We start from the raw sequence: 49,606 nt of genomic DNA, 5'->3' as shown, positions 1-49,606 counted from the left end.
CGCCACCGTCGTCGGCGGGAGCGCGCTGCCCCCGACGATCAGCGCGGTCTGCGAGTCCGGCGGGCTGGTGTCGCTCAGCGGCGCGGCGAACACGGTCGCCGGGAGCGGGACGGAACGGTCCTCGCCGTTGTCGGCGTTGGTGTCGGTACCGGCCCACGGGGTGGCACCCGACGGCACACCGGGCGCCTCGTCGCGGGCGGCGCCACCGGCCTCCGGCCACGCCGTCCCGGCCCCCTGCGTCGGAGGCAGCGCAGCGCCACCCCCACCCCAGGAACCGGAACCCGAACCCGAAGGGGAACCGGAGCTGGAACCGGCACCGGAGCCCGCCCCAAAGCCGGATCCCGCACCCGAACCGGACCCGGAACCGGAACCGGACCCGAAGCTCGCGCCGGAACCGGCGCCCGCGGCGGCGGCCGGGGCTGCGGCGGCCCCGGGACGCGGAGCCGCGCCCACGCCGGACCCCGCACTCCCGGACCCCGCGTCAGCGCTCTGGTTGCCACTCCCGTTCTCGCCGCGCCGGTCCGGGATGCCGAGCTTGTCGGCCGCCTCCTGGAGCCACTCGGGCGGACTCAGCAGGAACGACGTCTGGTTGAGGTCCACCCGCGCGGCCGCGGGCGGCGCGGGCTCGTCCTCGGGGTCGGGGCGGCCGTACTCCTCCTCGTAGCGGCGGATCACCTCGCCCACCGGCAGCGCGGGCCAGAGCGTGGCCTCCCCGCTGTCCCGGGCGATCACCAGCCGCTGCCCGCCGCCGTCGGACCGGGGCCCGTCGGGACGGTCCTCGGCCCACAGCACGAAGCCGAGGTCGAACTCCCGCACCCGCACCGCGCGGTGCTGGTACGACGGCATGTCGCCGTTGATCCACTCCTCGGCGCGCTCCTGCGCCTGCGCGTAGGTCACCATCGTCCAGTCACTCCCCCGCGGACGCCACGGGCACCGCTCGCGCGAAGCCGCCGTCCACCATCAGGTTCGCCACGGTCTCCAGCTCCGGCGGGGAGCCGGCGAGCCGTGAGAGGAACGTGTCGAAGTCGTCGCCGCACGGCAGCAGCAGCCGTTCCACGCGCTCGGCGGGCGCCCAGGACGGGTCGGCGTCACGGGCGTCGTCGTAGGCGCAGAACCACACCGAGCCGGGCCGTTCGCCCTTCACCTTCACCGCGAGCAGGCCGCCCTGGACGAAACCGACGCCCAGGTAGTCCTTGGTCAGGTGATCGCGCAGACACTTGTTGACGTACACCAGGTCGTTGACGGCGGCCTCGTCGCGGACGGTGAAGAACGGCTGGTCCACCAGGAGCCCGAGGGCCGGGTCGAGCGCCGTGCCCACCGGCGCGCAGCCGCCCGCCGCCTTCAGGAACGACCGGTAGGCGCCGGGCAGCCGGTAGCCGAGGTCCTCCTCGACGCCCTGCACCTGCCCCTCGGTCACCGCGGTCCCCGACTTCGGCAGCCCGAAGTGGGCGGGCCTGGTCTCCTGCAGCGGGCGGGTGCCGCGCTTGTCGTGGTCGACGGCGGACCTGGCGATGCCGCCGTGGTGCCGCAGCAGCGCCTTGACCTCCACCGGCACGAGGTACAGGCGCCGGGTGTCGACCACGTGGTGCCAGGTCCAGCCGTGCGGGGTGGCCACGCTCGGCACCGTGTCCCACAGGTCGTGGCCGGTGGCGGCGAGCGCGGCGTTGGCCGACACGTAGTCCGTGAGCCGCAGCTCGTCGACGCCGAAGCCCTCCGGCGGCTCCGCGATCTCGGCGGCGGCGCGCGCGTAGGCCGAGAAGTCGGGGTAGCCGTGCTCGTCCATCCGCACCCCGCGGGGGTGGCGGGCGGCCCGGACCGGATCCGGGAAGTGCACGACCTGCCCGGCGTAGGCCGCGTTGGGCGGCACGGCGCGTGCCTGGGCCTGGTGGCTGGGAGGTGCCCCCAGTCCGGGCCGACCTGTCGTCATGGCGGTTGCCCCCTGCGGCGTTCTGTACGGGGATGGCGACCGTGCCCGGCCCCACTCCCGTATCGACTGTTCGACTGCCTCGTCCGACCTGCTGCGACCGCTGCGCCTGCTGCGACCGCCGCGAGGTCTCCGTCCGTTCCGTCCGTCCACCGCGCCCGGCCGCCTCTTCCGGCCACCGTTCCCGGTCACCGCACCCGGCCGCCGTTCCCGGCCACCGGGCCGACAGCCGTTGCCGACCGCCGTTCCCGACCGCCGTTCCGGCCACCGGGCCCGACCGCGTGGGCCCGGCCTCCGCGCCCGACACGTACATCGGACACCGCGCCCGGAACGTTCACCGGAACGTTCATCGGAACGCCGACCGGAACCGTGCCAGGACACCCGTCCGACATCTGTGCCGAATGTTGCCTCCGCCACGTCGCGCCGGATCACGCGTCCCGCAGGCCGATCCGTCCGGGCGACCGACTCCGACCGGAACCGACCGGATCGGAGCGGGACGGACCCGAACAGACCGTCTCCATGCGTCAACCGCATGGATCGCGGTGCGGACAGCCTATGCCGTAGGACCGCACGGGTCACCGGGCACCGGCCGTCCACCCCCTCCCCACCGTGACCAGCCGTCACCCGGCCGTGACAGCCCGCCCACCGCAGGGCGTGTCGCACCGCCCCAGCTACCGCAGGGGCCACGGGATTTGGCACTCTGTTCCTCGCCGGGGGATGCTCGGGAGGGGATGATGATCATGAATGCGACGCAGACGGGTCCGCATGCGGAGGCCCGCACCACCGGGGCCCGCACGGGTGCGGCCGGCGACCCGCGGGTCGGCTGGAGCAGCACCGAGGCCCCGCACACCCCCGTCCTGCGCCACCGCCGCGACGGCATCCTCCCCACCGTCGCCGCCGCCCTCTCGGTCCGCGGCGCCACCCTCACCGGCACCGCCGCCCGCGGCGACCAGGCACCCGAACTGCACCCCCTCGTGCAGGACTTCCTCGACACCCTCGGCAGCGCCCAGCGCGACCGCTGGACCGGCCGCTGCGCCGAGACGATCCTGATCTCACGGCACATCTCCACCGCCGACGCCGGGCGCAGCAAACGGGCCGCCCGCAAGCCGATGACCAACGGCGAGGCCCGCAAGGCCCTCAAGCAGGCCAAGCTCACCGCCCGCCGCATCCGCGAGGACGGCGACCCGCTGCACGGCAGCTTCGCCGCGCCCTGCCGCGCCTGCGCCGCCCTCAGCGCCCACTTCGGCGTCCGCGTCGTCGAACCGGCCATCCCCGGCCCCGCGGGCTGACCCGCCCGCCGCACCACCGGGCGCCACCGCCGCGCCCTCCCACGACCTCGACGAACGAAGGCAGATGCACGCCGACCGCACCTCGACCACCCGCTTCGCCGTACCCGTCGACGCCGCGCTGCGCGACGCGGGCTGGCAGCCGGGACGCTGGGACATAAAGCAGGCCGAGATCTGGGCCGACACCCTGCGCGACCACGTCTCCCCCGGGGGCCACCGGCACGCGGTCTTCCCCGCCGCGGTGGAGGCGTGGGCGGAGTTCGGCGGCCTCGACATCTCCCCGTCGGGCCCCGGACGGCAGATCGCCCCGGCCGCGTTCCACCTCGACCCGCTGCACGGGCTGCACATGGCCCGCACCCTCGCCGACCTCGGCCGCGCCCTCGACGCCGAGGTCAGCCCGCTCGGCGTGGAGACCGACAGCCGGTCGCTGCTGGCCATCGACGACGAGGGCCGCGTCTACACCCTCGACCACACCGGGGACTGGTACCTGGGCCCGACCATCGACCGCGCCCTGGCCACCCTGGTCTCGGGCCTGAACCCGGTCCGCCTCACCGCGGGCTGACCCCCGCCCGAGCACCCGCCGCCGGGTCAGGCGGCCGCCGGGATCACCGCGGAGACCCGGAAACCCCCCGCGTCCGTCGGCCCGGACACGAAGACGCCGCCCAGGGCGACGACCCGCTCCCTCATGCCGAGCAGACCGTTGCCGCCGGACGGCAGCCGGGCCGAGGACGCCGAACCGGCCTCCGGCGGTGGCTCGTTCTCCACCTGCATCGCGATCTCCACCCCGCGATGCGCGAGCCTGATGTGCGTCTTGGCTCCCGCCGCGTGCTTGTGGACGTTGGTCAAAGCCTCCTGCACCACCCGGTACGCGGTCTGCTCGACCTCCGCCGGATAGGCCCGGTCGTCCCCCTCGACCGACAGGTCCACGACCATCCCGGCCGCCGCCGACTGGCCGATCAGCTCGTCCAGTTCGGACAGGCAGGGCCCGTCCCCCTCCTCCACCGCCCGGGACGCCGCGACCGCCGCCGCGAGCCCCACCGCAGCCAGCGGCACCGCGCGCTCGGGCCGCCGCGCGTCGTCACCGCTGCGCAGCACGCCCAGCATCTCGCGCAGCTCGGTCAGCGCCTGCCGCCCCATGTCCCCGACCAGCGCCGCGTTCCTGACGGCCTTCTCCGGGTCCTTGCGGGCCACGGCCTGGAGCGCCGCCGCATGCACCACCATCAGACTCACCCGGTGCGCGACGACGTCGTGCATCTCGCGCGCGATCCTGGTCCGCTCCTCGTTGCGGGCCCACTCGGCGCGCTCCTCGGCCCGCTCCGCGAGCAGCTGCAACTCGCGTTCGAGACTGTCCGCCCGCTCCCGCAGGCTCTCCATCAGCCGGCGCCTGGCCCCCACGTACAGGCCCAGCAGCAGCGGCGGCGCCGTGACGCCGACGGCCGTGGTGATCGCGGCGAACGGCACGAACCAGTCGCCGAGGTCGAGGGTGCCGCGCGCGATGTCCTGCCGGACCCGCACGAACATGACGATGAGCATGCCGACCAGGGACATCCCCGCGAGCGAGGCGATGATCCGGCGCGGCAGCTCCGAGGCGGCCAGCGTGTAGAGGCCGACGATGCCCATCAGATAGCCCATCTGGGCCGGAGTGATCGCGATCGCCACCAGGACGACCGCCATCGGCCATTTCCTGCGCACCAGCAGCGCGGAACCGGCCAGCGCGCCGAAGGCGACACCGGCACCGGCCGGGATCCCAGCGTCGGTCGCGAACCGGATCCCCTCGGCGACGCACTCCACCGCGGACACCGACGCCAGCGCGACGTCGAGCACGGCGCCGCGCCGCCGCTCCCACCACCAGGGCCCTCCCCGGGCCGAGGCGTGGTCTTCCCCCGTCGTGGTCATAGCCTCCACCCTACGGGCGCCGCCACCCGCTTCTCCGCCGAGTTTCCAGGACCGCGGGGGTCCCGGAACGGCGGTCGAACAGCCGCGGAACGTCCCGACATCCCTCGAACTGCTGAACAACTCCCTGTTCACCCCCGGACGCCCCCGTTCCGCACGAACGCTATGCCCATGGCACTTTCACCCGACACCCACACCTCGTACGAAGCCCTCCGGAAACGCGCGGTGGAGCTGCGGAGCGCGGGGCGCAGCCTGCGGCAGATCCGCGACGAACTGAAGATCTTCAACAACGACCTCCTGCACCGGCTCGTCGAGGGGGAACCCCTGCCGGAGCCCGCGGAACGCCCGAGGAGCAAGGACGCCCTGCGGGCACGGGCCCGCGAGCTGCGGCTCCAGGGGTGGACGTACGACCGGATCGTGCTGGAGCTGGGGTGCTCCAGGAGTTCGGTCTCGCTCTGGGTGCGCGACCTGCCGCGGCCGGAGCGCCCCGCCGCGCAGGAGCAGGCGAGACTGGCGGCCCGCAAGCGCTGGGAGAACGAACTGGCGGTGCGGGACGAGGAGCGGAGACGGGCCAAGACGGCGGCCTCGGCCGAGGTCGGTCCGCTCTCGGACCGCGAGCTGTTCCTCGCGGGCGTCAGCCTCTACTGGGCCGAGGGCTCCAAGGACAAGCCGTACGCGCGCCGGGAGAGCGTCATCTTCGTCAACAGCGACCCCGGCGTCATCGAGGTCTACCTCGCCTGGCTTGGCCTGCTGGGCGTCGGACCCGAGCGGATCCGGTACAGCGTCATGATCCACGAGAGCGCGGAGGTGGAGGCCGCCGAGCGCTACTGGGCCGGCCTGGTCGGGGCGGACCGGTCCGCTTTCAACAAGACGACCCTCAAGAAGCACAACCCGAAGACCGTCCGCAAGAACATCGGCGAGTCCTATCGCGGCTGTCTGGTCGTCAGGGTCCTGAAAGGCGCCGACCTGTACCGTCGCATCGAAGGCTGGTGGTGCGGCATAGTGGTGTCCGCACGCCGGGCCGATCAACAGAATCGGACATAGCGCGTGATCCTTCCCGGATCGTCTAAAGGTAGGACAAACGGTTTTGGTCCGTTGAATGAGGGTTCGAGTCCTTCTCCGGGAGCCCGATCCACCCCCTCCGGGTCCTGACAGCCACTGTCAGGACCCGCTCTCATGTCCCCCGGGAAACGCGCCGGTATCCTGCGGATGTCCCCATCGTCCACAGCCGAAGGGCAACCCCGTGAGCGTCCATCGCCCGGCAGCCGTCGTCGTTCTCGCAGCGGGTGAGGGCACCCGTATGAAGTCGGCCACTCCCAAGGTCCTCCATGAGCTCTGCGGGCGTTCCCTGGTGGGCCATGTGCTCGCCGCGGCCCGCGAGTTGGAGCCGCAGCACCTCGTGGTCGTCGTCGGGCACGCGCGGGAGCAGGTCTCCGCCCATCTCGCCGGGGTCGACCCGGACGCGCGCACCGCGGTGCAGGCCGAGCAGAACGGCACCGGGCACGCGGTGCGGATGGGCCTGGAGGAGCTGGGCGGCGGTGTCGACGGCACCGTCGTCGTGGTCTGCGGCGACACCCCGCTGCTGACCGGCGCGACCCTGCGCGCCCTCGCCGAGACCCACACCGGGGACGGCAACGCCGTCACCGTGCTGACCGCCGAGGTCCCGGACGCGACCGGGTACGGCCGGATCGTGCGGGACGGGACGACCGGCGCCGTCACCGGCATCGTCGAGCACAAGGACGCCACCGAGGCGCAGCGGGCGATCCGGGAGATCAACTCCGGTGTCTTCGCGTTCGACGGGCAGTTGCTGGCGGACGCGCTGAAGAAGGTGCGGACGGACAACAGCCAGGGCGAGGAGTACCTGACGGACGTCCTGGGCATCCTGCGCGAGGCCGGGCACCGGGTCGGTGCGTCGGTGGCGGGTGACCACCAGGAGATCGCGGGCATCAACAACCGGGTGCAGCTGGCGCAGGCGCGCCGGGTCCTGAACGACCGGTTGCTGCGGGACGCGATGCTGGCCGGGGTGACGGTGGTCGATCCGGCGACGACCTGGGTCGACGTGACGGTGACGTTCGAGCGGGACGTGCTGGTGCACCCGGGGGTGCAGTTGCAGGGCGCGACGCATCTGGCGGAGGGCGCGGAGGTCGGGCCCAACAGCCGGTTGCGGGACACCCGGGTGGGCGCGGGCGCGCGGGTGGACAACACGGTGGCCGACGGCGCGCAGGTGGGGCCGGGGGCGACGGTGGGTCCGTACGCCTATCTGCGGCCGGGCACCCGGCTGGGGCCGCGGTCGAAGGTCGGTACGTACGTGGAGACGAAGAACGCCTCCGTGGGTGAGGGGACGAAGGTCCCGCATCTGTCGTACGTGGGGGACGCGACGATCGGTGAGTTCACGAACATCGGTGCCGCGAGTGTGTTCGTCAACTACGACGGGCAGGACAAACACCACACCACGGTCGGCTCCCACTGCCGTACCGGGTCGGACAATATGTTTGTGGCTCCTGTCACCATCGGGGACGGCTCGTACACCGCCGCCGGCTCCGTGATCACGAAGGATGTGCCCCCCGGCTCGCTGGCCGTGGCCCGTGGCCAGCAACGGAATATCGAGGGTTGGGTGGCTCGCAAGCGTCCGGGGAGCGCCGCCGCGCAGGCCGCCGAGTCGGCCTCGCGTGCGGGTACGGGCGAGGACTGACCTGAAAGCGGTGCCCTGAACACCGCGTACCGTGATAGAGCACGCCACCAGCTGAGACCTCTGAGGAGACTGTGCTGTGACCGGGATCAAGACGACCGGCGAGAAGAAGATGATGTTCTTCTCCGGCCGCGCCCACCCCGAGCTTGCCGAGGAGGTCGCCCACCAGCTGGGAGTGGACGTCGTTCCCACGAAGGCCTTCGACTTCGCCAACGGCGAGATCTACGTCCGCTACCAGGAGTCGGCGCGCGGCGCCGACTGTTTCCTGATCCAGAGCCACACGGCTCCGATCAACAAGTGGATCATGGAGCAGTTGATCATGATCGACGCGCTGAAGCGCGCGTCGGCCCGCTCCATCACGGTCATCGTGCCGTTCTACGGCTACGCCCGGCAGGACAAGAAGCACCGCGGCCGTGAGCCCATCTCGGCCCGGCTGATCGCGGACCTGATGAAGACGGCGGGCGCGGACCGGATCCTGACCGTGGATCTGCACACCGACCAGATCCAGGGCTTCTTCGACGGCCCGGTCGACCACCTCTTCGCGCTTCCGCTGCTCGCGGACTACGTGGGCGCCAAGGTGGACCGCGCGAAGCTGACGGTGGTCTCGCCGGACGCCGGGCGGGTGCGGGTCGCGGACCGCTGGTGCGACCGGCTCGGGGCGCCGCTGGCGATCGTGCACAAGCGCCGTGACAAGGACGTCGCCAACCAGGTCACCGTGCACGAGGTGGTCGGCGAGGTGAAGGGCCGGGTCTGCGTCCTGGTCGACGACATGATCGACACCGGTGGCACGATCTGCGCGGCGGCGGACGCCCTGTTCGCACACGGTGCGGAGGACGTCATCGTGACGGCGACGCACGGTGTGCTCTCCGGTCCCGCGGCCGACCGGCTGAAGAACTCCAAGGTGAGCGAGTTCGTGTTCACCAACAGCCTGCCCACCCCGGGCGAGCTGGACCTGGACAAGATCACGGTGCTGTCCATCGCGCCGACCATCGCCAGCGCGGTCCGCGAGGTGTTCGAGGACGGTTCGGTGACGAGCCTCTTCGACGAGCAGTGAACCTGCTGGTCACCGGGTTCTGAGTGATCGATTTTCCTGCGGCCTCCCCCGCCGAGTAGACTGCGCGAGTTGCTCGGCGAGGGAGGCCGTTTCCCGTTCCACGGGGTTCGGCGATCCGTTATCGACGCGCTCTTCGTAGCAGGCCGTTCGTGGCCGGGTGACCGCATCCGCCTTCACCTCTACGAGGAGTGATCATCATGTCCGAGGTCAAGCTCGCCGCCGAGAGCCGCACCGAGTTCGGCAAGGGCGCCGCCCGCCGCATCCGCCGTGACAACAAGGTCCCCGTCGTTCTGTACGGGCACGGCACCGACCCCCAGCACCTCACCCTCCCGGGTCACGATCTGCTGCTGGCGCTGCGTACGCCGAACGTCCTGATCTCCCTGGACATCGAGGGCAAGGGCAGCGAGCTGGCGATCCCGAAGTCCGTGGTCCGCGACCCGATCAAGGGCTTCCTGGAGCACGTCGACCTGCTGCTCGTCAAGCGTGGCGAGAAGGTCACGGTCGAGATCCCGGTCCACGCCGAGGGTGAGCTGGCCCCCGGTGGCAACCTGCTGGAGCACGTCCTGAACGCGCTGCCGGTCGAGGCCGAGGCCACCCACATCCCCGAGTCCGTCACGGTCTCCGTCGAGGGTCTCGAGGCCGGTGCGTCGATCCTCGCGAAGGACATCACCCTGCCGAAGGGCGTCTCCCTGACCGTCGAGGACGACGCGGTCGTGCTCCAGGTCCTGGCCGCGCAGGCCGAGGAGGAGTCCGCCGAGGACGAGGAGACCGCGGGCGAAGAGGCCGCCGAGGCCTGATCCCGCCTCCCCTTTCGACGGTTCGTCAGCCGCTGTTCCCTCCCGGGGGCAGCGGCTGGCGCGTATCAAGGAGACATGGACGTGACCACCCCCGCCAATGGCCCCTGGCTCGTCGTGGGCCTCGGCAATCCCGGACCCGAGTACGCGATGAACCGGCACAACGTCGGCTTCATGGTGGCCGATCTGCTGGCCGAGCGGATCGGGGGGAGGTTCAAGCGGGCCGGGAAGGCGCAGGCGCAGGTCGTCGAGGGGCGGTTCGGGCCGCCGGGTCCGCTGGGCCGCCGGGTGGTCCTGGCCAAGCCGATGGCGTACATGAACCTCTCGGGCGGCCCGGTGAACGCGCTGCGCGACTTCTACAAGGTGCCGGTGGCGAACGTCGTCGCGGTCCACGACGAGCTGGACATCGACTACGGGACGCTGCGGGTGAAGCTGGGCGGCGGCGACAACGGGCACAACGGTCTGAAGTCGATGACGAAGGCGATGAGCGCCGAGTACCACCGGGTGCGGTTCGGGATCGGCAGGCCGCCGGGGCGGATGCAGGTGGCGGACTTCGTGCTGAAGGACTTCTCGGGGACGGAGCGCAAGGAGCTGGACTACTTCGTGGACCGTGCGGCGGACGCCGTCGAGTCGCTGGTGACCGAGGGGCTGGAGCGGGCGCAAAGCACGTACAACTCCTGACTTGTCCCACCCCGAGTTGACCGCGCGCAGTGCCATGGCCAATGATCCCGGCCATGCCAGCCACCTCCGCCCCGCCCCGCCGGGCCCCGGGTTCCGTCCTGCGGTTCGGGCGGCTCGCGTCGATGGGCACGCTCACGCTGCTGATCCTGGTCGCGGGGGTGTGGGCGTCCTGGGGCACGGCGCAGCACGTGATGCTCACCAAGGGGCGTGAGCGGGGCGCGATGAAGGTGACGGCGTGCGGGGAGAGCACCTGCTCGGGCCCTTTCGCGCCGGTCACCCCGGGGTCGCAGCCGCGGGCCAGGGTGGTGATCGGGAAGTCGGTCGCGGTGCGCGCGGGCCGTTCCTACGACGTGGTCGTGAAGCCGGGCGGGGACGAGGTGGTCCGTTCCGGCCCGGCCGGTGTCCTCTACGCCTGGGTGCCGCTGGCGGGGGCGCTGCTGCTGGCGTCGGTCGTGGTGGCGGGCGGGCTGCGGCTCACCCGGCCGGGCTGGCTGCTGGCGGGGGCGGGGATCGCGCTGCTGACGGCGACCTTCGTGACCGTGTAGGGCGGAGCGGGCGGGCGCCCGCGGCGACGGACGGAAAGGGGTGCCCCCGGGCGGGGGCACCCCTTCGTCGTGCCGTGGTGGGTCCGCCGGTCAGCCGGTGTTGCGCAGGCCCGCCGCGACGCCGTTGACGGTCAGGAGCAGGGCGCGGGCCAGCAGCGGGTCCGGGTCCTGTCCGGCGGCGGCCGCGTCGCGCTGGCGCTTGAGCAGGGTCACCTGGAGGTAGGAGATCGGGTCCAGGTAGGCGTCCCGGATGGTGAAGGTCTGCTTCAGCACGGGGGTGGCGGCGAGCAGTTCGCTCTCGCCGGTGACGCGGAGCACCTCGCGCACGGTCAGTTCGTGCTCGGCGCGGATGGTGTCGAAGACGTGCTTCAGCTCGTCGGGGACGAGGGTGTCGACGTAGTGGGACGCGATCCGCAGGTCGGTCTTGGCGAGCGTCATCTCGACGTTGGAGATGAAGTTGCGGAAGAAGTGCCACTGTCCGTGCATCTCGTCCAGGACGGTGTCGAGGCCCGCCTCGCGCAGCGCCTTGAGTCCGGAGCCGACGCCGAACCAGCCGGGCACGATCTGCCGGGACTGGGTCCAGCCGAACACCCACGGGATGGCGCGCAGGCCGTCGAGGGAGACGCCGGAGCCGGGGCGGCGGGAGGGCCGTGAGCCGAGGTGCAGGTCGGCGAGCTGGTCGACCGGCGTGGAGGCGAGGAAGTACGTCGGCAGGTCGGGGTCCTCGACGAGCCCGCGGTAGGCGGCGTGCGCGGCGTCCGAGACGACGTCCATGGCCGCGTCCCAGCGGGCGAGCGCCTCGTCCGACTGGCGGGGCGCGGTGTGCAGCGCGGACGCCTGGAGGGTGGCGGCGACGGTCAGTTCGAGGTTCTCCCGGGCCAGCGACGGCACGAGGTACTTGTCGGAGATGACCTCGCCCTGCTCGGTCACCTTGATCTCGCCCTCCAGGGTGCCCCAGGGCTGGGCGAGGATGGCGTCGTGCGAGGGGCCGCCGCCGCGGCCGACGGTGCCGCCGCGGCCGTGGAAGAGGCGCAGCCGGACGCCGTAGCGGTGGGCGACGTCGCGCAGGCGGCGCTGGGCGCGGTGGATCTCCCACTGGGAGGTGGTGATGCCGCCGAACTTGGAGGAGTCGGAGTAGCCGAGCATGACCTCCTGGACGTCTCCGCGCAGCGCGACCAGGCGCCGGTAGGAGGGGTCGGAGAGCATCTCCTCCAGGATGGTGTCGGCGGCCTTCAGCTCGTCGGTGGTCTCCAGGAGCGGCACGATGCCGATCCTGGCCCAGCCGGCGTGCAGGTCGAGGAGTCCGGCCTCGCGGGCCAGCACGGCGGCGGCGAAGACGTCGTCGGCGCCCTGGCACATGGAGATGATGTACGACTCGACGACCTCGGGTCCGAAGACCTCCAGGGCGCGCTTGACGGTCTGGAAGACGCCGAGGGTCTTCTCGCCCGCCGCGTCGACGGGGGCGGGGTGGGGCCGAGCGGGCGGCGGGAGCGCAGTTCCTTGGCGAGCAGCTTGGCGCGGTACTCGCGGGGCATGTCGGTGTAGCGCCAGGACTCCTCGCCGAGCCGGTCGAAGAGCTGACCGAGGGCGTGGTGGTGGGCGTCGGCGTGTTCGCGGACGTCCATGGTGGCGAGCTGGAGGCCGAAGGCGGAGAGGGTGCGGATGGTGCGGTTCATCCGGCCGTCGGCGAAGAGGCCGCCGCGGTGCTCGCGCAGGGAGGTCTGGATGAGGACGAGGTCGGCGAGGAGTTCGGCGGTGCCGAGGTAGTCGCGGCCGTCCTCGTGGGGGGTGCCCTTGGCGAGGCGCTGCTTGGTGTTCTCCAGCTTCTGCCGGATGCAGGTGGCCTTCAGCCGGTAGGGCTCCTCGGCGTTGAGGCGCTTGTAGCGGGGGCTGATCTCGGGCAGGAGTTCCAGGTCGGCGCGGAGGGAGTCGAGGAGTTCCTCGGTGGCGCCGGTGTAGCGGATGGAGTTGGAGAGGAAGCCGCGCAGCTCGTCGATCATCTCCAGGGCGTCGTTGATGCCGTGCTCGTGCTGGAGGATGAGGACGTCCCAGGTCACCTGCGGGGTGACGTTGGGGTTGCCGTCGCGGTCGCCGCCGATCCAGGTGCCGAAGGTGAGCGGGCGGGTGTGGTCGGGCAGGGTGACGCCGACCCGCTCCAGCTCGGCGGTGAGGTCCTCCAGGACGTCGCCGACGGCGCCGGCGTGGAGTTCGTCGAGGTAGTAGATGGCGTTGCGGGCCTCGTCGGCGGGCTCGGGGCGCACCACGCGGAGTTCGTCGGTCTGCCAGACGAGGTCGATGTTCTCGGCGAGCCGGGTGTCGTAGCGGCGCCGGTCGGCCTCGATGACCGGGGTCTCCAGGAGGGTGGCGATGCGCCGGAGCTTGTTGAGGACGGAGCGGCGGGCCGCCTCGGTGGGGTGGGCGGTGAAGACGGGGCGCACGTTGAGGTTGGCGACCGTCTGCCGCAGGTGCTCGGGGTCGGCGTCCTTGAGGCGGTCGGCGGTGCGGGCGAGGAGGCTGCCCTCGGCGGCGCGCTTGGCGCGCAGTTCGCGGCCGCGGTGCACCTGCTCGGTGACGTTGGCGAGGTGGAAGTAGGTGGAGAAGGCGCGGACCAGCTTCGCGGCGGTCTCCAGTTCGATGCCGCGCAGGAGTTCGGCGGCTGCCTCGCCGTCCTCACGGGTGAGGCGGCGGACCTTCTCGACCAGGTCGAGCAGTTCGGGCCCCTCCTGCCGGACGAGGGCCTCGCCGAGGAGGTCGCCCAGGCGCCGGATGTCGGCGCGCAGCTCGCTGCTGGTGGTCGTGGTCTGGTCGTCGGCACTGCTCACAGGTGCGGCTCCTTGCAGTGTTGAAGCTCGTCCGAGTGGGGAACCCGGCGGCCAGGGGCCGGGCGGCTGGCGCCGCTCGTCTCTCCGGGCGTGCGGGAATGAAACAGAGCGGACCGCGCTGTCCGACCGTCTCCAAGGATAGGTGTCCGGGCTGACGCGCAGGATCTCGGGCTCTTGCCGCGGGGCGGCGCACTGCCATACTTACGTCGCCGTAGGTTACGGAACCGTAGGGACCGCTGTAACGGAACCCGGGCACGGTGGCCGCGACCGCACCGGCATCTGCCTCCATCCTCGACCCCACAGGGGACGCCCATGACCTCAAGGTCCGATGTGATCGACGACGCCCCGCCGCAGAACGGCGGCCGGTCCGCCACGCTCGGCGGCGAACAGAAGCGCTCGATCGAGCAGATCTCGCTGCTGCTCTTCATCATTGTTCCGTTCCTCGCGCTGGTCGCGGCGGTGCCCCTGGCGTGGGGCTGGGGCGGAGTGAGCTGGCTCGACCTGGGCCTGCTGGTGTTCTTCTACTACCTGGGCTGCCACGGCATCACGATCGGCTTCCACCGGTACTTCACGCACGGGTCCTTCAAGGCGAAGCGGCCGCTGCGGATCGCGCTCGCGGTGATGGGGTCGATGGCGGTCGAGGGGCCGCTGGTGCGCTGGGTGGCCGACCACCGCAAGCACCACAAGTTCTCCGACGCGGACGGTGACCCGCACTCCCCGTGGCGGTTCGGGGAGAGCGTCCCGGCGCTGCTGAAGGGCCTGTGGTGGGCGCACATCGCATGGATGTTCGACGAAGAGCAGACCTCGCAGGAGAAGTACGCGCCCGACCTGATCAAGGACCCGGCGATCCGGGCGATCTCCCGGCAGTTCGTGTACTGGACGGCGCTGTCGCTGGCGCTGCCCCCGCTGATCGGCGGTCTGGTGACGATGTCCTGGTGGGGTGCGTTCACCGCGTTCTTCTGGGGGTCACTCGTTCGGGTGGCTTTGCTGCACCACGTGACCTGGTCGATCAACTCGATCTGCCACGCGGTCGGCAAGCGTCCGTTCAAGTCGCGGGACCGTTCGGGCAACGTGTGGTGGCTCGCGGTGCTGTCCTGCGGTGAGTCCTGGCACAACCTGCACCACGCCGACCCGACCTCCGCGCGGCACGGTGTCGAGCGCGGCCAGCTCGACTCCTCGGCCCGGCTGATCCGCTGGTGCGAGCAGCTGGGCTGGGCCTCCGACGTGCGCTGGCCGTCACGCTCGCGTATCGATTCCCGCCGGAACCCGGACCAGGACGGCTCCCGGCGCCGGAAGGAGACGGCCGAGGCGGCATGATTGACGCCGTGGCGACCGACTCCAGCAGCACCCCGAGCAACGACAAGCAGCGGCGGGTCCGCCGCACCCGGATGACCGGTGCCGAGCGCCGCCAGCAGTTGCTGGAGATCGGCCGCACCCTGTTCGCCACGAAGGGGTTCGAGGGCACGTCGGTGGAGGAGATCGCCGCGAAGGCAGGGGTCTCCAAGCCGGTGGTGTACGAGCACTTCGGCGGCAAGGAGGGGCTGTACGCGGTGGTCGTGGACCGCGAGATGCGGCGGCTGCTCGACATGGTCACCGGTTCGCTGACCGCGGGCCATCCGCGTGAGCTGTGCGAGCAGGCGGCGTTCGCGCTCCTCGACTACATCGAGGAGTACACGGACGGGTTCCGCATCCTGGTCCGCGACTCCCCCATCCCGCAGTCCACCGGTTCCTTCGCGTCCCTGATCTCGGACATCGCCACGCAGGTGGAGGACATCCTGGGCCGCGAGTTCAGGAACCGGGGGTTCGACTCGAAGCTGGCGCCGCTGTACGCGCAGGCGCTGGTGGGCATGGTCGCGCTGACCGGCCAGTGGTGGCTCGACGTGCGCCGGCCGAAGAAGGCGGAGGTCGCCGCGCACCTGGTGAACCTGGCCTGGCACGGGCTCGACGGCCTGGAGCAGAAGCCCCGCCTGATCGGCCACCGCAAGAACTGACCGGCCGACGGGGGGCGGCCACCGGCGGACGGGGCTCCGCCCGCTCCCCCAGGTCCCGGCTCCGCGCACGCGGCGGGCCACCACCCGTCCCCGGCACGCACATGACGGCGGGCCCCCAGCCGTCCCAGGCTGGGGGCCCGCCGTGTCTCCCCGGCGCCGCGGCGTCAACGGGCCGGGGTGGTCCGTGACGCGGGGGCGTCAGTGCTTGAAGACGTCCTTGGCCTTCTCCTTGGCCTGACGGGCGTCGCCCTTCATCTGGTCGGCACGGCCCTCGGCGGTCATCCGCTCGTTGCCGACGGCACGGCCCACGGTCTCCTTGGCCTTGCCCTTCATCTGCTCGACCTTGGCCTGGCCCTTCTGATCCTCAGCCACCGCTCATCACTTCCCTACTGGTACTGATCGGACTCCGGTGCACAGTCCGGGTAACCGGCTTCTCCGGGCGCAAACCTCCCCTGTCCGCGCCGCCCCCCGCGTCAGCCGTCCCTGCGGGCCACCGCGAAGATCCGGCGGAACGGGAACGGGGTGCCGTGCGCGGTCGCCGGATAGGCGAGGCGCAGCGCCGCCCGGTACTCGGCGACGAAGGCGTCGCTGCCCTCGGGGTCGTCGGCGAGGGCGGTGAGGACCGGGCGCAGGCCGGTGCCCCTGACCCAGTCGAGGACGGGGTCCTCGCCGGTCAGCAGGTGGATGTAGGTGGTCTCCCAGACGTCGGCGGTGCAGCCGAGGCCGGTCAGCTCGGCCAGGTAGGACTCGGGGGTGAGGACGGCGTCGCCGTGCCGCAGGACGCCCTTCAGGCGGTCGCGCCAGCGGGCGGTGGCGGCCAGGTCGCGCAGCGCGCGGTGGCTGGGGGCGTCGAAGTTGCCGGGGACCTGGAAGGCGAGGACGCCGCCGGGGGCGAGGGCGCCGGTCCAGTCGCGGAAGCGGGTGGTGTGTCCCGGGACCCACTGGAGGGTCGCGTTGCTGACGATGAGGTCCTGCGGGGTGCCGGGGGTCCAGGTGCGGGCGTCGGCGGGGGTGAAGGCGAGGCTGCCGCCGCCCGGGGTGGGGCCCTCGTGCTCGGCGCGGGCCCGGTCGAGCATCTCGGGGGAGCTGTCGTAGCCGGTGACGCGGGCGGTGGGCCAGCGGTCGGCGAGCAGGGCGGTGACGTTGCCAGGACCGCAGCCGAGGTCGGCGATCAGGGGCGGGGTGCGGGGCAGATCGGGGACGCGGGCGAGGAGGTCGGTGAAGGGGCGGGAGCGGTGGTCGGCGTGGCGGAGGTACTGGGCGGGGTCCCATACGGGGGAAGTCATGCCGGTCATCCTTCCTCGTCATTTTTCTTGATGTCAAGAAACTTGAGATCAAGAGACTTCATGTCGACACAACCACTACACTGATCGTCATGGAGGACGAGGTCGATCGGCTGGTCGCTGCGTGGCGCCGGGAGCGCCCGGACCTCGACGTGGAACCGCTCGAGGTGCTCAGCCGCGTGAGCAGGCTGGCCCGGCACCTGGACCGGGCACGCCGACTGGCCTTCGCGGAGCACAGTCTCGAACCCTGGGAGTTCGACGTGCTGACCGCGCTCAGGCGGGCCGGGACGCCCTACCAGCTCTCGCCAGGACAGCTGCTGACCCAGACCCTGGTCACCTCGGGCACCATGACCAACCGCATCGACAGGCTCGCCAAGAAGGGCCTGGTGGAGCGGTTGCCCGACCCCAGCGACCGGCGCGGGGTGCTGGTGCGGCTGACCGGCGAGGGGCGCGACCGCGCCGATCAGGCCCTGGCCGGGCTGCTGGCCCAGGAACGGGCCATCCTGGCCGAGCTGTCCCGCGGGCAGCGCGGCGAACTGGCGTCCCTGCTACGCCAGTTGACCGCCCCGTTCGACAACATCCCCGGTTAGCTCGGCGGGTCCGACCCCGGCCCTGCGGGCGAGGGCGACGGCGGCGAGCGTGGAGTGCACGCCCAACTTGCCCAGCACGTTCTGCATATGGGTGCGCACGGTGTGCGGGGAGAGGTAGAGGCGCTCCGCGACCGCCTTGCGTCCCAGGCCCGCCACCATGCAGCGCAGCACCTCGCGTTCGCGCGGGGTGAGCGACTCCACCAGCCGCTCGCTCTCGGTGCGGTGCTTGCGGGCGGCCGTCAACTCCCGCAGGACACCGGTGAGCAGGGCGGGCGGCAGATGCGTCTCGTCGCGCAGCACCCCCCGTATCACGGTGAGCAGCCGCGACAGCGAGCAGTCCTTGGCCACCCAGCCGGAGGCGCCGGCCTGGAGGGCGAGCGCGGCGCGGCGCGGGTCGTCGCGTTCGGCGAGGACCACGAAGCGGACGTTCGGCTGCGCCGTGCGGACGCCGGTGACCAGGGAGATCCCGTCCACCGGGCCGTCCGACCCGGCCTCCTGGAGCGGGGCCGGGGGTCTGCTCCCCGGCGGGCCGCCGCCCAGGTCGGCGTCCACGAGCAGCACGTCGAACCGGCGGCCCTCGGCCGCGGCCCGGTCCAGGCTGCGCAGCGCGGCGGGACCGCTGCCCGCGGCGGTGACATCGACGTCGGGCTCGGCGGCCAGGGCGGCCGCGAGCGACTCGGCGAAGATCCGATGGTCGTCGACGACCAGTACTCGGATGCGAACCACGAAACCCCCTTCCCCGCGCTCGCTCTGGAGCGGGGGATACCTCATCGTCGGGAGACGGCACGGGCGCGGGCACGACGCCCGAGGCGCGATGGCAGCGGCGCGCGGCACGGCCGCCGCCGTGCGGAGACTGCTACCCCCCATGCGGACGTCGTACCCGCTTGTCCCGCCCCCTGATCAGCACCGGCCCCCACCGGTACCGCTCATCAGAGTACGGGCGGGGGCCGGGAGCGGAAGGCGAATCGCAGAACTGACGGTCCGGCGCGTTTATGGTGAGACACATGTTTCGTCTGGAGACAGAAGTCGACAAAACCCGGCGCGATCTTCTCCGTTCGCGGCTGCTGGAGAGCAACACGGCCACCTCGCCGGTCCTGCGGGCGCTGCGCGGAACCCCGGACGAGCGCGAACGGCCGCTGCACGTCTGGGTGTTGACCGAGGGCGGGGAAATGGCGGGCGGACTGGTCGGCCACACCTGGGCGTCCTGGCTGCACGTGACGTACCTGTGGGTGGACGAGCGGTGCCGGGGCGCGGGTCTGGGCGGGCGGCTGCTGGCCGAGGCGGAGCGGATCGCGGCGGCCGAGCGCGGCTGCGCGGCGGTCCGGCTGGAGACCTGGGATTTCCAGGCGCCGGACTTCTACCGCGGCAAGGGGTACGAGGTGGTGTGCGTGATCCCCGACTATCCGCCGGGTCTGACGGAGTACACGCTGGTGAAGCGGCTGGCACCGGGCGGGCAGCGCTAGCGGGAGGTCCCGGGGGCCGCGGGGGCGAGGTCGAGTTCCGCCCAGACGGTCAGCCCGCGCCGGGTCAGGCGGGTGCCCCAGCGGTCGGCGAGCGCATGGGTGATCAGCAGCCCCCGGCCGCGTTCCGCGCTGCCGCGCGCGGGTTGCGGACACACCGGCACGGGCGCCTGGCCGCCCTCGTCGGTCACCGTGACGGAGGCCGTGCCGAGGGTGAAGGCGCAGGCCACCGCGATCGTGCGACTGCGCGTGTGCTCAAGGGCGTTGGCAACCAGTTCGCCCGTGATCGACTCCAGGTCGTCGACCGGCGCCGGGTCGAGTCCCCGCGCCCGCGCCGCGTCCCGGACGTGCCGACGCGCGGCGCGGGCGGAGGCGAGATCGACACCGGACAGGGCGAGGGTGTCGGCGGCCCGGAGGCCGGGCGCGGCGAGCCGGTCGCCCCGGCAACGGGCGATGACGAGGACGTCGGCGAGGGCGTCGGTCAACTGGCCCACGACGTCCGGCGCTTCACCTCGCCGCTGCGCCCGGGACGCTTGCACGCGGCTCAGCAGGCGCTGGGCGAGGCCGAGTTGCACGGCCTCGATCTGATCGGCCATCCGGGAGACGGGACCGTCCGGACCGTCCGAGACGAGCAGGTCGGGGTGGCGGTGGGGGGCGGCCGGGGGGAGCCGGCGGACGAAGTGGGGGTCTCCGGGGTCGGTCAGCACGGCAACTCCTGACGGTGGGGATCAGATGGGAGGCATCTGTCCGCAAGCCTCCTCTCGGGCAAAGTTGCCCGCAAGTCTCTTCACCTGAAAGAGTGCCTTGGGGAAAGTTGCCTGTCATCGATGCCGTCCGGCAGTACTCTCCGCGCCAGGAGGTGGGATACATGACCGACGCCCAACCCAATCTGCACCGAAGGCGCTTGGGGCTCGAACTGCGCACGCTGCGCAAGGCCGCAGGACTGAACCTCTCCGAGGCGGCCGAGCGGCTGTGTCTCTACGGCGCACCCGCCCTGAGCAAGATCGAGAATGGCAAGCAGCGGGTTCCGGGCATCGCGCTCGCGGGATTCTTCGAGGTGTACGGGCTTGAGGACAAGGGCCGGATCGAGAAGATCCGCAAGCTCGCGTCGCTGGCGAACTCCAACAAGCGCGCCACCTTGCTGGAGCAGTTCCGCCAACCGGTGCCCGACCCTTTCGCCGAGTACCTGCATCTGGAAGAACTGGCTTCCAGGAACGAGACGTTCACCTGGACGGTCCCGGGCCTGCTCCAGACTCCCGACTACGCCCGCGCGATCGTGGAGCGTGGTCGCCAGTGGCGCAGCACGCGCGAGATCAACAACTTCGTCGAACTACGCATGGCCAGGCAGGAAGCCCTGTCCCGGGAGGACCCCCTTCACCTGTGGTCGGTACTCGACGAATCCGCGCTCCAGCGGGAGGTCGGTGGACGGCAGGTCATGAAAGCCCAACTTGAACACCTGCTGGAAGTGACCGAGGAGCACCAGCACGTGGCGCTTCAGATACTGACCTTCGCCTACGGGGCCCACGCCGGTGTCGACGGACAGTTCCACCTCCTGCACTTCCCGGTCGGCCCGCCTGTTGCCGCGGTCCACTCCCTGACAACATCGTTGTACCTGGAGGAAGATGGTGACATCGGACGCTACGAGATGGCGTTCAGCCACCTCCGCGGCGAAGCACTCAGCGCGGAAGCTTCGCGGCGTCATATCCACGATCTGATCAAGGACCGTTACGCATGAAGAAGAAGATCGACCTCACCGGCGCCATATGGGTCAAGAGCCACCTGAGCGATGGCAGCAACAACTGCCTTGAGGTCGCCTTCACCGACGGCGTGGTCGCTCTGCGCGACTCGAAGGACGTCGGCGACCCCGACGCCAAGATCCTGGTCGTCTCCGAGGACGACTACCGGGCCTTCACCGGCGGGATCGCCGGGGGACAGCGCGACCTGCTCCTGCCGTGACCGTCAGGAAGAAGGGGCCCTGCGCGGGCCCCTTCTTCCTGTGTGCTCGGGTCAGGACACCCGCAGCGCTCCCGCCGAGGGCACCGCCTCGAAGGTGCGCGGCGCGGTGAACCCGGCCGCGGCGAAGGCCGATTCGACGGCCTTGGTGACGGTCTCGACGTCGGCGGCCTCAGCCAGCACGATCGCCGAGCCGCCGAAGCCGCCGCCGGTCATCCGGGCGCCGAGCGCGCCGGAGGCCAGGGCGGTGTCGACGACCAGGTCCAACTCCGGGCAGGAGATGCGGAAGTCGTCGCGCAGCGAGGCGTGGCCCGCGGTGAGGACCGGCCCGATCGCGCGGGTCTCGCCCGACTCCAGCAGCGCGACGACGTGTTCGACGCGCTGGTCCTCGGTGACGACGTGCCGCACCAGCCGGACCACCTCGTCCTCGTCGCCCAGCCGGGCCAGGGCCGCGTCCAGCCCGTCGTAGGGGATGTCGCGCAGCGCGTCCACGCCCAGCAGCGCGGCGCCCTTCTCGCAGCCCGCCCGGCGCTTGCCGTACTCGCCGTCGCTGTGGGCGTGCTTGACCTGGGTGTCGACGACCAGCAGCCGCATGCCCTCGGCGGCCAGGTCGAGCGGGATCTGCCGCTGGGAGAGGTCCCGGGTGTCGAGGAAGAGGGCGTGGCCCCGCGTGCAGCAGGCCGAGGCGGTCTGGTCCATGATGCCGGTGGGCGCCCCGACGTACACGTTCTCGGCGCGCTGGCACAGGCGGGCCAACTGCCAGCGCTGGAGCCCGAGTTCGTAGAGGTCGTTGAGGGCGAGGGCGATCACGACCTCCAGGGCCGCGGACGACGAGAGGCCCGCGCCGGTGGGGACCGTCGAGGCCAGGTGGACGTCCGCGCCGGTGACCGGGTGCCCGGCCTCGCGCAGCGCCCAGACGACTCCGGCCGGGTACGCGGTCCAGTTCCGGTCGCTCTCCGGCGCCAGCGCGTCGACGCGCAGTTCGACGACGCCGCCCTCGACGTCCGCCGAGTGCAGGCGCAGCACGCCGTCGTCGCGGCGGGTGACGGCCGCCGTCGCCACGTGCGGCAGCGCGAACGGCATCACGAACCCGTCGTTGTAGTCGGTGTGTTCACCGATCAGGTTGACCCGGCCGGGCGCCGACCAGACCCCCTCGGGCTCGGCCCCGTACAAGCCGGCGAAGTCGTCCCTGACCTGCTGTGCCCCCACTAGTGCTCCTTCGAGATGTGCTGCGCGAACTCCCAGGCGTCCGCGACGATACCGGCGAGGTCCGTGCGCGACGGCTGCCAGCCCAGCCTCCGGCGGGCGGCGTCGGCGGAGGCGACCAGGACGGCCGGGTCGCCGCCGCGGCGGGGGGCGACGACCTCCGGGACGGGGTGGCCGGTGACCTGGCGCACCGTCTCGACGACCTCGCGGACCGAGAAGCCGTTGCCGTTGCCGAGGTTGCAGATCAGGTGCTCGCCGGGGGTGGCGGCCCGGACGGCGAGCAGATGGGCCTCGGCCAGGTCGGCGACGTGGATGTAGTCGCGCACGCAGGTGCCGTCCGGCGTCGGGTAGTCGTCGCCGTAGACGGAGATGGCCTCGCGCCTGCCCTGCGCGACCTGGAGGACCAGCGGGATCAGGTGCGACTCGGGGTCGTGGCGCTCGCCGCACCTGCCGTAGGCCCCGGCCACGTTGAAGTAGCGCAGCGAGACCGCGGCCAGGCCGTGCGCGGCGGCCTCGCCGGTGATCATGTGGTCGACGGCGAGCTTGGAGGCGCCGTAGGGGTTGGTGGGCCGGGTCGGGGCGCTCTCCACGATCGGGACCTGCTCGGGCTCGCCGTAGGTGGCGGCCGTGGAGGAGAAGACCAGGCGGCGCACGCCCGCGTCGCGCATGGCGCCGAGGAGGGCCATGGTGCCGCCGACGTTGTTGTCCCAGTACTTCTCGGGCCGCGCGACCGACTCGCCGACCTGGGAGAAGGCGGCGAAGTGCAGGACCGCGTCGTAGGACGGGTCGAGCCACTTGGCGGCGTCGCGGATGTCGCCCTCGACGAAGGCGGCACCCGCGGGGACGCCCTCGCGGAAGCCGGTCGACAGGTTGTCGAGGACCGTGACCTCGTGGCCCGCCTCCAGCAGATGCTGGGCGACCACGCTGCCCACGTACCCCGCGCCTCCGGTGACCAGGTACTTACCGCTCATCAACTCGCTACCTCTCGCAGTCGCTCGGCCGCGCGCTCCGGCGGCACGTCGTTGATGAACACGTTCATGCCGGACTCGGAACCCGCGAGGAACTTCAGCTTGCCGGACGTACGGCGGACGGTGAAAAGCTCGAGGTGGAGCGCGAAGTCGTCGCGGTTGACGCCCGTGCCCTCGTCGAACGCCCCCGTTCGGCCGAACGGCGCCTGGTGCCAGGCGGCGATGTACGGCGTCGGGGGCTCACCGGGTCCGAAGATCCGGTCGAAGCGCCTCAAGAGTTCCAGATAGACCTGGGGGAACTCTGTGCGGGCGGCCTCGTCGAGGGCGAGCAGGTCGGGCACCCGGCGCTTGGGGTAGAGGTGGACCTCGTAGGGCCAGTGCGCCGCGTAGGGCACGAAGGCCACCCAGTGTTCACCCTCCAGGACGACCCGCTCACCGGCGCGTTCGCGCTCCAGGACGGTGTCGAAGAGGTTCTCGCCGGTCTCCGCGCGGTGGGACGCGAGCCGGCCCAGCATCAGCGTGGTGCGAGGGGTGATGAAGGGGTAGGCGTAGATCTGGCCGTGGGGGTGACCCAGGGTCACGCCGATCTCGGCGCCACGGTTCTCGAAGCAGAACACCTGCTCGACGGAGGAGAGATGCGACAGCTCGGACGTGCGGTCCGTCCACGCGTCGAGGACGAGCGCGGCCTGCTCCTCCGTGAGGTCGGCGAAGGACGAGCGGTGGTCGGAGGTGAAGCAGACGACCTCGCAGCGCCCGGAGTCCCCGGCGAGGGAGGGGAAACGGTTCTCGAAGACGACGACGTCGTAGGAGGAGTCCGGGATCTCGCTCAGCCGCTCCCCCTGCGAGGGGCAGAGCGGGCACTCGTCGGCCGGGGGGTGGTAGATGCGGCCCTGGCGGTGCGAGGCGATGGCGACCGCGTCGCCGAGCAGCGGGTCCCGGCGGATCTCGGACGTGGTGACGGTCCGCTCCAGCGGGCGCCGGTCCACCGCGTCCCGGACGGTGTCGTCGCGCAGGTCGTAGTAGATCAGCTCACGACCGTCGGCCAGCCGGGTCGAGGTCTTCTTCACTGGACTCCTTATGCGAGTCACTCGAACAGTGTTTAAACAGAACCGAACACATCGAAACACAACGCACCAGGACCGTCAACATCACAATCAAACAAAGAGCACCAACAGAAGTGTTCAATAACTGAACACCGAGGCGTAGGTTCCGCACTGGATCAGTTCACGCGACGAAGCGAGATCTTCATGCAAACCCCCACACACCCCGCCTACCTGGCGGCCGAGCTACGACTCCCCACGAACTGGCTCGACTACACGATCCTCGGCATCTACTTCGTGGTCGTCCTGGGAATCGGCTTCGCGGCCCGCCGCTCGGTCAAGACCAGCCTCGACTTCTTCCTCTCCGGGCGCTCCCTGCCCGCCTGGATCACCGGCCTGGCGTTCGTCTCGGCCAACCTGGCCGCCACCGAGATCCTCGGCATGGCCGCCAACAGCGCCCAGTACGGCGCCTACACCGTCCACTGGTACTGGATCGGCGCCATCCCGGCGATGGTCTTCCTCGGTCTGGTGATGATGCCGTTCTACTACGGCAGCAAGGTGCGCTCGGTCCCCGAGATGCTGCTGCTGCGCTTCGACAAGGCCGCGCACCAGCTCAGTTCGATCCTGTTCGCCTTCGCCGCCATCCTGATCGCCGGGGTGAACCTCTACGCCCTCGCGATCGTCGTGGAGGCGCTGCTCGGCTGGCCGGAGTGGGTGGCGATCGTCGTCGCCGGATTCTTCGTGCTGGCGTACATCACCCTGGGCGGCCTCTCCTCCGCGATCTACAACGAGGTCCTCCAGTTCTTCGTGATCCTGGCCGCCCTCATCCCGCTCACCATCCTCGGCCTGAAGAAGGTCGGCGGCTGGGACGGCCTCACCGACAAGCTCACCGCCGACCACGGCAACGACTTCGTCACCGCGTGGGGCGGCACCGGCATCGGCAGCACCAACCCGCTCGGCGCCAACTGGCTGACCATCGTGCTCGGTCTCGGCTTCGTGCTGTCCTTCGGCTACTGGACGACCAACTTCGCCGAGGTGCAGCGCGCCCTCTCCGCGAAGAACCTGAGCGCCGCCCAGCGCACCCCGCTGATCGCCGCGTTCCCGAAGATCTTCATCGTCTTCCTGGTGATGATCCCGGGCCTGGTCGCCGCCGCGCTGGTGCCCGGCATCGGCACCAAGGGCTCCGGCCTCCAGTACAACGACGCGATCCCGTACCTGATGCAGGAGTTGCTGCCCAACGGCGTCCTGGGCATCGCGGTGACCGGTCTGCTCGCCGCGTTCATGGCGGGCATGGCGGCCAACGTGTCGTCCTTCAACACCGTGTTCACCAACGACATCTGGGCCAAGTACGTCGTCAAGGACCGCGAGGACGCCTACTACGTGCGCTTCGGACGGCTGATCACCGCGATCGGCGTGCTGGCCTCGGTCGGCACCGCGTTCCTCGCGTCCTCGTTCTCGAACATCATGAGCTACCTCCAGACGCTGTTCTCCTTCTTCAACGTGCCGATGTTCGTGGTCTTCATCGTCGGCATGTTCTGGAAGCGGGCGTCCGCCAAGTCCGGCTTCTGGGGCCTGCTCGCGGGCACCGTCACCGCGATGGTCAACTACTTCGTCTTCTACAAGCAGGGCGTCATCTCCATCCCCTCCGACCAGGGCGCCAACTTCGTCTCCGCGATCGCGGGCTTCGTGGCGGGCGCGGTCGTCATGGTCGTCGTCTCCCTGTTCACCAAGCCCAAGCCGGCCGCCGAACTGCAGGGCCTGGTCTACGGCACCCGCTCCCCCGGGCTCTCCGAGGCGCCCGCCGAGGGCGACGACGCCTGGTACCGCAAGCCCGCGCTGCTGGGCTGGGGCGCCGTGATCCTGGCCGCCGTCTGCTACATCCCGTTCTCGTTCTGAGCCGGCCCTGCCACCGGGGAGCCTGAGAGGAAACCATGTCCGAACACCCCGAGAGCCGCGACAACGGCGGCTCCTCCGAACACGACGTCCACCGCGCGGTCACCGAACTGGAGGGCGAGTCGGCCACCGCGGCCCGCATCTTCGACCTCCGGCGCATCATCGGCGGCCTCTTCGTGGTCTACGGCGTCATCGTCACGATCGTCGGCATCACCGACGACCAGGCCGCCATCGACAAGGCCCAGGGCGTCAACATCAACCTGTGGACCGGCATCGCGATGCTGCTGCTCGGCCTGTTCTTCCTGGCCTGGCTGACGCTGCGCCCGACCCCGCCGCCGGTCCCGGCGGCCGCGCCGGACGACGACACCCCGGCCTGACCCGGCCCCGCCCTACGGCGTCCGCGGTCCCGCTCCGCCGCGGTGGAGCGGGGCCGCGCGGTCCAGCAGACCGGTGCGCGCGGCCAGCGCCGCCGCCTCCAGCCGCGAGCCCACCCCCAGCTTCATCAGGACCCGCTGCACATGGGTGCGGGCGGTGGACGGCGCGATGCCCATCCCGGCCGCGATCAGCCGGGTGTCCTCGCCGTCGGCGACCCGCACCAGCACCTCGACCTCGCGCGGGGTCAGCAGGTGCAGCAGCCGCTGCCCCTCGTCGTCGGGCTGCGCAGCCGGGTTGAGCAACTCGCCGAAGGCGCCCTGCAGGAGCTGCGGGGCGACGGCGGCCTCCCCCGCCCGCGCCTTCATGATGGCCCGCTCGACGCCCTCGATCCGCTCGTCGTGCCGGACGTACCCGCAGGCCCCCGCGGCGAACGCGGCGGCGATGCCCCGCGGGTTCGGCACCGGCCCGAGCACCAGCACGGCCACCTGCGGGCGCTCCTTCTTGATCCGCACCACCGGGTCGAACCGGCCCGGCTCCGCCGGTGTCGCCGTCCCCAGCAGACAGACCTCGGGCGCTCTGGTGATCACCAGTTCCGCCGCTCCCGCGGCGGGCGCGGCGGCGGCCAGCACCCGGTGGCCCCGCAGTTTGAGCGCCGAGGCCAGCGCCTCGGCGAGCAGTCGGTGGTCGTCGACCACCATCAGCCGCACTCCCATCGGGCAACCCCCCAGTCCCGGACGGCAGCCCCCTCCCGGCTCCCCCCGCCCTTCATGCCCCCGGAAGCTACACGCTTGTTCGACGTCGCGCTTCCCCTACCGATGAGATGCGCCCTGGATCGGCGGAAATTCTGGTTTTCCCCGCATTCGAGGGCGATGCGCGGTACGCGAACGGCCCCGCCCCTGAACAGGGACGGGGCCGTCGGCCGGAGCCCGGGTCAGCCGGTGGCGCCGAACGCCACCACCAGGTCCTTCTTCAGCGCGGACGTGCTCGCGAAGACCCCGGACAGGTACAGCCGCCCCTGCCGGTAGATGACCTCCGAGTAGTTGGGCAGCATGCCCGTCTCGGCGTCGTGCCCGGGACCCGTCGCCGGGTTCTCCAGCAGCGTCGTCTCCTTGAACGAGCCGCCGTCGAGGCTGACGATCCGGCCGCCCTTGTTGTACGGGCCGCGCTTGTAGGCGATCAGGTTCGGGCCGTCCATCCGCAGCGGGGTGAGGGTGGAGCCGTCGCCCGCGTCGGCGCGCTGGCCGGTCTGCCTGCCGGTGCCGAGGTCGAAGGCGACGACCTCGTTGGTCCTGCTGTACTGCCCGGTGCCCTCGTGCTCCTCGGTCGGGATGTACAGCCGGTCGGCGCCGACCGCGAGGCCGTTGCAGTACTCCAGCTTCGAGATGTCGTCGCAGCGGGCCGCGTACTCCTTGCCGGGCGCGGAGATGCGGGTGCGCAGCTTGCCGGTCTTGTTGTCGATGGAGAAGAAGTCCGAGATGCCGCTGCCGTCACCGGCGCTGTCGCCGACGTCGGCGGCGACCACCAGCGGGTCGGTGGAGACGACCGCCGCGTAGTCGATGCCGGGCGACATCTTGTACTCGGAGATCACCTTCCCGGTCTTCGGGTCGATGGTCTGGATGTGCAGCTGGCGCTCGTCGTAGGAGCCGCACTTGCGCACGGCGACGAGCTTGGGGCCGCCGCCGTACCCGGCGTCGTAGCAGGTGTCGGTCGGCTTCGGGGACCAGAGCGGCTTCGCCGTGGAGATGTCGAAGGCGGCGCCGCCGCTGGTGCCGCCGACGGCGACGGTGCGCCCGCTGACGGTGACGTTGTCGAGGCGGACCGGCTCGTCGCCGTTCTTCACCGTCCTCGTCCACAGCTTCTTCCCGGCGTCGAGGTCGAGCGCGGCGATCTGGCTGCACCCGTGCGAGGGCTTCGCCTTCGTCGGCATCGCGGGCTCGTAGACGATCGCGGTGAGGTGGTCGTCGGTGCTCTGCCTGCTGGCGGTGCACACCGGCCCCGGCAGCTTGACCGACCACAGCTCGGTGCCCTTGTCGGGGTCGTAGCCGGTGACCGAGGCGACGCCGGTCTTCACGTACGCCTTCGAGGTGAGCCAGGAGCCGTACACCGTGATGCTGGTGGTGCCCTCGACCTTGGGCGCGGGCACCTCGAAGAGGACCTTCGACGCGGTGTTCGCGGGGACCTTCTCGGTGCCGCCCGAGGTGCCCCCGGTGGCGTCCTTGCCGTCCTTGCCGTCCGCGCCGCCGCCCCCGCCGGAGTGCGCGGTGTCGTCCTTCCTGCCGTCGCCGCCGGAGGAGGACGAGTACCAGATCCCGCCGCCGATGATCAGGGCGATCGCGACGACCGCCGACACGATGATCGCGGCCTGCGCGCCGCCCTTGCGCCGGCCGCCGTCCACGGCGGGCTGGGGCGCGGTGGGCGGGTAGCCGTACCCGGGCTGCCCGCCGTAGCCGGGGGGCTGCTGCCCGTACGGGGCGGGCTGCCCGTAGGCGGTCGGCTGGGCGTACGGGTTCGGCTGGCCGCCCGGGTAGCCGTAGCCGGGCTGCGGCTGGGGCGGCTGCGGGGCCGTCGGATAGCCGTAGCCGGGCTGCTGCGGGGGCGGCGGCGTCTGCGGGTAGCCGTAGCCGGGCTGCTGGGCAGGCGGCTGGGGCGGCTGGGGCTGCGCGCCCGGCTGCGGGGGCTGGTTCTGGGGCTGCTGCGGCGGCTGCGGGGGGCCGAACCCGCCCGACTTCGGGGGCTCGTTGGGCGGCGGCGGGGGCGGCTGGCTCATGGGGAGGACACTCCGGGAGAACTCTGCGGGGACGGCTGGAACGGCGGGGCGGGGTGGAGAGGCGCGGTCCTGGTCACTTGCCGTAGGCCAGCATCAGCTTCTCCTTCGCGGCGCTGCCGCCGGTCAGGCGGGTGGTGGAGAGGTAGAAGCGGCCGTCGACCCAGTCGAAGTCCTTGGAGAAGAAGCCGTTCTCGACCCGGGCCGCCGACGCGGGGTTCTGGAGCAGCTTCACCGGCTTGTGGGCGCCGGAGCCGGTCGCGATCGACACGACCTGGCCGCCCGCGTCGTAGGACGGCTCGACATAGGCGACGAGCTTGCCGCCCTCGGCCCTGACCGGGAGCATCGAGTCGTCCGCCGGGGACTTGACCCGCCACTTCTCCTTGCCGCTGGCCAGGCTGATCGCCACGATCTCGTTCGGCCCGGTGGTCGCGTCGGTGGGCAGGTAGAGGGTGTCCGCGTCGACGGCCACGCCCTTGCAGCCCTGGAGGTTGCGGCTGAGAATCGCCCAGCCGCACTGGGGGGCGAACCTGTCCTGCACGGCGACCTGCGAGCGGATCGAGCCGCTGGAGTCGAAGGTGGAGATGTTCCACGCCTTCTTGTCCTGGTTGGTGCTGTAGACGACCAGCGGGTCGGCCGAGTAGACGCGGGCGACCGTCCACCCCTTGTCGATCTTGTGGGTCCAGCGGGCCTTGCCGGAGGCCGGGTCGAGCTCCTGGAGCTCGTCGTGCGCGTTCGACCCGCCGGCGCCGCAGGAGGAGACCGACAGCAGCTTGTCGCCGCCCGCGAACGCGGTCGGGAAGCAGGCCTCGCCGTACTTGGTCTTGTCGAACAGCTTGGTGCCGCTGTCGACGTCGTAGGCGACCCCGGACTGCGAACGCCCCACCATGAGGGTGGTGCCGGTGAGGGAGAGGCCGACGGAGATGGTGCTGTCGAACAGGGCGCCCTCGGGGAGCTGCGCCTTCCAGCCCTTCTTGCCGGTGCCGAGGTCGATCTGCTGGAGCTGGTTGCACTTGGCGCGATCGCTGGTGCCGCTCTCGTAGGCGACGACGACCTTGCCGTCCGAGGAGGCGTCCGGGGTGACCGCGCAGATCTTCTGCGGAAGCGTGATCGCGGGCCAGACCGGCTCGCCGTCGGCGGTGCCGTAGGCGACGACCTGGTTGTAGGCCGCCTTCACCGCCGCCTTGCCGGTGATCCACATGCCGGGTGCGTCGGCGCCCGAACCGGGCGCCGCCGGGGCGTCCTTGTACCAGAGGACCTTCGCCTCGCCCGCCTGGCGGCCGGAGTTGAGGTCGTCGGTGTCGGAGCGTCCGCCGCCCGTGCCGTCCCCGGTGTCGACCGACGCCGACGCCGACGCGGACGCGGACGCCTTCGGGTCGTCGCTGCGGCCCGCGACCGGCTTCGGGCCGTCGTCCTTGCCGCCTCCGACGATCGCGAAGGCACCGGCGCCGATGACCACGAGCGCGGCCACCGCGGCGCCTATGGCGAGCGCGGGCCTGCCCTTGAAGGGGTTGCGGGAGCCGCCGCCCGGGGCGCCGGGCGCGCCCGGGTAGGTGGGCGGCTGCGGGTGGCCGGGGCCCGGCTGACCGTAGGGGCCGGGCTGCTGCGGCGCGCCGTACGGGCCCGGCTGCTGCCCGTAGGGTCCTGGCTGCCCGTACGGGCCGGGCTGGGCGTAGGGGCCGGGCGGCGGGGGCGTCTGCGGGTAGCCGTAGCCGGGCTGCGGCGGGGTCTGCGGGAAGCCGTAGCCGGGCTGCGGGGCGGGCGGGCCCTGCGGAGGCGGCGGGGTCTGCGGCGGTCCGGCCGGAGGCGGCGGGGTCTGCGGGGGCCCGGCCGGGGGCGGCGGGCCGAACCCGCCACCGCTCGGCGGCGGCGGCGGCGCGTCCGGTGACGGCGACTGCGACGCGTCCGGTGACTGCGGCGGCCGCTCCGGCTTGTCCTGCGGTGCTCCGAAGTCTCCCTGTGGCGGCTGAGTCATCAGCGCCTCCCCCGTTCCACTGATTTTTGGCCACGCGCCGGGCCGTCCAGGGGCTCGGGCAGGCTCAGAAAGGTCTCAGACGGCCCTTTCTATCACCCACTCCCGACAACGGACCGGGCCGGTTCAACCCCTGTTCCCAAGGGAGAACCGGCTCGTGATGGCTCCGTTACGCGCCTTCACGCGCCGTTCACGCCTCTTCGGCCAGTTCCAGCCACCGCAGCTCCAGGTCGTCCCGCTGCCCGGCGAGGTCGCGCAACTCGGCGTCGAGGCCCGCGACCTTCGCGAAGTCGGTGGCGTGCTCGGCGATCTGCGCGTGCAGCTTGGTCTCCCGCTCGGCGACCTTGTCCAACTGCCGCTCGATCTTCTGGAGTTCCTTCTTGGCCGCGCGCTGGTCGGCGGCGCTGCGCTCGGCGGCGGGCCTCTCCGCGGCGGGCGCGGCGACCGGTGAGGCCGCGGCGGCCGTCTCCGCCATCCGCTGCCTGCGCTCCAGGTACTCGTCGATGCCGCGCGGCAGCATCCGCAGGGAGGCGTCGCCCAGGAGCGCGAAGACGCGGTCGGTGGTGCGCTCCACGAAGAACCGGTCGTGGGAGATGACGATCATCGAGCCGGGCCAGCCGTCGAGGACGTCCTCCAGCTGGGTCAGGGTCTCGATGTCCAGGTCGTTGGTGGGCTCGTCGAGGAAGAGGACGTTCGGCTCGTCCATCAGCAGCCGCAGCAGTTGCAGACGGCGCCGCTCACCGCCGGACAGGTCGCCGACCGGCGTCCACTGCTTCTCCTTGCCGAACCCGAACGTCTCGCAGAGCTGCCCGGCGGTCATCTCACGGCCCTTGCCGAGGTCGACGCGCTCGCGGACCTGCTGCACGGCCTCCAGGACCCGGGTGCGCGGGTCGAGTTCGGCGACCTCCTGGGAGAGGTAGGCGAGCTTGACGGTCTTGCCGACGGCGATCCGCCCGCCCGCGGGCTGCCGCTCGCCCTCGCTGCGGGCGGCCTCGGCCATCGCGCGCAGCAGGGAGGTCTTGCCCGCCCCGTTGACGCCGACCAGGCCGATCCGGTCGCCGGGCCCGAGCTGCCAGGTGAGGTGCTTGAGGAGGACCTTGGGCCCGGCCTGGACGGTGACGTCCTCCAGGTCGAAGACGGTCCTGCCGAGCCGCGAGGAGGCGAACTTCATCAGCTCGCTGGTGTCCCGGGGCGCCGGTACGTCCTTGATCAGCTCGTTGGCGGCCTCGACCCGGAAGCGCGGCTTGGAGGTGCGGGCCGGGGCGCCCCGGCGCAGCCAGGCCAGCTCCTTGCGGACCAGGTTCTGCCGCTTGGTCTCCTCGGTGGCGGCGATGCGCTCGCGTTCGGCGCGGGCGAAGACGTAGTCGGAGTAGCCGCCCTCGTACTCGTAGACCGAGCCGCGCTGCACGTCCCACATGCGGGTGCAGACCTGGTCGAGGAACCAGCGGTCGTGGGTGACGCAGACCAGCGCGGAGCGGCGCTCGCGCAGGTGCCGGGCGAGCCAGGAGATGCCCTCGACGTCGAGGTGGTTGGTGGGCTCGTCGAGGACGATCAGGTCCTGGTCCTCGATGAGCAGCTTGGCGAGCGCGATCCGGCGCCGCTCGCCGCCGGACAGCGGCGCGATGACGGTGTCCAGGCCCTGCGGGAAGCCGGGCAGGTCGAGGCCGCCGAAGAGGCCGGTGAGCACGTCCCTGATCTTCGCGTTCCCGGCCCACTCGTGGTCGGCCATGTCCCGGATGACCTCGTGGCGCACGGTGGCGGCCGGGTCGAGGGAGTCGTGCTGGGTGAGCACGCCGATGCGGACCCCGCCGGAGTGGGTGACCCGCCCGGTGTCGGCCTCCTCGACCTTGGCCAGCATGCGGATGAGGGTGGTCTTGCCGTCTCCGTTGCGGCCGACCACCCCGATCCGGTCGCCCTCGGAGACGCCGAGCGAGATGCCGTCGAGCAGGGCACGGGTGCCGTACACCTTGCTGACGTTCTCGACATTGACCAGGTTGACGGCCATTTCACTCCTGCTCGGGGGGACGGGTCAGCCCCCCAGGGTAGTGCGCCCCGGGAAGCCGCCCGGCCGCACCGTCATCCGGCCGCTTCGGCGCGGACCGCGGCGAGCAGTTCGTACATGGTCCGGCCCGGACAGTCGGTCTCCAGCCAGTCGCGGTGCCCGCTGACGGTGGCGACCTCCCTGGTGACGCCGTTGACCGGGTTGACGTAGGTGGTGCGGGCCGTGGTGTCCAGGCCCCCGCGGCGGGCGACGGCCCTGATCAGCCTGACGAGGGAGGCGCGGGCGGCGTCGGTGGGGCCCTGGTCGACGAGGGTGCCGATCAGCGCGATGCCGAGGTTGCCGGAGTTGAAGCCGCTGGTGTGGAAGGCGGTGACGAGGCGTCCCTCGGGGTCGAAGGCGGGGACGGCGTCGTCGCCCGAGTAGCGGCCCTCGTAGACGGCGCCGGACTCGTCGATGAGGAAGTGGTAGCCGATGTCGCCCCAGTCGAGGGTGACCGCGTGGTACTCGTAGATCGCCCGGACGGTGGCCGCGGGGTCGGCGTCGTCGTTCGGGGTGTCCGTGTGGTGGACGGTGATCGTCTGGAACGGGTAGTACGCCTCGGGGGAGTTGACCACGCCGTCCTTGTAGCGCTTGGCCTCGTCGGCGCCCCAGGCGGGCCGGGAGAGGTACTCGACCCCGCGGACCCGGGTCGGCTCGGTCGGCACCGTGAAGGAACGGGCCGGGCCGCGGGCCGAGTCGATGGCGAGGGAGCGCAGGTCGCCGGCGCCGTCCCCGGCCCTGAGCGTGTACGAGGTGGCGCCCCCGGAGGCGACCAGCGCGGTGCCGCCGTCCTCGACGGCCGCGCAGCCGCCGCCCGCCGGGTGCCAGGCGCCGTCGGCGAGCCGGATGCCGACGCCGTCCCCCGCGCCGCTCCAGCGCACGGCGACGTACCCGGCGGCGAAGGCGGTGGACGTCTCGCCGGTGCCGGTGGCCGCGGCGGTGCGGGTGGCGGGGAAGTCCCGCTTCTCGGTACCGGCGGCGGTGCCGCCCTCCGCGGCCTCGGCGGTCCCTTCGGAGCCGGTGGCCGCGGAGACGACGGGGGCGAGCGCGCCTCCGGCGGCGACGGCCCCGGCGGCGGCGATCACGCCACGGCGGGAGAGGGACCGCTGCTGGCGGTGCGGGGAGGTGGGGGGTACGGACACGGTGGTGCCTTCCACGGGGCGTGCGGGACCGGACGGCGTCCTGGCCCGACGGCCGCCGACCGGGGCCGGGGCGCGGACCGGGAGCCTTGGCGGAGGCTATCCGCCCCGCCCGCCCCCGGCGCACCCGGGAGCCCCTGACGACGGCCAACCCGCCTTTTTTCCCGCCGAGTTGCCGCGAAGGTCCCGCAACGCGCCCTGCACGGACGCCGGTTCGTCCGCCGCCCGGCGCAGCGCCCTACGGGGAGGGGTGGTTGGTTCAGTCGCCGAGGACCGTGGCGCCCGGGGCCGGGGCCGGTGCGGTGCGGACGGTGCGGCAGGTGCCGGAGTCGCGCAGCGCGCGCGCCACCCGCTCCGCCGACCCGGCGTCCGGGACCAGGAACGCGGTGGTGGGGCCCGAGCCGGAGACCAGCGCGGTGAGCGCGCCCGCCGCCCGGCCCGCGGCGAGGGTGGCGGCCAGTTCGGGGAAGAGGGAGAGCGCGGCGGCCTGGAGGTCGTTGGAGACGGTCGCGGCGAGCGCGTCCGGGTCGCCCTTGGCGAGCGCGTCGATCAGGTCGGCGGAGGCGACCGGCTCCGGGATGTCCCGGCCCGCGCCGAGCCGGTCGAACTCCCGGAAGACGGCGGGCGTGGACAGACCCCGCGCGGCCATCGCGAACACCCAGTGGAAGGCGCCGCCGACGTCGAGGACGGTCAGCCGCTCGCCCCGTCCGGTGCCCAACGCGGCCCCGCCCACCAGGGAGAACGGCACATCGCTGCCCAACTCGGCGCAGATGTCCAGGAGTTCGCCGCGGGAGGCGCCGGTGCCCCAGAGCGCGTCGCAGGCCAGCAGGGCGCCCGCGCCGTCCGCGCTGCCGCCCGCCATGCCCCCGGCCACCGGGATGTCCTTGGCGATGTGCAGGTGGACGTTCGCGTCGCGGCCGTACCGGGCGGCGAGCGCCTCGGCGGCGCGGGCGGCGAGGTTCGTCCGGTCCAGCGGCACCTGGGCGGCGTCAGGACCCGCGCAGGTGACCCGCAGGGTGTCGGACGGGGTCACGGTGACCTCGTCGTAGAGGCCGACGGCGAGGAAGACGTTGGCCAGGTCGTGGAACCCGTCGGCCCGGACGCCCCCCACCGAGAGCTGGACGTTGACCTTGGCGGGGACACGAACGGTGACACTGACGCTCACGAGCGGGAACTCCTGGGTCTGGGCGGAGGGCGGGGGCGACGGGGTCTCGGCGGGGCGGCCGTCGGGCCACGGGCGGGCGCGGCGCCCCCCGGTGCGCCGCGCGCTAGCGCGTGCGGTGCTCGGCGATGCGGGCGAACTCCTCGACGGTGAGCGCCTCGCCGCGGGCCTGCGGGGAGACCCCCGCGGCGACCAGTGCCGCCTCCGCCGCCGCGGCCGACCCGGCCCAGCCGGACAGCGCGGCCCGCAGGGTCTTGCGGCGCTGCGCGAAGGCCGCGTCGACGACCGCGAAGACCTCGCGCCGCGGTGCCGTCGTCGCGACCGGCTCGGTCCTGCGGGTCAGGGCGACGAGCCCGCTGTCGACGTTCGGGGCGGGCCAGAACACCGTGCGGCCGATCGATCCGGCCCGTTTGACGTCGGCGTACCAGTTGGCCTTGACGGACGGGACGCCGTACACCTTCGAGCCGGGGGCGGCGGCGAGCCGGTCGGCGACCTCCGCCTGGACCATGACCAGGGTGCGTTCGATGGTCGGGAAGGTCGCGAGCATGTGCAGCAGGACCGGCACGGCGACGTTGTAGGGCAGGTTGGCGACCAGGGCGGTGGGGGCGGGCCCCGGCAACTCGGTGACCTGCATGGCGTCGGAGTGGACCAGCGCGAAGCGGTCGGCGCGCTCCGGCATCCGGGCCGCGATCGTCGCGGGCAGCGCGCCGGCCAGGACGTCGTCGATCTCGACGGCGGTGACCCGGTCGGCGACCTCCAGGAGCGCCAGGGTGAGCGATCCGAGCCCCGGCCCGATCTCGACCACCGTGTCGTCGGGGCGGACCTCGGCGGTGCGCACGATGCGGCGGACCGTGTTGGCGTCGATGACGAAGTTCTGGCCGCGCTGCTTGGTGGGGCGCACGCCGAGCGCCGCCGCCAGTTCGCGGATGTCGGCGGGGCCCAGCAGGGCGTCGTGGGTGGGGCTGGTCACCCGACCAGGGTACGGGGCGCGCGGGGCGCCCCCGCCGCCCGGCACCGCGGGGTGCCGCTCAGCCGTGCAGCCGGGCCCCGCAGTGCGGCCAGGGGCTCGACCCGCGCCGCACGTAGAGCGTCTTGGCGCGGAGCGTCTGCTCGGCGGCCGGGGCGTCCTGCGGGCGGCCGCTGCCGCCGAGCCCCTGCCAGGTGCGGGTGTCGAACTGGTAGAGCCCGCCGTAGGTGCCGGACGGGTCGACGGCGTCGGGCCGCCCGCCGGACTCGCAGGCGGCGAGGCCCTGCCAGTCGAGTCCGTCGGCCCCGGCGACGGAGGTCGGCAGCGCCCGCGTGCCGAACCGCACGAGCTGGGTGCGCGGGGCGCGCACCACCTCGGCGCGGACCCGGCGCGGACGCTCCTTGACGCCGTTGACGGTGCGCAGGGCCCAGGTGACGCGGCGCAGTCCGGGCTGCCCGGTGCGCTCGACGACCTCGGTGCCGCGGAACAGCGACGGGTCGGCGGCGCGCTCGGTCGGGTACGGAATCGGTTCCTCACGCACCTCCTCGCCGCCGGTGACGCGCAGCACGGTGACGGTCTGCCCGTCGCGCGGGAAGCTGTCGCCCGGCACGGAGGTGCTGTCCTCGCCGCGCAGGGTGACACCGGCCTGCCGCACGACCTCGCGGACGGTCGCCGCGTTGGTGCGGACGGCGCGGGCGCGGCCGTCGACAAGGACGGTGACGGAGCGTTCGGTGCGGACGTCGAGGGCGAGCCCGGCGCGGCCGATGGGGGTGGAGCGGGCGGTGGAGAGGTAGGCGCCCTCGGCACGCACGCCGAGCCGGGTGAGCGCCTCGTGCACGGTGCGGGCGGTGGTCCACACCTCGTGCCGCCGGCCGTCGAGGGTGAGCCTGACGGGTCGGGCGTAGTGCACGGAGACCTCGTCGCCGCTGTGCAGGGCGGTGCCGGGGGCGGGCGTGACGACGTCGTGGGCGCCGACGTCGACGCCCTCGCGGGCGAGGAGTCCGGTGACGTCGCCGGCGAAGGTGTGCAGGGTGCGTTCCTCGCCGTCGACGGTCAGTTCGACGGCCTTGTCCTGGGCGACGAAGGCGGTGGTGCCGCCCGCGAGGAAGGCGACGACGAGGGCCTGCGGGAGCAGACGGCGCACGGTGGTGTCGGGGCGTACGGCGGCCCGCGCCCCGCGCCGGTGCCCGGCAGGGGCGGGGGCGGGCGCGGGCGCGGGCGTCGGCGGGAGCGTGTCCTGCGGGGGCGGGGCGGGCACGGTGGCGGCGCCGTGGGAGGACCCGTGCCACGCGTACGGGTTGTACGGCGCGTACGGGCTGTACCCGGTGTGCGGGGCGTGCGCGGTGCGCGGGCCGGGGCCGCCGTCGTACGCGGGGTGCGGGCCGGGCGCTGCGGCGGGGGCGGCCGGGGGTCGGGAACGGCCGGGGCCCCGAGGGTCCGGTACGGGGAGTTGCTCACGCCGACACGCTCCAGTGGGCCAGAGGGGGTCCCGATCGGGCCCACAGAACCTAGCGGAGCGGCGGTCACTCTCCAAAGCGGCGCGACCACGCAGGGTGGCCGCGCGGCCTCAGTAGTCGAACGCCCGCGCGGTGTTCGCGGCGAGCGCGGTCGCCAGGGTGTCCTCGTCGACGCCCCGGACGGCGGCCATGGCGCGGACGGTGAGCGGCACGAGGTAGGGCGCGTTGGGGCGGCCGCGGTGGGGCGCGGGGGTCAGGAACGGCGCGTCGGTCTCCACCAGGAGCAGCTCGGGCGGGGCGACGGCGACGGCGTCCCGCAGGTTCTGCGCGTTCTTGAAGGTGACGGTCCCGGCGAAGGACATGAAGTACCCGGCGCGGGCGCAGACCTCGGCCATCTCGGCGTCGCCCGAGTAGCAGTGGAAGACGGTGCGTTCGGGGGCGCCCTCCTCCTTGAGGACGCGCAGCACGTCGGCGTGGGCGTCGCGGTCGTGGATGACGAGGGCCTTGCCGTGCCGCTTGGCGATCTCGATGTGGGCGCGGAAGGAGGCCTCCTGGGCGTCCTTGCCCCCGGGCCCGGTGCGGAAGTGGTCGAGGCCGGTCTCGCCGACGCCCTTGACCTGCGGGAGCGCGGCCAGCCGGTCGATCTCGGCGAGCGCGGCGTCCAGCGCGGCGGTGCCGCCGGGCGCCCGCGCCCCCTGCCGCGACCAGCCGTCGGGGTCGCCGTGCACGATGCGGGGCGCCTCGTTGGGGTGCAGGGCGACGGTCGCGTGGATCGCGTCGTGGCGGGCCGCGGTCTCGGCGGCCCAGCGTGATCCGGCGAGGTCGCAGCCCACCTGCACGAGGGTGGTGACGCCGACCGAGGCGGCCGTCGCGAGCGCCTCCTCCACCGTGCCCGACTGCATGTCGAGGTGGGTGTGCGAGTCGGCGACGGGCACCCGGAGGGGCTCAGGGGGCGGCGGCGCGGTGTTCTTGTCGGACGAGGCAGGCATGTCCCGATCCTACGAAAGGGACACCCCGCCCGGCGTCACGTGTCAGCCCGCCCGGTGCTGGAAGGGGTGCAGGAGGTCGGAGAGGTGCCAGTGGTGGTGGGTCCCGGCGGGCGCGGGGGCGTCCGTCTCCGGGGCCGGTCCGGGCGCCGGGGCGTGGCGCTCCTGGTGGAACGTGGCGCCCTGCACCGACGAGACCTGTCCGGGCCGCATGATCCGCACGACGTGGCTGTCGCAGTTGTGGCAGCTCGGGCGGCTCAGCGGGGACGGGACGACGTGGCCGTCCGCGACGTAGACCACGAACCGGTGGCCGTCGGTGTCCGTGTGGTGCTCTATCTCGTAGGACTGCTCCCACCCGTGCCCGCACCGCATGCAGGCGAAGGAATAGGACTCGTGCACGACGGCGGTCACCGGGCCGCGCAGGCCGGTCGGTCCTGCAGTGTCGCTCATGCCAGCTCCTCTTTTTCCGCTGGACACAGGGACGGGTGCGTCCCCACCACCCAGTGGACGCCTCCCCTCGCGGGAAAGCACCAGGCACTGTCATGTGTTGAGGGCGATTTGGACTTTCCTTGCCGAAGCGGGCTCGGGCGGGGCGCTGGGCTTTGCCTTCGGATACGGTCCTTTGCCCTGCCGTGGGGCGCACGCTCAGAGGAGATGAGCCCTGCTCAGAGGGGGTATGACTCCGCTCACACGGCGCCGCGCGCCCCTCGCTCGGGTGAAGCGTTCTTCGCGGCCACAACCGCGTCGAAGACCTCCCGTTTGGGGAGTCCGGCGTCCGCCGCGACGGCCGCGATGGCCTCCTTGCGCCGCTCGCCCGCCTCCTCGCGTACCCGCACCCGGCGCACCAGCTCCGCGCCGTCCAGCTCCTCGGGCCCCTTCTCCGGCGCCCCCTCGACGACGACGGTGATCTCGCCGCGCACCCCGTCGGCGGCCCACGCGGCCAGCGCGCCGAGCCCGCCCCGCTTGATCTCCTCGTACGTCTTGGTCAGTTCCCGGCAGACGGCGGCCCTGCGGTCGGCGCCGAACACCTCGGCCATCGCGGCGAGGGTGTCGTCGAGCCGGTGCGGTGCCTCGAAGTAGACGAGGGTGCGCCGCTCGGCCGCGACCTCGCGCAGCCGGGTGAGGCGTTCGCCCGCCTTGCGCGGCAGGAAGCCCTCGAAGCAGAACCGGTCGACGGGCAGCCCGGACAGGGCGAGCGCGGTGAGCACCGCGGAGGGCCCCGGCACGGCGGTGACCCTGACGTCCCGCTCGACGGCGGCGGCGACCAGCCGGTAGCCGGGGTCGGAGACGGAGGGCATCCCGGCGTCGGTGACGAGCAGCACCCGCGCGCCGCCCGCCAGTTCCTCGACCAGCTCGGGGGTGCGGGCGGCCTCGTTGCCCTCGAAGTAGGAGACGATCCGGCCGCGGGGGGTCACGCCGAGCGCCTGGGTGAGCCGCCGCAGCCGCCGGGTGTCCTCGGCGGCGACGACGTCGGCGTCCGCCAGTTCCTGGGCGAGCCGGGGCGGGGCGTCCGCGGTGTCGCCGATGGGGGTGCCTGCGAGGACGAGGGTTCCAGTCACGCCGTCCATCCTCCCAGCCCCGGTCCGCGGCGGACGCATCCGCCCATGCACGGGACTCACACAGCGCCGTTCCCTACGATGGCGCGGTGACCAGTACCGCGTCCTCCACGGACACCCGGCAGGGCCAGACCACGCACGACCAGCGGCCGCCCTGGCAGCAGCGGCTGCGCCGTTTCGGCCACTCGGCGCGGACCGGCGCAGACGTCCGCGAGCGTCTGGTGCCGCCGTACGCGGAGCCCAGCGCGCGGCTGTGGCAGCTCCTCGGGGTCGGTCCGGGGCTCGCCGGACGCCTGGGGCGCTGGGCGGGCTGGGGCGGTCCGCTGGTGGTGACGCTGGTGGCGGGCGTGATGCGGTTCTGGAACCTGGGCAGCCCGAAGGCGGTGATATTCGACGAGACGTACTACGCGAAGGACGCGTGGGCGCTCGTCCACCGCGGTTTCGAGGTCGACTGGGCCAAGGACGCCAACGACCTGATCCTGTCCCGCAACGGGCACGTGCCGATCCCGACGGACGCCGCGTACGTGGTCCACCCGCCGGTCGGCAAGTACGTGATCGGGCTCGGCGAGCTGGTGTTCGGGTTCGATCCGTTCGGCTGGCGGTTCATGACCGCGCTGCTCGGCACGCTGTCGGTGCTGCTGCTGTGCCGGATCGGACGGCGGCTGTTCCGGTCGACGTTCCTCGGCTGCCTGGCGGGCGCGCTGATGGCCGTCGACGGGCTGCACTTCGTGATGAGCCGCACGGCGCTGCTCGACGGGGTGCTGATGTTCTTCGTGCTGGCCGCGTTCGGCGCGCTGGTGGTGGACCGGGACCGGGCCAGGGAGCGGCTCGCCGCCGCGCTGCCGGTCGGCGCCGACGGGCTGGCCCGCCCGGACGCGGACGTGGCGGAGGGGACCCGGCTGGGGTGGCGGCCGTGGCGCTGGACGGCGGGTCTGCTGCTGGGGCTGGCGCTGGGCACCAAGTGGAACGGCCTGTACTTCCTGGCCGCGTTCGCGGTGATGTCGGTGCTCTGGGACGTCGGGGCGCGCCGGGTCGCCGGTGCGGGACGGCCGTACCTGGCGGTCCTCAAGCGCGATCTGGGGTTGGCGTTCCTGGCGACGGTGCCGGTCGCGGTCGTCACCTACCTCGTCTCGTGGACCGGCTGGATCCGCTCGTCGACGGACGGCAGCGGCGGCTACTTCCGCAACTGGGCCGCGACCGACGGCAGGGGCGGCTCCTGGACCTGGCTCCCGGACTGGCTGCGCAGCCTGTGGCACTACGAGCACGAGGTGTACGAGTTCCACGTGGGGCTCTCCTCGCCGCACACGTACATGTCGAACCCGTGGAGCTGGATCGTCGACGGCCGTCCGGTCTCCTACTTCTACGAGTCGCCGTCGCCCGGCGCGGACGGCTGTCCGGCGGACGCGGGCGAGAAGTGCGCCCGCGAGGTCCTCGCGATCGGCACCCCGCTGCTGTGGTGGGTGGCCGGGTTCGCGGTGCTGTACGTGCTGTGGCGCTGGCTGCTGCGGCGCGACTGGCGGGCGGGCGCGATCGCCTGCGGGGTGGCGGCCGGGTACCTGCCCTGGTTCCTCTACCAGGAGCGGACGATCTTCTTCTTCTACGCGGTGGTCTTCCTGCCGTTCCTGTGCCTGGCGGTGGCGATGCTGCTGGGCGCGGTCATCGGCCCGCCGGGGTCGAGCGACACCCGCCGGGTGGCGGGCGCGACGGGCGCGGGCGTCCTGGTGCTGCTGATCGCCTGGAACTTCATCTACTTCTGGCCCCTGTACACGGGCACGGCGATCCCGATCGACCAGTGGCGGTCGCGGATGTGGCTGGACACCTGGGTGTAGCCGGGGGCGGGCGGGCGCCGCTCCCCCGCCCCTAACGATCGGGACACTCCCCTCCCCAGGGCCCCCTCCACCCCGTACTGTGCAAGAGCCGAGGGCTTTCTGAACGTGTTCAGAAAGCCCTTCGTGCGGCGGTCGGCGGGGGCAACGGGGAGGTCCGCATGGGCAGGGGGGTCAGAACAGCCGTCATCGGCGGCGTGTTCGCGGCGATGGTGGGCGGTGCCGGGTACGGCGCCTACACCCTCATCTCCGCCGTGACCGACGGGGGTTCCGGCGCGTCCGGTCCGCGCCCGGTGGCGTCGGGGCCGCCGAGCGGCCGGGAGATCGAGGCCGCGTCGGCGGAGTTCCTCGCGGCGTGGCAGAAGGGCGACGGGAAGCGGGCGGCGTCGCTCACCGACGACGCGGCGGACGCGGAGCCGCTGCTGACGTCGTTCGGCACCACCGCGCACATCGGGGACGCCCGGATCACGCCGGGGAAGGCGACCGGGGCGACCGTGCCGTTCACCGTGCGGGCGACGGTGTCCTTCGGCCGGGCGTCCCGACCGCTGTCCTACCGCGGCGAGTTGACGGTGGTGCGCGGCCGGACCACCGGACGGGCCCTCGTCCACTGGCGCCCCGCGGTGGTCCATCCGCGGCTCGTCGACGGCGACACCCTGGTGACCGGCGAGGCCGCGAGCCCGCCGATCGAGGCCGTCGACCGGGACGGCACCGTCCTGTCCGGGGACGACTACCCCTCGCTGGGCCCGATCCTGGACCAGTTGCGCGCCAAGTACGGTGACACGGCCGGCGGTTCGCCCGGCGTCGAGCTGTCGGCACGGCACCGGGACGAGGGGGCGGCGGCCACCACGCTGCTGACGCTCACCGAGGGCCGGGCGGGCACCCTGCGCACCACGCTCAGCGCTCGCGCCCAGGCGGCGGCGGAGAAGGCGGTGGCCGGGTACCGGGAGTCGTCCGTGGTGGCCGTCAAGCCGAGCACGGGCGAGGTCCTCGCGGTCGCCAACCACCGTGCGGACGGCTTCAACGCGGCCTTCCTCGGCAAGCTGGCGCCCGGCTCCACGATGAAGATCGTCAGCGCGGCGGCGCTCATCGACGCGGGCCTCGCCACCATGGACGGCCCGGCCACCTGCCCGGCGGAGGCGGTGTGGCAGAGCCAGACCTTCCACAACCTGACGGGGATGGCGCCCGACCCGGGCGCGACCCTCGCGGAGAGCTTCGCCCGCTCCTGCAACACCGCCTTCGTGAAGTTCGCCGACGACGTGCGGCCCGACACCCTCACCGCGGAGGCCGAGGACCGCTTCGGGCTCGGCCGGGACGACTGGAAGACCGGCATCCCGTCCTTCGACGGCTCGGTCCCCGCCTCCGGCGGCCCGGACACCGCGGCCAACCTGATCGGCCAGGGCCAGGTGCAGATGAACCCGCTGAACATGGCGTCGGTGACGGCGACCGCGACGACCGGCGTCTTCCGGCAGCCGGTGCTGGTCCCCGCCGCGCTCGACGGCCGCGCGCTGGCGACCGCCCGGGGCCTCGCGCCGTCCACCGTGCGGCAGTTGAGGGCGATGATGAACCGCACCGCGACCAGCGGCACGGCGGCCCGGGTGATGGCGGGGCTCGGCGGCAGCATCGGCGCGAAGACCGGTTCGGCCGAGGTCGACGGGCAGTCGAGGTCCGACAGCTGGTTCACCGGGTACCGCGACGACCTGGCCGCCGCCGCGATGACCCAGGACGGCGGGCACGGGGCGGACGCGGCCGGTCCGATTGTCGCAAGCGTGCTACGAGCGGGCGGCTGAGGTCATCGGCGCCGGACGGGACTCTAGGCTGGTGACCGTCGTCGGGGTCGGCCGGGGGTGCGGGCAACGCGGCATGGCGGGGGCCCTGGGGATTGTGCGGAGGATTCGGTAACTGTGGGCAAGAGACGACGCGTGGCCGAGCCACGGAAGACCCGCCCGGCCGTGGTCGGCGGGGTGATCGCCGTGGTCGTCGGCGGCGCGGGACTCGGCGGGTGGGCGCTGTTCGGCGGCGGGGCGGCGGCCGACGACGGCCCGGCCACCTCCGCCGGTCACAAGGCGGTGAAGTCCGGCCCGCTGACGGCGGCCGAGGTCACCACCGCGGCCCAGCGGTTCCTCACCGCCTGGCAGAGCGGCAAGGTGCCGGCCGCGGCCGCCGCGACCGACGACGCCGGCGCGGCCACCGCCCTGCTCACCGGCTACGCCAAGGACGCCCGCGTCGGGGACGTCACGCTGACCGCGGGCACCCGCAGCGGCGGCAAGGTGCCGTTCGACGTGAAGGGCACGGTCACCTACAAGGGGACCAGCAAGCCGCTGGCGTACGCGAGTTCACTGACCGTCGTGCGGCGCGCGGCGGACGGCGAGCCGATCGTCTCCTGGCGGCCCTCGGTGCTGCACCCGGACCTGAAGGAGGGCGACACCCTGGTCACCGGAGAGTCCGGGACCCCGCCGGTGAAGGCGTTCGACCGGGACGGCGGCGAGCTGACGACCGCCGCGTACCCGTCGCTGGGGCCGGTGCTGGACGGGCTGCGCGAGAAGTACGGCAAGACCGCGGGCGGCACGGCGGGCGTGGAGCTGCGCGTGGTGCGCGGCTCGGCGTCCGAGAAGGCGAAGCTGTCGGACAAGACCGTCCTGGAGCTGAGCAAGGGCACCCCCGGCTCGGTGCGCACCACGCTCAGCCCCAAGCTCCAGGCCGCCGCCGAGAAGAAGGTCGCCGAGCGCTCGTCGGCGTCCGTGGTGGTGCTGCGGCCCTCGACCGGTGAGATCCTCGCCGCCGCGAACTCCTCGAAGAACTTCAACGTCGCCTTCCAGGGCTCCCTCGCGCCGGGTTCGACGATGAAGGTCGTCACCTCGTCGCTGCTGATCGAGAAGGGGCTCGCGGAGGCCGAGAAGAAGCACCCGTGCCCCAAGACGTTCACCTACGGCGGCTGGAAGTTCCACAACGACGACGACTTCGAGATCAAGGGCGGCACCTTCAAGGCCAGCTTCGCCCGCTCCTGCAACACCGCCTTCATCAGCCAGGCCAAGAAGCTCTCGAACAGCGACCTGACCAAGCAGGCGCAGGAGGTCTTCGGCCTCTCCCGCAACGACTGGGCGATCGGGGTGCCGACCTTCGACGGCTCGGTGCCGGTGCAGTCGGCGGCCCAGATGGCGGCCTCGCTGATCGGGCAGGGCGGGGTGCGGATGAACCCGCTGAACATGGCGTCGGTGGCGGCGACGGTCACCTCGGGCACCTTCCACCAGCCGTACCTGGTGGCGCCCTCCGTCGACCACCGGAAGCTGGCGACGGCCTCCCGCACGATGTCCGCGAAGACCCTCGCCCAACTGCGCGAGCTGATGCGGTACACGGCCGCGTACGGCACGGCCGCCGAGGCGATGTCGGGGCTCGGCCCGGACTACGGGGCGAAGACGGGCTCGGCCGAGGTCGACAACCAGGAGAAGCCGAACGGCTGGTTCACCGCCTACCGCGGCGACCTCGCCGGGGCCGGTGTGGTGCAGGCGGGCGGCCACGGCGGCGACACCGCGGGCCCGATCGTCGCCGCGCTCCTCGGCCTGGGCGCCTGAGGCGGCCGCCCCGGCGCACGGGCCGGGCGGGGCGGGTTCAGCCGGTGACGGCGGGCGCCGCCGTGTAGGTGCGGCGCAGGAAGCGGACGAGGGTCTTGCGGTCGAACTGAACGACGGCGACCCCGCCCGCGGAGTGGAACTCCACCACCGCCTGCACCCGCCCGCACGGCCACACCCGCACCGCCCCGTCCCCGGCCGGTGCCCGCAGGCCCTCCTCCAGCAGGGACCGGTCGAAGGTCCACTCGTGCGGGCCCGGCAGCCCGATCCGCACCGCGCGCGCGTCCGCCTGCGGGTCGTAGCGCAGCACCACCGGGACGGCGCCGCCGTCCGCCTGGGCCGCCGCGTCGGCGTCGGTGACGATACGGGCGCTGGCGTACTGCTCGACCACCGACATCGGACGACCCCTTACCCTGCGTCACCTGTGCGGAATCTGTGCGCCCGCTTTCCCTCCAATGTCGCACATTTTACCGATTTTGCCCTCCGGAACGGGAAGAGATCCACGCCTCCGCGTCCGATCCGGGACCGTCTCGCTCTTGCAAAGGGTTCGCAAGAACTCACTATTATCAGACGGTGCATGTCCCTGACGGATTCATCAACGCGCCCCTCTCCGCCGCGACCGGCGTCCTCGCCGCGGGCGCCGTCGCCGTGAGCCTGCGCGGCGCGCGCCGTGAACTGGCCGGCGGCCCGGCCGGACCCGGCGGCGAGCCGGGCGGCGAACGCACCGCGCCGCTCGCCGGACTCGTGGCCGCCTTCATCTTCGCCGTGCAGATGCTCAACTTCCCGGTCGCCGCCGGGACCAGCGGCCATCTGCTCGGCGGCGCCCTCGCCGCGATCCTGGTCGGCCCCTGCACCGGGATCCTCTGCGTCTCCGTGGTCCTGCTCATGCAGGGCATCCTCTTCGCGGACGGCGGGCTGACCGCCCTCGGCGTCAACATCACCGACATGGCGGTCGTCACCACCGTCGTCGCCTACGGCGTCTTCCGCGGGCTGGTGAAGGTGCTGCCCCGCGGACGGCGTTCGATCACCGGCGCGGCCTTCGTCGCCGCGCTGCTGTCGGTACCGGCCGCCGCCGTCGCCTTCACCCTGATCTACGCGCTCGGCGGCACCACCGACGTCGCGCTCGGCAAGGTCGCCACCGCCATGATCGGCGTGCACGTCCTGATCGGGATCGGCGAGGCGGTGATCACCGCGCTCACCGTGGGCGCCGTCCTCGCCGTCCGCCCCGACCTGGTCCACGGCGCGCGCGACCTGACCCGGCCACGGCTGAAGCTGCGCGTGGACGGCGACCTCGTCGACGCGCCCGCGCCCGCCCCCGAGCCGGTGGCCGCCGCGCCCCGCGCCTCCCGCCGGGCGCTGTGGATCACCGGCCTGGTCACCTCCCTCGTGCTGGCGGGCTTCGTCAGCTTCTACGCCTCCGCGAACCCCGACGGCCTGGAGAAGGTCGCCGCCGACCACGGCATCGACCGCGCGGCCGAGGAACACGCGTCGGCGGACTCCCCGCTCGCCGACTACGGCGTCAAGGACGTCTCCGACGCCCGGCTCTCCGGCGGCCTCGCCGGGGTGATCGGCGTCGGCGCGACCGTCGTCACGGGCAGCGCGGTGTTCTGGGTGCTGCGGCGCAGGCGCGCGTCCGAGGCGTCCTGAGATGGGCGCCGGGCACGCCCACCGGCTCTACCGGCCCGGCGGCTCCGGTGTGCACACGCTGCCGCCGCACCTGAAGCTGACCGCGGCCTTCGCCTTCGTGGTCGTCGTGGTGTCGACCCCGCGCGAGGCGGTGTGGGCGTTCGCCGCCTACGCGGTGCTGCTGGGAGCCGTCGCGGCGGTCGCCCGGGTGCCCGCCGGGTTCCTGCTGGGGCGGCTGCTGATCGAGGTGCCGTTCGTGGCGTTCGCGGTGCTGATGCCGTTCGTCGCGGGCGGCGAGCGGGTCGGCGTCCTCGGCCTGTCGCTGAGCGTGAACGGTCTGTGGGGTGCCTGGAACGTCCTCGCCAAGGGCACCCTGGGCGTCGCCGCGTCGGTCCTGCTGGCCGCCACGACCGAGCTGCGCGCCCTGCTGCTGGGCCTGCAACGCCTGCGGCTGCCGCCGCTGCTGGTGCAGATCGCCTCCTTCATGATCCGCTACGGCGACGTCATCGCCGACGAGATGCGCCGGATGCGGATCGCCCGGCAGTCCCGCGGCTTCGAGGCGCGCGGGGTGCGGCACTGGGGGGTGCTCGCGAAGTCGGCGGGCGCCCTGTTCATCCGCTCCTACGAACGCGGCGAGCGGGTGCACCTGGCGATGGTCAGCCGCGGGTACACCGGCTCGATGCCGGTCCTCGACGAGGTGCGCGCGGACCGGGCGCAGTGGTCGTGCGCGCTGGCCCTCCCGGCTGCCGCCCTGCTGATCTGTCTGCTGGGATGGACCCTGTGAACGCCCCCGTGAACGACACCGCGACCGATCCCGCCGCCCCCGCCTCCCTGGAGGTCTCCGGCCTCGCCTTCGCCTACCCGGACGGCCACCAGGCCCTGTTCGGCGTCGACTTCCGGGTGGCGCGCGGCGAGCGGGTCGCCCTGCTCGGCCCCAACGGCGCGGGCAAGACCACCCTCGTCCTGCACCTCAACGGCATCCTCGGCGGCGGCGCCGGGACGGTGACGGTGGCCGGGCTGCCGGTCGGCGGGCGCAACACGGCGGAGATCAGGCGCCGGGTCGGCATCGTCTTCCAGGACCCGGACGACCAGTTGTTCATGCCGACGGTCCGCGAGGACGTGGCGTTCGGCCCGGCGGCGGCCGGACTGCGCGGCCCTGAGCTGCGGGAGCGGGTCGGCCGGGCGCTGGACCTGGTCGGCATGGGCGGTTTCGAGGACCGGCCGCCGCACCATCTCTCGTTCGGGCAGCGGCGCCGGGTGGCCGTGGCGACGGTGCTGGCGATGGAGCCGGAGATCCTCGTCCTGGACGAACCGTCGTCCAACCTCGATCCGGCCTCCCGGCGCGAACTGGCCGACATCCTGCGGGGGTTGGACGTGACGGTGCTGATGGTCACGCACGATCTGCCGTACGCCCTCGAACTGTGCCCGCGCGCGCTGGTCCTGAGCGAGGGCGTGATCGCGGCGGACGGTCCGACGGCGGAGATCCTCGGCGACGACGCGCTGATGCGGGCGCACCGGCTGGAGCTGCCGTTCGGCTTCGATCCCCGGGTGGCGGGCCGCCCCTGACGGACCGCCAGGGGGTGACCGCGGGGACCCCGCCCGGCACCCTCCCCCCCGTCATGCGCGAAGCCCGCCCCGCTGTCGCGGGACGGGCTTCGTCGTGGAGCGCCGGGCAGGCCTTGCACCTGCATTTCCCCGCAGGAAGCGGGGCGTCTTTCCTTGGACCACCAACGCACAACCAGTAACCGCGAGTTGTGGTGACCGGCTCAAGATCAATCATAGCCCATGTCGGACGGTGCGGAACACCTCGCGGCGGGGCAGTCTTCCTCCCATGCGCCCCTGCCCCGCGTTCGACATCCCGCCCGGGTACCTCGCCCGCCCCGCGGCGCTCGCCGACGCCGACGCGATCCAGCGTCTGGTGGCCGTCTGCGAGCACGCGGCCCACGGCGCCGCCCCGGCCGTCCCGGACGGCGTCGCCGCCCGGCTCACCCTGCCCGGGGTCGACCCGGCGCGGGACACGGTGCTGGTGAGCGGCCCGGACGGCACGTGCGCGGCCTGGGCCTGGGTGCGCGGACGGCGCTGCGCGATCGACGTGCA

General features: G+C 72.7%; 43 protein-coding genes, 1 tRNA gene and 3 pseudogenes. 24 read left to right on the top strand and 23 right to left on the bottom strand.

What is annotated here, in order from left to right; genetic code table 11:
- Together GA0115242_RS40725 and GA0115242_RS13700 are read right to left on the bottom strand one after the other, a co-directional pair.
- A pseudogene (locus tag GA0115242_RS40725) lies at positions 1 to 900 on the bottom strand (hypothetical protein); the annotation flags it as partial.
- 7 nt (positions 901 to 907) lie between these two features.
- Positions 908 to 1,927, bottom strand: coding sequence for an SMI1/KNR4 family protein (locus tag GA0115242_RS13700; RefSeq protein WP_093828094.1), 1,020 nt, complete (start codon positions 1,925 to 1,927; stop codon positions 908 to 910).
- A gap of 728 nt (positions 1,928 to 2,655) precedes the next feature.
- Here GA0115242_RS13700 and GA0115242_RS13695 point away from each other — a divergent pair.
- Together GA0115242_RS13695 and GA0115242_RS13690 are read left to right on the top strand one after the other, a co-directional pair.
- The gene (locus GA0115242_RS13695; protein WP_093828092.1) at positions 2,656 to 3,213 is read left to right on the top strand and encodes a YwqJ-related putative deaminase; all 558 of its coding nucleotides are present in this window, start codon (positions 2,656 to 2,658) and stop codon (positions 3,211 to 3,213) included.
- 64 nt (positions 3,214 to 3,277) lie between these two features.
- On the top strand, positions 3,278 to 3,772 hold the full coding sequence (locus GA0115242_RS13690; protein ID WP_093828090.1) for an SUKH-3 domain-containing protein: 495 nt from the start codon (positions 3,278 to 3,280) through the stop codon (positions 3,770 to 3,772).
- Between the two features lie 26 nt (positions 3,773 to 3,798).
- On the opposite strand, the gene GA0115242_RS13685 is transcribed toward GA0115242_RS13690, so the two are convergent.
- Complete coding sequence (locus tag GA0115242_RS13685) at positions 3,799 to 5,106, bottom strand: sensor histidine kinase (protein WP_093828088.1); 1,308 nt, start codon at positions 5,104 to 5,106, stop codon at positions 3,799 to 3,801.
- A gap of 168 nt (positions 5,107 to 5,274) precedes the next feature.
- Here GA0115242_RS13685 and GA0115242_RS13680 point away from each other — a divergent pair, with 168 nt between their 5' ends.
- The 7 genes from GA0115242_RS13680 to GA0115242_RS13650 all read left to right on the top strand — a co-directional run bounded on the left by GA0115242_RS13680 (position 5,275) and on the right by GA0115242_RS13650 (position 10,866).
- Positions 5,275 to 6,147: a hypothetical protein gene (locus tag GA0115242_RS13680; protein ID WP_093828086.1), complete on the top strand. Its 873-nt coding sequence runs from the start codon at positions 5,275 to 5,277 to the stop codon at positions 6,145 to 6,147.
- An 11-nt stretch (positions 6,148 to 6,158) separates the two neighbouring features.
- Positions 6,159 to 6,229, top strand: a tRNA-Gln gene (locus GA0115242_RS13675).
- 117 nt (positions 6,230 to 6,346) lie between these two features.
- On the top strand, positions 6,347 to 7,795 hold the full coding sequence (gene glmU / locus GA0115242_RS13670; RefSeq protein WP_093828084.1) for a bifunctional UDP-N-acetylglucosamine diphosphorylase/glucosamine-1-phosphate N-acetyltransferase GlmU: 1,449 nt from the start codon (positions 6,347 to 6,349) through the stop codon (positions 7,793 to 7,795).
- A gap of 76 nt (positions 7,796 to 7,871) precedes the next feature.
- The gene (locus tag GA0115242_RS13665; protein ID WP_093828082.1) at positions 7,872 to 8,846 is read left to right on the top strand and encodes a ribose-phosphate diphosphokinase; all 975 of its coding nucleotides are present in this window, start codon (positions 7,872 to 7,874) and stop codon (positions 8,844 to 8,846) included.
- A gap of 197 nt (positions 8,847 to 9,043) precedes the next feature.
- Entirely contained in the window at positions 9,044 to 9,643 is a 600-nt protein-coding gene (locus GA0115242_RS13660) for a 50S ribosomal protein L25/general stress protein Ctc (RefSeq protein ID WP_093828080.1), read from the top strand.
- 75 nt (positions 9,644 to 9,718) lie between these two features.
- On the top strand, positions 9,719 to 10,321 hold the full coding sequence (gene pth, locus GA0115242_RS13655) for an aminoacyl-tRNA hydrolase (RefSeq protein WP_093828078.1): 603 nt from the start codon (positions 9,719 to 9,721) through the stop codon (positions 10,319 to 10,321).
- A 53-nt stretch (positions 10,322 to 10,374) separates the two neighbouring features.
- Positions 10,375 to 10,866 (top strand): hypothetical protein, encoded by a 492-nt coding sequence (locus GA0115242_RS13650; protein ID WP_161353131.1) that lies wholly within the window; start codon positions 10,375 to 10,377, stop codon positions 10,864 to 10,866.
- A gap of 90 nt (positions 10,867 to 10,956) precedes the next feature.
- Here GA0115242_RS13650 and ppc read toward each other — a convergent pair.
- Positions 10,957 to 13,688, bottom strand: a pseudogene (ppc, locus tag GA0115242_RS13645) (phosphoenolpyruvate carboxylase).
- A 312-nt stretch (positions 13,689 to 14,000) separates the two neighbouring features.
- On the opposite strand from ppc, the gene GA0115242_RS13640 reads away from it, so the two are divergent.
- Together GA0115242_RS13640 and GA0115242_RS13635 are read left to right on the top strand one after the other, a co-directional pair.
- Positions 14,001 to 15,005 carry an acyl-CoA desaturase gene (locus GA0115242_RS13640; protein ID WP_093828074.1) on the top strand — a complete coding sequence of 335 codons (1,005 nt, stop codon included), beginning with the start codon at positions 14,001 to 14,003 and terminating at the stop codon, positions 15,003 to 15,005.
- Positions 15,002 to 15,679 carry a TetR/AcrR family transcriptional regulator gene (locus GA0115242_RS13635; RefSeq protein WP_093828072.1) on the top strand — a complete coding sequence of 226 codons (678 nt, stop codon included), beginning with the start codon at positions 15,002 to 15,004 and terminating at the stop codon, positions 15,677 to 15,679. Before GA0115242_RS13640 ends, GA0115242_RS13635 begins: the two co-directional genes overlap by 4 nt.
- A 198-nt stretch (positions 15,680 to 15,877) precedes the next feature.
- Here the strand turns inward: GA0115242_RS13635 and GA0115242_RS13630 are convergent, their stop codons facing one another.
- The gene (locus tag GA0115242_RS13630) at positions 15,878 to 16,051 is read right to left on the bottom strand and encodes a CsbD family protein (protein ID WP_093828070.1); all 174 of its coding nucleotides are present in this window, start codon (positions 16,049 to 16,051) and stop codon (positions 15,878 to 15,880) included.
- A gap of 101 nt (positions 16,052 to 16,152) precedes the next feature.
- Complete coding sequence (locus tag GA0115242_RS13625) at positions 16,153 to 16,965, bottom strand: trans-aconitate 2-methyltransferase (protein ID WP_370672277.1); 813 nt, start codon at positions 16,963 to 16,965, stop codon at positions 16,153 to 16,155.
- 89 nt (positions 16,966 to 17,054) lie between these two features.
- Between GA0115242_RS13625 and tamR the strand changes: the two genes are divergently transcribed.
- The gene (tamR, locus tag GA0115242_RS13620) at positions 17,055 to 17,552 is read left to right on the top strand and encodes a MarR family transcriptional regulator TamR (RefSeq protein ID WP_093828066.1); all 498 of its coding nucleotides are present in this window, start codon (positions 17,055 to 17,057) and stop codon (positions 17,550 to 17,552) included.
- On the opposite strand, the gene GA0115242_RS13615 is transcribed toward tamR, so the two are convergent.
- A complete protein-coding gene (locus GA0115242_RS13615) occupies positions 17,511 to 18,278 on the bottom strand; it encodes a LuxR C-terminal-related transcriptional regulator (RefSeq protein ID WP_093828064.1) in 768 nt (255 codons plus the stop codon). The genes tamR and GA0115242_RS13615 overlap by 42 nt on opposite strands.
- Positions 18,279 to 18,544: 266 nt before the next feature.
- On the opposite strand from GA0115242_RS13615, the gene GA0115242_RS13610 reads away from it, so the two are divergent.
- On the top strand, positions 18,545 to 19,015 hold the full coding sequence (locus GA0115242_RS13610) for a GNAT family N-acetyltransferase (RefSeq protein ID WP_093828062.1): 471 nt from the start codon (positions 18,545 to 18,547) through the stop codon (positions 19,013 to 19,015).
- Here GA0115242_RS13610 and GA0115242_RS13605 read toward each other — a convergent pair.
- Entirely contained in the window at positions 19,012 to 19,719 is a 708-nt protein-coding gene (locus GA0115242_RS13605; protein WP_093828060.1) for an ATP-binding protein, read from the bottom strand. The two genes, GA0115242_RS13610 and GA0115242_RS13605, sit on opposite strands and share 4 nt — an antisense overlap.
- A 161-nt stretch (positions 19,720 to 19,880) precedes the next feature.
- Here GA0115242_RS13605 and GA0115242_RS13600 point away from each other — a divergent pair, with 161 nt between their 5' ends.
- Positions 19,881 to 20,747, top strand: coding sequence for a helix-turn-helix domain-containing protein (locus GA0115242_RS13600; protein ID WP_093828059.1), 867 nt, complete (start codon positions 19,881 to 19,883; stop codon positions 20,745 to 20,747).
- Positions 20,744 to 20,968 carry a DUF397 domain-containing protein gene (locus GA0115242_RS13595; protein WP_093828057.1) on the top strand — a complete coding sequence of 75 codons (225 nt, stop codon included), beginning with the start codon at positions 20,744 to 20,746 and terminating at the stop codon, positions 20,966 to 20,968. The genes GA0115242_RS13600 and GA0115242_RS13595 overlap by 4 nt, the downstream gene beginning before the upstream one ends.
- 51 nt (positions 20,969 to 21,019) lie before the next feature.
- On the opposite strand, the gene galK is transcribed toward GA0115242_RS13595, so the two are convergent.
- Genes galK through galT form a run of 3 tightly spaced genes read right to left on the bottom strand, consistent with a single transcriptional unit; the run spans position 21,020 to position 24,206 of the window.
- Positions 21,020 to 22,174 (bottom strand): galactokinase, encoded by a 1,155-nt coding sequence (galK, locus tag GA0115242_RS13590; RefSeq protein WP_093828055.1) that lies wholly within the window; start codon positions 22,172 to 22,174, stop codon positions 21,020 to 21,022.
- Positions 22,174 to 23,142, bottom strand: coding sequence for a UDP-glucose 4-epimerase GalE (galE, locus tag GA0115242_RS13585; protein ID WP_093828053.1), 969 nt, complete (start codon positions 23,140 to 23,142; stop codon positions 22,174 to 22,176). Before galE ends, galK begins: the two co-directional genes overlap by 1 nt.
- Positions 23,142 to 24,206 (bottom strand): galactose-1-phosphate uridylyltransferase, encoded by a 1,065-nt coding sequence (galT, locus tag GA0115242_RS13580; protein WP_093828051.1) that lies wholly within the window; start codon positions 24,204 to 24,206, stop codon positions 23,142 to 23,144. The genes galE and galT overlap by 1 nt, the downstream gene beginning before the upstream one ends.
- A gap of 180 nt (positions 24,207 to 24,386) precedes the next feature.
- On the opposite strand from galT, the gene GA0115242_RS13575 reads away from it, so the two are divergent.
- Positions 24,387 to 26,075 (top strand): sodium:solute symporter family protein, encoded by a 1,689-nt coding sequence (locus GA0115242_RS13575; RefSeq protein WP_093828049.1) that lies wholly within the window; start codon positions 24,387 to 24,389, stop codon positions 26,073 to 26,075.
- Positions 26,076 to 26,110: 35 nt separating this feature from the next.
- Entirely contained in the window at positions 26,111 to 26,449 is a 339-nt protein-coding gene (locus GA0115242_RS13570) for a hypothetical protein (protein WP_093828047.1), read from the top strand.
- 12 nt (positions 26,450 to 26,461) lie between these two features.
- On the opposite strand, the gene GA0115242_RS13565 is transcribed toward GA0115242_RS13570, so the two are convergent.
- The 11 genes from GA0115242_RS13565 to rsmI all read right to left on the bottom strand — a co-directional run bounded on the left by GA0115242_RS13565 (position 26,462) and on the right by rsmI (position 40,494).
- A complete protein-coding gene (locus tag GA0115242_RS13565; protein ID WP_093828045.1) occupies positions 26,462 to 27,160 on the bottom strand; it encodes a helix-turn-helix transcriptional regulator in 699 nt (232 codons plus the stop codon).
- A 218-nt stretch (positions 27,161 to 27,378) separates the two neighbouring features.
- Entirely contained in the window at positions 27,379 to 29,214 is a 1,836-nt protein-coding gene (locus tag GA0115242_RS13560) for an outer membrane protein assembly factor BamB family protein (protein ID WP_093828043.1), read from the bottom strand.
- A gap of 73 nt (positions 29,215 to 29,287) precedes the next feature.
- The gene (locus GA0115242_RS13555) at positions 29,288 to 31,186 is read right to left on the bottom strand and encodes an outer membrane protein assembly factor BamB family protein (protein ID WP_093828041.1); all 1,899 of its coding nucleotides are present in this window, start codon (positions 31,184 to 31,186) and stop codon (positions 29,288 to 29,290) included.
- Between the two features lie 187 nt (positions 31,187 to 31,373).
- A complete protein-coding gene (locus GA0115242_RS13550; RefSeq protein ID WP_093828039.1) occupies positions 31,374 to 33,188 on the bottom strand; it encodes an ABC-F family ATP-binding cassette domain-containing protein in 1,815 nt (604 codons plus the stop codon).
- Between the two features lie 71 nt (positions 33,189 to 33,259).
- Entirely contained in the window at positions 33,260 to 34,366 is a 1,107-nt protein-coding gene (locus GA0115242_RS13545) for a peptidoglycan recognition protein family protein (protein WP_093828098.1), read from the bottom strand.
- A gap of 256 nt (positions 34,367 to 34,622) precedes the next feature.
- Positions 34,623 to 35,528, bottom strand: coding sequence for a 4-(cytidine 5'-diphospho)-2-C-methyl-D-erythritol kinase (locus GA0115242_RS13540; protein ID WP_093828037.1), 906 nt, complete (start codon positions 35,526 to 35,528; stop codon positions 34,623 to 34,625).
- A 103-nt stretch (positions 35,529 to 35,631) separates the two neighbouring features.
- Entirely contained in the window at positions 35,632 to 36,495 is an 864-nt protein-coding gene (gene rsmA / locus GA0115242_RS13535) for a 16S rRNA (adenine(1518)-N(6)/adenine(1519)-N(6))-dimethyltransferase RsmA (RefSeq protein ID WP_093828035.1), read from the bottom strand.
- A gap of 58 nt (positions 36,496 to 36,553) precedes the next feature.
- Positions 36,554 to 37,750 (bottom strand): resuscitation-promoting factor, encoded by a 1,197-nt coding sequence (locus GA0115242_RS13530; protein ID WP_093828033.1) that lies wholly within the window; start codon positions 37,748 to 37,750, stop codon positions 36,554 to 36,556.
- A 309-nt stretch (positions 37,751 to 38,059) separates the two neighbouring features.
- Positions 38,060 to 38,938, bottom strand: coding sequence for a TatD family hydrolase (locus tag GA0115242_RS13525; RefSeq protein ID WP_093828031.1), 879 nt, complete (start codon positions 38,936 to 38,938; stop codon positions 38,060 to 38,062).
- A gap of 42 nt (positions 38,939 to 38,980) precedes the next feature.
- A complete protein-coding gene (locus tag GA0115242_RS13520) occupies positions 38,981 to 39,385 on the bottom strand; it encodes a hypothetical protein (protein WP_093828029.1) in 405 nt (134 codons plus the stop codon).
- A 236-nt stretch (positions 39,386 to 39,621) separates the two neighbouring features.
- Entirely contained in the window at positions 39,622 to 40,494 is an 873-nt protein-coding gene (rsmI, locus tag GA0115242_RS13515) for a 16S rRNA (cytidine(1402)-2'-O)-methyltransferase (protein WP_093828096.1), read from the bottom strand.
- 86 nt (positions 40,495 to 40,580) lie between these two features.
- On the opposite strand from rsmI, the gene GA0115242_RS13510 reads away from it, so the two are divergent.
- The 3 genes from GA0115242_RS13510 (at position 40,581) to GA0115242_RS13500 (ending at position 45,886) form a co-directional block, all read left to right on the top strand.
- Complete coding sequence (locus GA0115242_RS13510; protein WP_093828027.1) at positions 40,581 to 42,320, top strand: dolichyl-phosphate-mannose--protein mannosyltransferase; 1,740 nt, start codon at positions 40,581 to 40,583, stop codon at positions 42,318 to 42,320.
- A gap of 158 nt (positions 42,321 to 42,478) precedes the next feature.
- Positions 42,479 to 44,104, top strand: coding sequence for a penicillin-binding transpeptidase domain-containing protein (locus GA0115242_RS13505; RefSeq protein ID WP_093828025.1), 1,626 nt, complete (start codon positions 42,479 to 42,481; stop codon positions 44,102 to 44,104).
- Between the two features lie 114 nt (positions 44,105 to 44,218).
- Complete coding sequence (locus GA0115242_RS13500; protein WP_093828023.1) at positions 44,219 to 45,886, top strand: penicillin-binding transpeptidase domain-containing protein; 1,668 nt, start codon at positions 44,219 to 44,221, stop codon at positions 45,884 to 45,886.
- 37 nt (positions 45,887 to 45,923) lie between these two features.
- Here the strand turns inward: GA0115242_RS13500 and GA0115242_RS13495 are convergent, their stop codons facing one another.
- A complete protein-coding gene (locus GA0115242_RS13495) occupies positions 45,924 to 46,280 on the bottom strand; it encodes an SsgA family sporulation/cell division regulator (protein WP_093828021.1) in 357 nt (118 codons plus the stop codon).
- A gap of 176 nt (positions 46,281 to 46,456) precedes the next feature.
- Here GA0115242_RS13495 and GA0115242_RS13490 point away from each other — a divergent pair, with 176 nt between their 5' ends.
- The 4 genes and pseudogenes from GA0115242_RS13490 to GA0115242_RS13475 all read left to right on the top strand — a co-directional run.
- On the top strand, positions 46,457 to 47,530 hold the full coding sequence (locus GA0115242_RS13490; protein ID WP_093828019.1) for an energy-coupling factor ABC transporter permease: 1,074 nt from the start codon (positions 46,457 to 46,459) through the stop codon (positions 47,528 to 47,530).
- A 1-nt stretch (position 47,531) separates the two neighbouring features.
- Positions 47,532 to 48,293, top strand: a complete 762-nt coding sequence (gene cbiQ / locus GA0115242_RS13485) for a cobalt ECF transporter T component CbiQ (RefSeq protein ID WP_093828017.1) — start codon at positions 47,532 to 47,534, stop codon at positions 48,291 to 48,293.
- Positions 48,281 to 49,075, top strand: a complete 795-nt coding sequence (locus GA0115242_RS13480) for an energy-coupling factor ABC transporter ATP-binding protein (RefSeq protein WP_093828015.1) — start codon at positions 48,281 to 48,283, stop codon at positions 49,073 to 49,075. Before cbiQ ends, GA0115242_RS13480 begins: the two co-directional genes overlap by 13 nt.
- Positions 49,076 to 49,340: 265 nt before the next feature.
- Positions 49,341 to 49,606, top strand: a pseudogene (locus GA0115242_RS13475) (hypothetical protein); the annotation flags it as partial.

Origin of the sequence: Streptomyces sp. SolWspMP-5a-2, from assembly GCF_900091845.1 — a bacterium.
GTDB lineage: Bacteria > Actinomycetota > Actinomycetes > Streptomycetales > Streptomycetaceae > Streptomyces > Streptomyces doudnae.
Note: the sequence above shows the minus strand (reverse complement) of the source record. Positions and strands in the feature narration are given on the sequence as shown.

What these genes read in the sequence shown, in the direction of transcription:
- cbiQ (WP_093828017.1), top strand. Translation starts at nt 47,532, where the DNA reads ATGGGCGCCGGGCACGCCCACCGGCTCTACCGGCCCGGCGGCTCCGGT.
- GA0115242_RS13610 (WP_093828062.1), top strand. Translation starts at nt 18,545, where the DNA reads ATGGTGAGACACATGTTTCGTCTGGAGACAGAAGTCGACAAAACCCGG.
- GA0115242_RS13505 (WP_093828025.1), top strand. Translation starts at nt 42,479, where the DNA reads ATGGGCAGGGGGGTCAGAACAGCCGTCATCGGCGGCGTGTTCGCGGCG.
- tamR (WP_093828066.1), top strand. Translation starts at nt 17,055, where the DNA reads ATGGAGGACGAGGTCGATCGGCTGGTCGCTGCGTGGCGCCGGGAGCGC.
- GA0115242_RS13640 (WP_093828074.1), top strand. Translation starts at nt 14,001, where the DNA reads ATGACCTCAAGGTCCGATGTGATCGACGACGCCCCGCCGCAGAACGGC.
- GA0115242_RS13560 (WP_093828043.1), bottom strand. Translation starts at nt 29,214, where the DNA reads ATGAGCCAGCCGCCCCCGCCGCCGCCCAACGAGCCCCCGAAGTCGGGC.
- GA0115242_RS13685 (WP_093828088.1), bottom strand. Translation starts at nt 5,106, where the DNA reads ATGACCACGACGGGGGAAGACCACGCCTCGGCCCGGGGAGGGCCCTGG.
- GA0115242_RS13550 (WP_093828039.1), bottom strand. Translation starts at nt 33,188, where the DNA reads ATGGCCGTCAACCTGGTCAATGTCGAGAACGTCAGCAAGGTGTACGGC.
- pth (WP_093828078.1), top strand. Translation starts at nt 9,719, where the DNA reads ATGGACGTGACCACCCCCGCCAATGGCCCCTGGCTCGTCGTGGGCCTC.
- galE (WP_093828053.1), bottom strand. Translation starts at nt 23,142, where the DNA reads ATGAGCGGTAAGTACCTGGTCACCGGAGGCGCGGGGTACGTGGGCAGC.
- GA0115242_RS13555 (WP_093828041.1), bottom strand. Translation starts at nt 31,186, where the DNA reads ATGACTCAGCCGCCACAGGGAGACTTCGGAGCACCGCAGGACAAGCCG.
- GA0115242_RS13595 (WP_093828057.1), top strand. Translation starts at nt 20,744, where the DNA reads ATGAAGAAGAAGATCGACCTCACCGGCGCCATATGGGTCAAGAGCCAC.
- GA0115242_RS13700 (WP_093828094.1), bottom strand. Translation starts at nt 1,927, where the DNA reads ATGACGACAGGTCGGCCCGGACTGGGGGCACCTCCCAGCCACCAGGCC.
- GA0115242_RS13495 (WP_093828021.1), bottom strand. Translation starts at nt 46,280, where the DNA reads ATGTCGGTGGTCGAGCAGTACGCCAGCGCCCGTATCGTCACCGACGCC.
- GA0115242_RS13480 (WP_093828015.1), top strand. Translation starts at nt 48,281, where the DNA reads ATGGACCCTGTGAACGCCCCCGTGAACGACACCGCGACCGATCCCGCC.
- GA0115242_RS13650 (WP_161353131.1), top strand. Translation starts at nt 10,375, where the DNA reads ATGCCAGCCACCTCCGCCCCGCCCCGCCGGGCCCCGGGTTCCGTCCTG.
- GA0115242_RS13690 (WP_093828090.1), top strand. Translation starts at nt 3,278, where the DNA reads ATGCACGCCGACCGCACCTCGACCACCCGCTTCGCCGTACCCGTCGAC.
- GA0115242_RS13660 (WP_093828080.1), top strand. Translation starts at nt 9,044, where the DNA reads ATGTCCGAGGTCAAGCTCGCCGCCGAGAGCCGCACCGAGTTCGGCAAG.
- GA0115242_RS13695 (WP_093828092.1), top strand. Translation starts at nt 2,656, where the DNA reads ATGATGATCATGAATGCGACGCAGACGGGTCCGCATGCGGAGGCCCGC.
- GA0115242_RS13565 (WP_093828045.1), bottom strand. Translation starts at nt 27,160, where the DNA reads ATGGGAGTGCGGCTGATGGTGGTCGACGACCACCGACTGCTCGCCGAG.
- GA0115242_RS13520 (WP_093828029.1), bottom strand. Translation starts at nt 39,385, where the DNA reads ATGAGCGACACTGCAGGACCGACCGGCCTGCGCGGCCCGGTGACCGCC.
- GA0115242_RS13680 (WP_093828086.1), top strand. Translation starts at nt 5,275, where the DNA reads ATGGCACTTTCACCCGACACCCACACCTCGTACGAAGCCCTCCGGAAA.
- GA0115242_RS13570 (WP_093828047.1), top strand. Translation starts at nt 26,111, where the DNA reads ATGTCCGAACACCCCGAGAGCCGCGACAACGGCGGCTCCTCCGAACAC.
- GA0115242_RS13625 (WP_370672277.1), bottom strand. Translation starts at nt 16,965, where the DNA reads ATGACTTCCCCCGTATGGGACCCCGCCCAGTACCTCCGCCACGCCGAC.
- GA0115242_RS13600 (WP_093828059.1), top strand. Translation starts at nt 19,881, where the DNA reads ATGACCGACGCCCAACCCAATCTGCACCGAAGGCGCTTGGGGCTCGAA.
- GA0115242_RS13635 (WP_093828072.1), top strand. Translation starts at nt 15,002, where the DNA reads ATGATTGACGCCGTGGCGACCGACTCCAGCAGCACCCCGAGCAACGAC.
- GA0115242_RS13525 (WP_093828031.1), bottom strand. Translation starts at nt 38,938, where the DNA reads ATGCCTGCCTCGTCCGACAAGAACACCGCGCCGCCGCCCCCTGAGCCC.
- GA0115242_RS13575 (WP_093828049.1), top strand. Translation starts at nt 24,387, where the DNA reads ATGCAAACCCCCACACACCCCGCCTACCTGGCGGCCGAGCTACGACTC.